General features: G+C 63.5%; 59 protein-coding genes, 2 tRNA genes and 1 pseudogene (1 of these 62 only partly in view). 24 read left to right on the forward strand and 38 right to left on the reverse strand.

The features are described 5' to 3' along the window. Positions 1 to 8 precede the first annotated feature (8 nt). Entirely contained in the window at positions 9 to 464 is a 456-nt protein-coding gene (locus tag NLN62_RS35055; RefSeq protein WP_254113803.1) for an iron-sulfur cluster assembly scaffold protein, read from the reverse strand. A 257-nt stretch (positions 465 to 721) separates the two neighbouring features. On the opposite strand from NLN62_RS35055, the gene folE reads away from it, so the two are divergent. From folE to NLN62_RS35075, 4 genes are all read left to right on the forward strand, one after another. Continuing rightward, the gene (folE, locus tag NLN62_RS35060) at positions 722 to 1,411 is read left to right on the forward strand and encodes a GTP cyclohydrolase I FolE (protein WP_027525635.1); all 690 of its coding nucleotides are present in this window, start codon (positions 722 to 724) and stop codon (positions 1,409 to 1,411) included. Positions 1,412 to 1,439: 28 nt separating this feature from the next. Next, positions 1,440 to 1,862 carry a phosphoribosyl-AMP cyclohydrolase gene (hisI, locus tag NLN62_RS35065; protein ID WP_027525634.1) on the forward strand — a complete coding sequence of 141 codons (423 nt, stop codon included), beginning with the start codon at positions 1,440 to 1,442 and terminating at the stop codon, positions 1,860 to 1,862. A gap of 152 nt (positions 1,863 to 2,014) precedes the next feature. Beyond that, positions 2,015 to 3,031, forward strand: a complete 1,017-nt coding sequence (locus NLN62_RS35070) for a lytic transglycosylase domain-containing protein (RefSeq protein ID WP_254113804.1) — start codon at positions 2,015 to 2,017, stop codon at positions 3,029 to 3,031. A gap of 143 nt (positions 3,032 to 3,174) precedes the next feature. Beyond that, the gene (locus NLN62_RS35075; protein WP_254111809.1) at positions 3,175 to 4,350 is read left to right on the forward strand and encodes a DUF2336 domain-containing protein; all 1,176 of its coding nucleotides are present in this window, start codon (positions 3,175 to 3,177) and stop codon (positions 4,348 to 4,350) included. A 175-nt stretch (positions 4,351 to 4,525) separates the two neighbouring features. On the opposite strand, the gene NLN62_RS35080 is transcribed toward NLN62_RS35075, so the two are convergent. The 3 genes from NLN62_RS35080 to NLN62_RS35090 form a co-directional block, all read right to left on the reverse strand. After that, the gene (locus NLN62_RS35080) at positions 4,526 to 5,104 is read right to left on the reverse strand and encodes an Hpt domain-containing protein (protein ID WP_254111810.1); all 579 of its coding nucleotides are present in this window, start codon (positions 5,102 to 5,104) and stop codon (positions 4,526 to 4,528) included. Positions 5,105 to 5,134: 30 nt separating this feature from the next. Continuing rightward, entirely contained in the window at positions 5,135 to 5,680 is a 546-nt protein-coding gene (locus NLN62_RS35085; RefSeq protein WP_027525630.1) for a response regulator, read from the reverse strand. An 87-nt stretch (positions 5,681 to 5,767) separates the two neighbouring features. Next, positions 5,768 to 6,547: an NAD kinase gene (locus tag NLN62_RS35090; RefSeq protein ID WP_027525629.1), complete on the reverse strand. Its 780-nt coding sequence runs from the start codon at positions 6,545 to 6,547 to the stop codon at positions 5,768 to 5,770. A gap of 189 nt (positions 6,548 to 6,736) precedes the next feature. Here NLN62_RS35090 and NLN62_RS35095 point away from each other — a divergent pair, with 189 nt between their 5' ends. Then, entirely contained in the window at positions 6,737 to 8,299 is a 1,563-nt protein-coding gene (locus NLN62_RS35095; RefSeq protein ID WP_371933142.1) for a S10 family peptidase, read from the forward strand. On the opposite strand, the gene NLN62_RS35100 is transcribed toward NLN62_RS35095, so the two are convergent. Further along, the gene (locus NLN62_RS35100; RefSeq protein WP_254111812.1) at positions 8,289 to 9,674 is read right to left on the reverse strand and encodes a serine hydrolase; all 1,386 of its coding nucleotides are present in this window, start codon (positions 9,672 to 9,674) and stop codon (positions 8,289 to 8,291) included. The two genes, NLN62_RS35095 and NLN62_RS35100, sit on opposite strands and share 11 nt — an antisense overlap. Positions 9,675 to 9,785: 111 nt before the next feature. Then, the gene (locus NLN62_RS35105; RefSeq protein ID WP_027525626.1) at positions 9,786 to 10,328 is read right to left on the reverse strand and encodes a lipopolysaccharide assembly protein LapB; all 543 of its coding nucleotides are present in this window, start codon (positions 10,326 to 10,328) and stop codon (positions 9,786 to 9,788) included. Between the two features lie 271 nt (positions 10,329 to 10,599). Between NLN62_RS35105 and NLN62_RS35110 the strand changes: the two genes are divergently transcribed. The 4 genes from NLN62_RS35110 (at position 10,600) to NLN62_RS35125 (ending at position 13,048) form a co-directional block, all read left to right on the forward strand. After that, positions 10,600 to 10,980 (forward strand): His-rich protein BRANT, encoded by a 381-nt coding sequence (locus NLN62_RS35110; protein WP_027525625.1) that lies wholly within the window; start codon positions 10,600 to 10,602, stop codon positions 10,978 to 10,980. Between the two features lie 204 nt (positions 10,981 to 11,184). Then, the gene (locus NLN62_RS35115) at positions 11,185 to 11,607 is read left to right on the forward strand and encodes a hypothetical protein (RefSeq protein ID WP_027525624.1); all 423 of its coding nucleotides are present in this window, start codon (positions 11,185 to 11,187) and stop codon (positions 11,605 to 11,607) included. 287 nt (positions 11,608 to 11,894) lie between these two features. After that, entirely contained in the window at positions 11,895 to 12,602 is a 708-nt protein-coding gene (locus NLN62_RS35120; protein WP_254111813.1) for an outer membrane protein, read from the forward strand. A 206-nt stretch (positions 12,603 to 12,808) separates the two neighbouring features. Continuing rightward, entirely contained in the window at positions 12,809 to 13,048 is a 240-nt protein-coding gene (locus NLN62_RS35125) for a hypothetical protein (RefSeq protein WP_027525622.1), read from the forward strand. Positions 13,049 to 13,057: 9 nt separating this feature from the next. On the opposite strand, the gene NLN62_RS35130 is transcribed toward NLN62_RS35125, so the two are convergent. Both NLN62_RS35130 and NLN62_RS35135 read right to left on the reverse strand, forming a co-directional pair. Further along, a complete protein-coding gene (locus tag NLN62_RS35130) occupies positions 13,058 to 13,312 on the reverse strand; it encodes a hypothetical protein (protein WP_027525621.1) in 255 nt (84 codons plus the stop codon). Between the two features lie 290 nt (positions 13,313 to 13,602). Next, complete coding sequence (locus NLN62_RS35135; RefSeq protein WP_254111814.1) at positions 13,603 to 13,998, reverse strand: hypothetical protein; 396 nt, start codon at positions 13,996 to 13,998, stop codon at positions 13,603 to 13,605. Positions 13,999 to 14,105: 107 nt separating this feature from the next. On the opposite strand from NLN62_RS35135, the gene NLN62_RS35140 reads away from it, so the two are divergent. The 4 genes from NLN62_RS35140 (at position 14,106) to NLN62_RS35155 (ending at position 17,414) form a co-directional block, all read left to right on the forward strand. Then, positions 14,106 to 14,270 (forward strand): hypothetical protein, encoded by a 165-nt coding sequence (locus tag NLN62_RS35140; RefSeq protein ID WP_254111815.1) that lies wholly within the window; start codon positions 14,106 to 14,108, stop codon positions 14,268 to 14,270. Between the two features lie 79 nt (positions 14,271 to 14,349). After that, positions 14,350 to 14,850 carry a GNAT family N-acetyltransferase gene (locus NLN62_RS35145; RefSeq protein WP_254111816.1) on the forward strand — a complete coding sequence of 167 codons (501 nt, stop codon included), beginning with the start codon at positions 14,350 to 14,352 and terminating at the stop codon, positions 14,848 to 14,850. 154 nt (positions 14,851 to 15,004) lie between these two features. Next, entirely contained in the window at positions 15,005 to 16,702 is a 1,698-nt protein-coding gene (locus tag NLN62_RS35150; protein WP_027525618.1) for a methyl-accepting chemotaxis protein, read from the forward strand. A gap of 202 nt (positions 16,703 to 16,904) precedes the next feature. Beyond that, positions 16,905 to 17,414 (forward strand): methyltransferase domain-containing protein, encoded by a 510-nt coding sequence (locus NLN62_RS35155; protein ID WP_254111817.1) that lies wholly within the window; start codon positions 16,905 to 16,907, stop codon positions 17,412 to 17,414. Between the two features lie 14 nt (positions 17,415 to 17,428). On the opposite strand, the gene NLN62_RS35160 is transcribed toward NLN62_RS35155, so the two are convergent. Continuing rightward, positions 17,429 to 18,160, reverse strand: a complete 732-nt coding sequence (locus tag NLN62_RS35160; protein ID WP_254111818.1) for a dienelactone hydrolase family protein — start codon at positions 18,158 to 18,160, stop codon at positions 17,429 to 17,431. A gap of 100 nt (positions 18,161 to 18,260) precedes the next feature. On the opposite strand from NLN62_RS35160, the gene NLN62_RS35165 reads away from it, so the two are divergent. The 3 genes from NLN62_RS35165 to NLN62_RS35175 all read left to right on the forward strand — a co-directional run bounded on the left by NLN62_RS35165 (position 18,261) and on the right by NLN62_RS35175 (position 21,402). Beyond that, entirely contained in the window at positions 18,261 to 18,977 is a 717-nt protein-coding gene (locus tag NLN62_RS35165; RefSeq protein WP_254111819.1) for a class I SAM-dependent methyltransferase, read from the forward strand. A 100-nt stretch (positions 18,978 to 19,077) separates the two neighbouring features. Continuing rightward, positions 19,078 to 20,919 (forward strand): PQQ-binding-like beta-propeller repeat protein, encoded by a 1,842-nt coding sequence (locus NLN62_RS35170; protein WP_027525615.1) that lies wholly within the window; start codon positions 19,078 to 19,080, stop codon positions 20,917 to 20,919. Positions 20,920 to 21,228: 309 nt separating this feature from the next. Beyond that, positions 21,229 to 21,402 carry a hypothetical protein gene (locus NLN62_RS35175; RefSeq protein ID WP_198031848.1) on the forward strand — a complete coding sequence of 58 codons (174 nt, stop codon included), beginning with the start codon at positions 21,229 to 21,231 and terminating at the stop codon, positions 21,400 to 21,402. Between the two features lie 549 nt (positions 21,403 to 21,951). Here NLN62_RS35175 and NLN62_RS35180 read toward each other — a convergent pair. Further along, positions 21,952 to 22,026 (reverse strand) — tRNA-Thr (locus NLN62_RS35180). 178 nt (positions 22,027 to 22,204) lie between these two features. Then, positions 22,205 to 22,678: a hypothetical protein gene (locus NLN62_RS35185; RefSeq protein ID WP_254111820.1), complete on the reverse strand. Its 474-nt coding sequence runs from the start codon at positions 22,676 to 22,678 to the stop codon at positions 22,205 to 22,207. A gap of 311 nt (positions 22,679 to 22,989) precedes the next feature. On the opposite strand from NLN62_RS35185, the gene NLN62_RS35190 reads away from it, so the two are divergent. Together NLN62_RS35190 and NLN62_RS35195 are read left to right on the forward strand one after the other, a co-directional pair. Further along, complete coding sequence (locus NLN62_RS35190) at positions 22,990 to 23,484, forward strand: hypothetical protein (protein WP_254111821.1); 495 nt, start codon at positions 22,990 to 22,992, stop codon at positions 23,482 to 23,484. A 59-nt stretch (positions 23,485 to 23,543) separates the two neighbouring features. Continuing rightward, the gene (locus tag NLN62_RS35195; RefSeq protein ID WP_254111822.1) at positions 23,544 to 24,002 is read left to right on the forward strand and encodes a hypothetical protein; all 459 of its coding nucleotides are present in this window, start codon (positions 23,544 to 23,546) and stop codon (positions 24,000 to 24,002) included. 74 nt (positions 24,003 to 24,076) lie between these two features. Here the strand turns inward: NLN62_RS35195 and rlmB are convergent, their stop codons facing one another. Further along, entirely contained in the window at positions 24,077 to 24,907 is an 831-nt protein-coding gene (rlmB, locus tag NLN62_RS35200) for a 23S rRNA (guanosine(2251)-2'-O)-methyltransferase RlmB (RefSeq protein ID WP_027525610.1), read from the reverse strand. A 212-nt stretch (positions 24,908 to 25,119) separates the two neighbouring features. Between rlmB and NLN62_RS35205 the strand changes: the two genes are divergently transcribed. Both NLN62_RS35205 and NLN62_RS35210 read left to right on the forward strand, forming a co-directional pair. Beyond that, positions 25,120 to 25,205 (forward strand) — tRNA-Tyr (locus tag NLN62_RS35205). Between the two features lie 231 nt (positions 25,206 to 25,436). Further along, positions 25,437 to 26,379 (forward strand): IS630 family transposase gene (locus tag NLN62_RS35210; protein WP_254109869.1). Its coding sequence is split into 2 segments (ribosomal slippage): positions 25,437 to 25,772 and positions 25,774 to 26,379, totalling 942 coding nucleotides; the frame shifts between segments, so codons are not numbered across the junction. 136 nt (positions 26,380 to 26,515) lie between these two features. Here NLN62_RS35210 and NLN62_RS35215 read toward each other — a convergent pair. The 9 genes and pseudogenes from NLN62_RS35215 to NLN62_RS35255 form a co-directional block, all read right to left on the reverse strand. Further along, positions 26,516 to 26,602: pseudogene (locus NLN62_RS35215) on the reverse strand (3-oxoacyl-ACP reductase); the annotation flags it as partial. A 524-nt stretch (positions 26,603 to 27,126) separates the two neighbouring features. After that, positions 27,127 to 28,365: an aspartate aminotransferase family protein gene (locus tag NLN62_RS35220; protein WP_371933143.1), complete on the reverse strand. Its 1,239-nt coding sequence runs from the start codon at positions 28,363 to 28,365 to the stop codon at positions 27,127 to 27,129. A 29-nt stretch (positions 28,366 to 28,394) separates the two neighbouring features. Further along, on the reverse strand, positions 28,395 to 29,453 hold the full coding sequence (locus tag NLN62_RS35225; RefSeq protein WP_254111824.1) for a phosphotransferase: 1,059 nt from the start codon (positions 29,451 to 29,453) through the stop codon (positions 28,395 to 28,397). Between the two features lie 19 nt (positions 29,454 to 29,472). Next, positions 29,473 to 30,408, reverse strand: coding sequence for a glyoxylate/hydroxypyruvate reductase A (locus NLN62_RS35230; protein ID WP_254111825.1), 936 nt, complete (start codon positions 30,406 to 30,408; stop codon positions 29,473 to 29,475). Between the two features lie 3 nt (positions 30,409 to 30,411). Further along, positions 30,412 to 32,028 (reverse strand): ABC transporter ATP-binding protein, encoded by a 1,617-nt coding sequence (locus tag NLN62_RS35235; RefSeq protein WP_254111826.1) that lies wholly within the window; start codon positions 32,026 to 32,028, stop codon positions 30,412 to 30,414. Between the two features lies 1 nt (position 32,029). Then, complete coding sequence (locus NLN62_RS35240; RefSeq protein ID WP_254111827.1) at positions 32,030 to 32,869, reverse strand: ABC transporter permease; 840 nt, start codon at positions 32,867 to 32,869, stop codon at positions 32,030 to 32,032. Continuing rightward, a complete protein-coding gene (locus NLN62_RS35245; RefSeq protein ID WP_254111828.1) occupies positions 32,866 to 33,837 on the reverse strand; it encodes an ABC transporter permease in 972 nt (323 codons plus the stop codon). The genes NLN62_RS35240 and NLN62_RS35245 overlap by 4 nt, the downstream gene beginning before the upstream one ends. A gap of 72 nt (positions 33,838 to 33,909) precedes the next feature. Next, positions 33,910 to 35,460: an ABC transporter substrate-binding protein gene (locus NLN62_RS35250; protein ID WP_254111829.1), complete on the reverse strand. Its 1,551-nt coding sequence runs from the start codon at positions 35,458 to 35,460 to the stop codon at positions 33,910 to 33,912. Between the two features lie 61 nt (positions 35,461 to 35,521). Then, positions 35,522 to 36,295: a class II aldolase/adducin family protein gene (locus NLN62_RS35255; RefSeq protein WP_254111830.1), complete on the reverse strand. Its 774-nt coding sequence runs from the start codon at positions 36,293 to 36,295 to the stop codon at positions 35,522 to 35,524. 152 nt (positions 36,296 to 36,447) lie between these two features. Here NLN62_RS35255 and NLN62_RS35260 point away from each other — a divergent pair, with 152 nt between their 5' ends. Next, positions 36,448 to 37,143, forward strand: coding sequence for a GntR family transcriptional regulator (locus NLN62_RS35260; RefSeq protein WP_254111831.1), 696 nt, complete (start codon positions 36,448 to 36,450; stop codon positions 37,141 to 37,143). Between the two features lie 67 nt (positions 37,144 to 37,210). Next, entirely contained in the window at positions 37,211 to 38,239 is a 1,029-nt protein-coding gene (locus NLN62_RS35265; protein WP_254111832.1) for a histone deacetylase family protein, read from the forward strand. 533 nt (positions 38,240 to 38,772) lie between these two features. On the opposite strand, the gene NLN62_RS35270 is transcribed toward NLN62_RS35265, so the two are convergent. From NLN62_RS35270 to NLN62_RS35300, 7 genes are all read right to left on the reverse strand, one after another. Next, positions 38,773 to 39,435 carry an amino acid ABC transporter permease gene (locus NLN62_RS35270; RefSeq protein ID WP_254111833.1) on the reverse strand — a complete coding sequence of 221 codons (663 nt, stop codon included), beginning with the start codon at positions 39,433 to 39,435 and terminating at the stop codon, positions 38,773 to 38,775. Next, positions 39,432 to 40,094: an amino acid ABC transporter permease gene (locus NLN62_RS35275; RefSeq protein WP_254111834.1), complete on the reverse strand. Its 663-nt coding sequence runs from the start codon at positions 40,092 to 40,094 to the stop codon at positions 39,432 to 39,434. Before NLN62_RS35275 ends, NLN62_RS35270 begins: the two co-directional genes overlap by 4 nt. A gap of 54 nt (positions 40,095 to 40,148) precedes the next feature. Further along, a complete protein-coding gene (locus tag NLN62_RS35280) occupies positions 40,149 to 41,024 on the reverse strand; it encodes a transporter substrate-binding domain-containing protein (RefSeq protein ID WP_254111835.1) in 876 nt (291 codons plus the stop codon). Between the two features lie 44 nt (positions 41,025 to 41,068). After that, positions 41,069 to 41,818: an amino acid ABC transporter ATP-binding protein gene (locus NLN62_RS35285; protein ID WP_254111836.1), complete on the reverse strand. Its 750-nt coding sequence runs from the start codon at positions 41,816 to 41,818 to the stop codon at positions 41,069 to 41,071. A gap of 19 nt (positions 41,819 to 41,837) precedes the next feature. Next, positions 41,838 to 42,854 carry a glutamate cyclase domain-containing protein gene (locus NLN62_RS35290; RefSeq protein ID WP_254111837.1) on the reverse strand — a complete coding sequence of 339 codons (1,017 nt, stop codon included), beginning with the start codon at positions 42,852 to 42,854 and terminating at the stop codon, positions 41,838 to 41,840. Then, positions 42,851 to 44,158 carry an aminotransferase class I/II-fold pyridoxal phosphate-dependent enzyme gene (locus NLN62_RS35295; RefSeq protein ID WP_254111838.1) on the reverse strand — a complete coding sequence of 436 codons (1,308 nt, stop codon included), beginning with the start codon at positions 44,156 to 44,158 and terminating at the stop codon, positions 42,851 to 42,853. The genes NLN62_RS35290 and NLN62_RS35295 overlap by 4 nt, the downstream gene beginning before the upstream one ends. A gap of 206 nt (positions 44,159 to 44,364) precedes the next feature. Beyond that, the gene (locus NLN62_RS35300) at positions 44,365 to 45,633 is read right to left on the reverse strand and encodes a glutamate cyclase domain-containing protein (protein WP_254111839.1); all 1,269 of its coding nucleotides are present in this window, start codon (positions 45,631 to 45,633) and stop codon (positions 44,365 to 44,367) included. A 91-nt stretch (positions 45,634 to 45,724) separates the two neighbouring features. On the opposite strand from NLN62_RS35300, the gene NLN62_RS35305 reads away from it, so the two are divergent. After that, entirely contained in the window at positions 45,725 to 45,958 is a 234-nt protein-coding gene (locus tag NLN62_RS35305) for a helix-turn-helix transcriptional regulator (protein WP_254111840.1), read from the forward strand. Between the two features lie 12 nt (positions 45,959 to 45,970). On the opposite strand, the gene NLN62_RS35310 is transcribed toward NLN62_RS35305, so the two are convergent. The 10 genes from NLN62_RS35310 to NLN62_RS35355 form a co-directional block, all read right to left on the reverse strand. Next, positions 45,971 to 46,913 (reverse strand): IS630 family transposase gene (locus tag NLN62_RS35310; RefSeq protein ID WP_254109869.1). Its coding sequence is split into 2 segments (ribosomal slippage): positions 45,971 to 46,576 and positions 46,578 to 46,913, totalling 942 coding nucleotides; the frame shifts between segments, so codons are not numbered across the junction. Between the two features lie 210 nt (positions 46,914 to 47,123). Then, entirely contained in the window at positions 47,124 to 47,903 is a 780-nt protein-coding gene (locus tag NLN62_RS35315; RefSeq protein WP_254111841.1) for an SDR family oxidoreductase, read from the reverse strand. Positions 47,904 to 47,948: 45 nt separating this feature from the next. Next, entirely contained in the window at positions 47,949 to 48,809 is an 861-nt protein-coding gene (locus tag NLN62_RS35320; protein ID WP_254111842.1) for a VOC family protein, read from the reverse strand. Next, positions 48,806 to 49,714: a VOC family protein gene (locus NLN62_RS35325; protein WP_254111843.1), complete on the reverse strand. Its 909-nt coding sequence runs from the start codon at positions 49,712 to 49,714 to the stop codon at positions 48,806 to 48,808. Before NLN62_RS35325 ends, NLN62_RS35320 begins: the two co-directional genes overlap by 4 nt. Continuing rightward, positions 49,707 to 50,393 carry a TetR/AcrR family transcriptional regulator gene (locus NLN62_RS35330; RefSeq protein ID WP_254111844.1) on the reverse strand — a complete coding sequence of 229 codons (687 nt, stop codon included), beginning with the start codon at positions 50,391 to 50,393 and terminating at the stop codon, positions 49,707 to 49,709. Before NLN62_RS35330 ends, NLN62_RS35325 begins: the two co-directional genes overlap by 8 nt. A 1-nt stretch (position 50,394) precedes the next feature. Further along, on the reverse strand, positions 50,395 to 50,709 hold the full coding sequence (locus NLN62_RS35335; RefSeq protein ID WP_254111845.1) for a non-heme iron oxygenase ferredoxin subunit: 315 nt from the start codon (positions 50,707 to 50,709) through the stop codon (positions 50,395 to 50,397). A 9-nt stretch (positions 50,710 to 50,718) separates the two neighbouring features. Then, a complete protein-coding gene (locus NLN62_RS35340) occupies positions 50,719 to 51,480 on the reverse strand; it encodes an SDR family oxidoreductase (RefSeq protein ID WP_254111846.1) in 762 nt (253 codons plus the stop codon). A gap of 12 nt (positions 51,481 to 51,492) precedes the next feature. Further along, entirely contained in the window at positions 51,493 to 51,978 is a 486-nt protein-coding gene (locus tag NLN62_RS35345; protein WP_254111847.1) for an aromatic-ring-hydroxylating dioxygenase subunit beta, read from the reverse strand. Positions 51,979 to 51,989: 11 nt separating this feature from the next. After that, positions 51,990 to 53,261: a Rieske 2Fe-2S domain-containing protein gene (locus tag NLN62_RS35350; protein WP_254111848.1), complete on the reverse strand. Its 1,272-nt coding sequence runs from the start codon at positions 53,259 to 53,261 to the stop codon at positions 51,990 to 51,992. A 30-nt stretch (positions 53,262 to 53,291) separates the two neighbouring features. Then, entirely contained in the window at positions 53,292 to 54,509 is a 1,218-nt protein-coding gene (locus NLN62_RS35355; RefSeq protein WP_254111849.1) for an NAD(P)/FAD-dependent oxidoreductase, read from the reverse strand. A 161-nt stretch (positions 54,510 to 54,670) separates the two neighbouring features. Between NLN62_RS35355 and NLN62_RS35360 the strand changes: the two genes are divergently transcribed. Next, a protein-coding gene (locus NLN62_RS35360; protein ID WP_254111850.1) for an amidohydrolase family protein crosses the window boundary here: on the forward strand, positions 54,671 to 54,757 show its 5' end (the start). It continues 891 nt past the right edge of the window; only the first 87 of its 978 coding nucleotides appear in the window; the start codon lies at positions 54,671 to 54,673; the stop codon falls past the right edge of the window.

Genomic DNA, 54,757 nt, shown 5'->3' on the forward strand with positions numbered 1-54,757 from the left:
GGGGAGGCTCAGTCCTGCGCCGCGGCCGGCTGTTTCGTCTTCGCTTCGATCTGGCCGATGGCGTCGACGACGGCATCGAAGGTCAGCAGTGTCGAAGCGTGGCGTGCCTTGTAGTCGCGGACCGGCTCGAGGAACTTGATCTCGGTCCATTTTCCGTCCGGCGGGGTGCCATTTTCCTTCAGCATCTTGCGAACGGCTTCGCGTAACTCACGGAGTTCGCTCGCAGTCGAGCCGACCACGTGACTTGCCATGATGGATGAAGACGCCTGTCCGAGCGCGCAGGCCTTCACGTCGTGGGCGAAGTCGGTGACGGTGTCGCCGCTCATCTTGAGATCGACCTTCACGGTCGAGCCGCACAGCTTGGAGTGAGCGGTGGCGCTGGCGTCGGGATCGGAGAGGCGACCCAGACGCGGGATATTCCCGGCCAGTTCGATGATCCGCTTGTTATAGATGTCGTTCAGCATGTGATGGAGTCCGAGACCTTCCGGGCGGCTTCCGGCGGGATCGGCCTTGGCGGCCGCCGTCCTCGGTCTTATATAGGGTTGGAACTGGCGGAAAAACAGCCCGGTGGCCTTGTCGGCGGTGGTCGAGCACCCCGCATCCGACGTAGAGGCGAGGGCGGTTGATCGCCTCAATTTGGTTGTTCTCTCAGGCGTCCGGCGGCTTGACCGCCCCGTCTGCCGGTGACACTCCGGCCGCAAGGCCGTCGAACGGAGTTGACATGGACGCGTTGATCAAACCCATCCGCCCGAGCAAGCCTTCCGACAAGCAGGTCGATCGACCCGCTGAGCTTGATCCTGCAGAATTTCTCGCGGCCGCCGTCCGTGCCGACCAGCCGCGCCCAGCGCGCGCCGAGGCCGAGCAGGCGGTGAAGACGCTGCTCGCCTATATCGGCGAGAACACCGACCGCGAGGGTCTGCTCGACACGCCGCGCCGCGTGGTCGAGGCCTTCGACGAGCTCTATCAGGGCTACCACCAGTGCCCGGCCGAAGTGCTGGACCGCACCTTCGGCGAGACCGCCGGCTATGACGACTTCGTGCTGGTGCGTGACATCGAGTTCACCTCGCAGTGCGAGCATCACATGATGCCGTTCTACGGCAAGGCACACATCGCCTACACGCCGGTCGAGCGCGTCGTGGGCCTGTCCAAGCTCGCGCGGCTGACCGACATTTTCGCCCGCAGGCTCCAGACCCAGGAGCATCTGACCGCGCAGATCGCGGCCGCGATCGACGAGATCCTGAAGCCCCGCGGCGTTGCGGTGCTGGTCGAGGCCGAGCATACCTGCATGTCGGTGCGCGGCGTCGCCAAGCATGGCGCGATGACGTTCACCAGCCGCTTCACCGGCATGTTCCGCGACAATCCGGCGGAGCAGGCCCGCTTCCTGTCCCTGGTGCGAGGCTCACAGCGCTGACCCTCGCCATGAATTTGCGAGAGGTCTCGTGTCCACGCACTCCCACGACATCGAGGAAGGGCTGAGCTTCCAGCCCAAATTCGACGCGGCCGGTCTCGTCACCTGCGTGGCAACGGATGCCGCGACCGGCGACGTGCTGATGGTCGCCCACATGAACGACGAGGCGCTGCGCAAGACGATTGCGACCGGCGAGGCCTGGTACTTCAGCCGCTCGCGTAACGCCTTGTGGCGAAAAGGTGAGACGTCAGGTCAAACCCAGCGAGTCGTCGAGATACGCACCGATTGCGACCAGGACGCGGTCTGGATCCGGGTCGAGCAGGTTGGCGCGGCCTGCCACACCGGCCGCCGGTCGTGCTTCTACCGCAAGGTGGAGGCCGATGGCGGAAGCGCGAAGCTCGTCTTCGTCGAGGCCGAGCGGCTGTTCGATCCGGGCGCGGTCTATAAGAAATAACCTCCGTCATTCCGGGTCCATCGCCGGGTGATGCCCCGGAATGACGGGGGATGAGAAATTAACTCCGCATTAACCATACCTGTCCCACCGTGAGACGACATGACGCCGAATTGCCGGCGTCATCAACGCCGCGCGGAGCGGGGCTGCGCAACATGTCGGTCGACAATTCTAGTGCCACGACGACGGCGGGGATCGATCCGTCGCGGGCGCGTGTGACCGGCGCGATCAAACAGGCCTCCAATCTCACCGGTGTCAGCTTCGAATACATGCTGACCACCGCCAAAATGGAATCGGATTTCAATCCGACCGCGGGTGCGTCGACCTCGTCCGCGCACGGGCTCTATCAGTTCATCGACCAGACCTGGCTCGGCACCGTGAAGGAGGCCGGCACCCAGCTCGGCTACGGCAGCTATGCCGATGCCATCACCAGGACTTCCTCCGGCAGCTACACTGTCACCGACCCGACCATGCGGAGCTCGATCATGAAGCTGCGCGATGATCCGCAGGCCGCATCGAGCATGGCCGCCGTGCTGACGCAGTCGAACAGCTTCAAGCTCACGGGCCTGCTCGGCCGCCGTCCGAGCGACAGCGAGCTCTATATGGCGCACTTCATGGGCGTCGGCGGCGCGGCCAAGCTGATTGCCAACGCCGAGGACAATCCGCAAGCCGTGGGCGCGCGGCTGTTTCCCAATGCGGCCGCGGCCAACCGTTCGATCTTCTACGCCAGGGACGGCCGCGCGCGCAGCGTCTCCGAAGTCTATTCGGTGCTGGATTCACGCTATGCCAGCGCAGCGAATTCGAAATCGACGCGGAGCGCAATGGCGATGTACGGCGACACGCGGTCGACGACGCAGGTCGCGAGCGCAAACGGCGTGCAGCCCACGCCGCTGATCGACAACGCCGCCTATCTCCAGACCTTCCCGGACACGCGCGTGGCCACACCCGGCAGCGCGACCTCGGCAACAACGGTGGCGGACAATTCGCCGGGCACACCGGTGTTTCGCTCGATCTATCAGCCCGGCGACAGCACGCAGCCCGTCTCGGCCACGGTGCAGAAATTGTGGGGCAATAACGCCTCGCTCACGTCAGTTACGAATACGACGCCCGACGTTCGCGCGCCGCAGCCGCTCGACCTCTTTAGCGATCGCAGCGGCACCTTCTCGAGCTAGTCTCGCGCTGCAAAATTTGCAGCCCTTAACAAAACGTCAATAAAACCAGTCGGTTATGGTGAACGCTTTGTTAAGCGTCGTGGTTTATTTTGTCTTGCAGGTGACGGGGCGCCGTCGCGTTTGGTTGCGTAGGCCGGGGCACAATGATCGTTCGGCAGTTTATCAATTGGATCAGAACCGCGTCCGCCGGTGAGCGGGCAGAGGCAACACGGGCTTTGGCCCGTGCCTGGTTGATTTCAGATCTTTCCCACGACGATCGCGTCGCCGCCGAAGGCGCGCTGTTGATGCTGCTCGACGATCCGTCGCCGCTGGTGCGCCAGGCCATGGCGGAGGCGTTTGCACGCTCGACGGAGGCGCCAGCGGCCATCGTCCAGGCGCTGTCGACCGACCAGCCCTCGGTCGCGCTTCCCGTGCTCGAACATTCGCCGCTCCTGATCGATGCCGACCTCGTCGACATCGCCGCGACCGGAAATTGCGAGGTGCAATGCGCCATCGCCCGCCGCATCGCGCTGCCGGCGTCGGTCTGTGCCGCGATCGCCGAGGTCGGCTGCGCGGCGGCCGCGCTCGAGCTGATCGAAAATCCCTATGCCGAGCTCGCGCCGTTCTCTTGGGATCGCATCGTCGAGCGTCACGGCCATCTCGCCGCGATCCGCGAGGCGCTGCTGGTGCTCGAGGATCTGCCCGCGGCCACGCGCGCGGCGCTGGTCGCAAAGCTCTCCGAAACGCTTGCGCAGTTCGTGATCGCCCGCAACTGGCTGAGTGCCGATCGCGCCGAGCGCATCGCGACCGAGGCCCGCGACCGCTCCACCGTCAACATCGCGGCGCGCTCGCGCGGCGAAGATATGCAAGGCCTCGTACGCCACCTGCGCGCGACGTCGCAGCTCACGGCCGGCCTGATCCTGCGCGCGCTATTGTCGGGCAATCTCGAATTGTTCAATGCGGCGCTTGCGGAATTGTCGGAGCTGCCGCCGGCGCGCGTGGCAGCGCTGCTGCATGATCGCGGCGGAGCCAGCCTGCATGCGCTGCTGCGCCGCGCGGGCTTCCCGGAATCGACCTTCGCGGCGTTCCAGGTCGCGCTCGAGGCCTGCCACGAGAACGGTTTTGTCGACAGCCACGATGGCGCTACGCGGCTGCGCAGGCGCATGGTCGAGCGCGTGCTCACCCATTGCGAGACCGATCGCGGCGCGATCGAGCCGCTGCTGATCCTGCTGCGCCGCTTCGCGACCGAGTCGGCGCGCGAGGAAGCGCGCCTGTTCTGCGACGAGCTCGTCGCGGAGGAGGCGATCGCGCCGCTGTATGATGATTTGATCGCGGCGTAGCGATAGCCGTTGCCAAGGCGAACAAGCAACAAAATTCCGTCATTGCGAGGAGCGTAGCCACGAAGCAATCCAGGCTGTTTGCGAGGAGGGATTCTGGATTGCTTCGCGGAGCCTGTCATCGGGCCGCGCTACGCGCGGACCCGGCGGCTCGCAATGACGGGGAGTGGCCGGAACGTTATTCTCCCGGCACGATGCTCGGCGCCAGAATCGCTTCGAGATGCTCGGGGCGGTCGCGGTTGACGTGGGCGAGATAGTCGTCGGCAACGCTGCGCAGGCGGCGGCTGAGCTCGCTCGAGACGCTCAGGCTGTCGAGCTTGGTGTTCTCGTGCACGATGGCCTGAATGGCGTTGATGTGGTGCGAGAATAGCTCGCTCGGCACCCTGGCGAGATCCGGCGCATGCTCGATGACGCGGCACAGGCTTTCGGCGATGACCGCGGCGGACGGATAACCGAACGTCGCGGCATCGCCCTTGATGTCGTGGGCTGCACGAAACAGCTCGTCGCGCGCCTCCCTGGTGAAGCCGTCCGTCTGCACGGCCGCGTAGGCCGCAGCCAGCCGTCCGGCTTCGACCGCCATCCAGTCCTTGAACTCCCCGGAGAGTCCGGCGAGCGCCTGCTCGGCGCGACCGACCGGATCGTCCATGTCCTTCTCTCCGACCCGGCGCAGCACCTTGCGCAGCGGATTGGGCTGCGTGATCAATTGGTGGGTGGCGAAGGCCTTGACCTCGATGTCTCTGGGGCTGTTCTTGGCCATGATGCCTGCCTCGATGGTTGAGAACGCTCGCTAGATGGAGGACCGTGCTTTGTCGAGCAGCGAAGGCTGCTGCAGCACCTCGTGCTTTTCGCCGACGCGGCGCTCGGGGCCCATATAGGCGGAGCTGGTGTTGCGGCGGCGATCGGGCCCGAAATAGGTCTTGGTCTTGATGAAGGGCCGGGGATTGGCGACCACGTTCAGGATGCGCTGGTAGAGGCCCTTGGCGGAGATCGGCTTGGCCAGGAATTCGGTGACGCCGGCATCGCGCGCCACGGTGACGCGGCGTTTTTCGGAGTGACCTGTCAGCATGATGATCGGCGCGTAGGGGTTACCCTTGGATTCCGGCTGCCGGATCATCTGCGCCAGCTCGAGCCCGTCGAAGATCGGCATCGCCCAGTCCGTGATGACGATGTCGGGCACGTAGTGGCTGTACATTTCGAGCGCGGTCGCGCCGTCTTCGGCCTCATAGACCTCGCGTGCGCCGAAGGAGTGCAACAGCGTCCGCAGGATGCGGCGCATGTGCGGATTGTCGTCGCAGACGAGGAAGCGCAGCTTGTTGAAATCGATGCGGAACATGACGCCCAGGCCGAAGCGGTCAAACTTCGTTAACCATATCGCGTCCGAGGTTAATGAAGCGTTGCCTCCCGCCTGCCGAGGCTGGTGCTAGTAGCCGAACTGCTCGCGCAGGATCCGCTCTTCCAGGCTGTGGCCGGGGTCGAACAGCATCCGCATCGAGATGGTCTTGTCGGACAGCACCTCGACGCGGCGCACGTCGCGCACCTCGTCATGGTCGGCGACCGCCGCCACGGGGCGCTTCTCGCAATCGAGCACCTCGAACACGACATAGGCCGTGTTGGGAAGAAGGGCGCCGCGCCAGCGGCGCGGACGGAAGGGGCTGATCGGCGTGAGGGCGAGCAGGGCGGCGTTGATCGGCAGGATCGGCCCCTGCGCTGAGAGATTGTATGCGGTCGAGCCAGCAGGTGTCGCCACCATGATGCCGTCGGCCATCAGTTCGGACATGCGCTCATGCTCGTCGACCAGGATCTTCAGCCGCGCCACCTGATAGGTCTGACGAAACAGGGCGACCTCGTTGATGGCGTGATGAATGTGAACCGCGCCCTGCACGTCGGTGGCGCGCATCAGCAGCGGATGGATCACGGACACATGTGCGGCCTCGAGCCGCACGCGCAGGTCGACCGTCGAGAATTCGTTCATCAGGAAGCCGACAGTGCCGCGGTGCATGCCGTAGATCGGCTTTCCCGTGCGCATGTTCTGGTGCAGCGTTTGCAGCATGAGCCCGTCGCCGCCGAGCGCCACGACGACGTCGGCTTCATCGGGTGCGCAATTGCCGTACAACCCGGTCAGTTGCGTATAGGCTTCCTGGGCCTCGGTGCCCGCGCTGGCGACGAAGGCGATCCGATCATATCGCTTGGGCTTTGTCATGTAATCGCGGGGCTCGAAAGGGTCAGGCCGGCTCGAAAAGGTGTGCCGAGTCGTCCTATACGACCTCGGCCGTTCTTGTCGAGCGTGACCCCGCGCCATGGCAAACGGTCAATACGCCGTGATGCCGCGCGTTTGTCGTAATCTTGTGCTACAGCCTGTAGCGGACAACAGGGAGTGAGCAACGTGACCATCACATCGCCGGCGCTTCGCCGCGGGGGGCTTTTGCTGGCGCTCCTCGCCTTTGCCACGCTCGGCCCGGCCCGAGCGGACGATCCGCCCCGTCCCGAGGCGACGGCGCCGGCTGGCCAGAAGGGCGGCGGGCGCGGCGGCAACGTGCAAAATGCGCAGCAAAATCCTCCTGTAACGGCCGAGCAGCATCGCTTGCCGCCGGACTCCACCACCCGGCAGACGCTCGAGCTGCCTGGGCGAACGCTGGCCTTCGCCGCGACCGCAGGCTCGATCCGCCTGTTCGACGACAAGGGCGAGCCGCAGGCCGAGATCGCCTACACCTCTTACCAGCTCGACGGCACCGACCGCGCCATGCGCCCGGTGACGTTCTTCTTCAACGGCGGACCCGGCGCATCGTCGGCCTGGCTACAGCTCGGCAATGCCGGTCCCTGGCGGCTGCCGATCAATGCCGACGAGGTCACGCCGTCGACCTCTCCGGAGGTGAAGCCAAATGCGGAGACCTGGCTCGATTTCACCGACCTCGTCTTCATCGATCCGGTCGGGACCGGCTATAGCCGCTTCGTGGCGACCGGTGAGGATGTCCGCAGGCGGTTCTATTCCGTCGACGGCGATGTCAGCGCGCTCGCGCTGGTGATCCGCCGCTGGCTCGAGAAGCACGACCGGCTGCTGTCGCCGAAATATGTCGCGGGCGAAAGCTATGGCGGCATTCGCGGGCCGAAGGTCGTACGCCAGTTGCAGATGCAGCAGGGCGTCGGCGTCAAGGGCCTGATCATGGTCTCGCCGCTGTTCGACTTCCGCGAGTTCACCGGCACCAGCCTTCTGCAATACGTCGCAACGCTGCCCAGCTATGCCGCGACCGTGCGCGAAGCCAAGGGGCCGGTGAAGCGAGCCGATCTCGCCGACGTGGAAGCCTACGCGCGCGGCGAGTTCTTGGCCGACCTCGTCAAAGGCGAGGCGGACAGGGAGGCGGCCACGCGTCTGGCCGACAAGGTCGCCGCGCTGACCGGAATCGACCAGGCGGTGAGCCGCAGGCTCGCGGGCCGCTTTGACGTCGGCGAATTCCGCCGCGAGCTCGACCGCAAGAACGGTAAGGTAACCGGCCGCTACGATGCCTCCGTGCGTGGCTTCGATCCCTATCCGGATTCCAGCAGCTTCCGCTTCGGCGATCCCTCGGGCGACGCGCTTCAGGCGCCACTGACCAGTGCGGCCGTCGACCTCCTCACGCGCAAGCTGAACTGGCGGCCGGACGGCTCCTATGAGGTGCTCAACGGCGCAGTCGAACGGGCCTGGGATTTCGGCCACGGCATCAATCCCGCGCAGTCGGTGTCGGAGCTGCGCCAGATCCTCGCAACGGACTCGAAGATGACGGTGTTGGTCGGACACGGCCTGTTCGACCTCGCCACGCCCTATTTCGGCTCGCAGATCGTGCTCGACCAGTTGCCTGCCTTTGCGTCGGCGCCACGGGTAAAACTCGTGGTCTATCCTGGCGGTCACATGTTCTACTCGCGCGATGCGTCGCGGCAGGCATTTCGCGCCGAGGTCGAGGCGATAATCAAACAGTAGGCCGGCGTTTCCGCGGCGTATATTTGTGCGCGATCTCGCGGGCGATGACGCTCTCCGGCTTGACGTTGATGCCGGCGAGCCAGATGTCGCGGATCTTGCCGCGCTTGTCGCGGATACGGCGCACCGGCTCACCATGGCTGGCGTAGCCCGTGGCTGCGGCGAAGGTGCCGGAATCGCGGCCGGTGACTTCGATCTCGGCCGCATCCATGAACGGATTGTTGAAGTGCGGATTGGCGACCACGACGCGGTTGCCCATCGGCACGAGATCGACCGCGCCCCAGATCGTCCACCAGCGGCCCGTCCAGTCGCGTGACCGCCGGTCAGGCGTCCAGCGGCTCTGGAATGCACGCAGGATCTGCATCGCGCCGTCCATCCAAATCGGCGCCGCGCCGTCGATGCAGTTGCTGAGCATGGTGATAGCGAGCTCGCAGGCCGGAATGGAGCACGTCCTTGAGACGTAGCCCTGGAAGCCGCCGCTATGACCGAACCAGTCCCAGCCGTCGTCCCTGCTGGCGTTGACGCCGAGGCCATAATAGCACTCGAAGCTCTGGGGAATGCGCCAATGGTGCCGCGTCATTTCGCGGCGGCTCGCGACCGATAGCACGCTCTTCCTTGCGTTGGGCGCGAGCTGCGCGAAGAAGCGGGCAGTGTCGGCGGCGGTTGCAACGAAGCCGGCGGCGGACGTCATCGCGTGGGTGGGGTTGTCGCCGGGAATAACGCAGCGCTCGCCGAGCGGTAGCTTGCGCGTATGGCCGCGGGCGAACGGCGCGCCCTTGGCAAGCGGCGCGCTCGGCTCGGTCTCGCGCAGGCCGGCAGCCGCGATGATCTCGCGCTTGATCCAGGCAGGGTAAGGCTCTTTCGTGACGGCTTCGATCACAAGACCGATCAGGCCAAAGCCGTGATTAGAGTACTTGAAGCGTGTGCCGGGATCGATCGCCGTGGGCGTTCGCAGCTCGGCCAATAATTCCTTCTCGTTGAGGTAGGGACGGCTGTCGATGAACTGGCCGGAGTCGGCGCCGTCGCGCGTGAGGCCTGCGCTATGGGAGAGCAGCTGTGCGATCGTCGTCTCGGCAACACGCGGATGCAAGCCGCCGACATATTGGCCCACGGTGTCGTCGAGCCGCAGCTTGCGCTGCTCGCGCAGTTTCAGGATGCCGGCGGCGGTGAAGCTCTTGGAATGCGAGGCGATGCGAAAGCGGTGCCGCGGCGTCAGCTTTTCGCCGGTGTCGAGATCGGCAAGGCCGAAGGCATGCTCGGCGACGACTTCGCCGCGATGGGTGATCGCGATGATGAGGCCCGGCTGTTGCGATCCGACCAGCTGAAACTCGATCCATGAGCCGATGTAGTCGATCGCGGCTCGTAACCACGCATCCATTGCACACCATACGCGAAGGAGAGGTTCTTCGCGAAAGCTAGCCGACAAGACAGAACCGGCGCAACCCCCGAGAGTTGCGCCGGTTCATTCATCCCTGGAGTGGAGCGGTCGTCAGTACACGAGCGTCGCGCCCGTCGGCTTGTCGAGCGCAGCCGCAAGCGAGCGATATTCGTCGCTGCCGGTGCCGGCGAGCGAGGCGATCTTGTTCAGATGATACTGCGCCTGTTCGCGATTGCCCTGCTCGAGCTGCCATAGCCCGTAATACTGCCAGGTGCGCACGTGGTTCGGGTCGTCCTTGAGCGCCAGCTCGTAATAGGTCTGCGACTGCTTGTAGTCGCCGAGCTTGCGGTAGGAGTAGCCGATCAGGTTGGCGACATCGGCGACGTCGTCGCGCTTGAGCGTCTTGAGCTGGTCGATTGCGCTCGCATAGTCGTGGCGATCGTAGATCGTTGTGTAGGCCGTGCGATAGGCGGCGAGGAATTTGGGGTCGCTGACGGAGGAGCTCTTCTTCTTTTTCTTGGTCGACGTCGTATCTGATGACCCCGAGCCGGAGGGGGTATCGCTGCCATTGGCATAGGCGCTCTGGATTGCCGGCACGGCGACCAGCGTCATGCAGACGAGTGCCGGAACCAGAAGCTTTGCAACTTTGCTCATCTAAGTCTCCCGTATGGAATGCGGCGATCCTACACGATTGCCTCAAGACGGGAACACCCGCGCCGCAAAAACATTCCCGGCCGCACGGCTTATTCCCAGGACACCATGGTCAGGCCCTCGGCCGAAACATGACAAAGATGTCATCGAGATGAACGGAGGCGAACATTGCGCTTCAGAATGGGTTCAGCGCGCCCCGCCTAACGTCTGCTCCATGATCGAAGGGTCGGCGAGAGGGCGCCGCCTCAAGATCCTTCAAAGAGGAGACAACACCATGTTGAAGACCATTTCCGCAGCCTTCCTTGCCGCTTCCGTCATCGCCGCTCCGGCCTTCGCCGCAGAGTCCGGCAAGACCACGACGCCGGCCCCGGTGATCAAGTCGGAGCAGACGCAGACCAAGGCGTCGAACACCGGCACCAAGGCTGACGTCAAGGCGGACGCCAAGACCAACGTCAAGACCGATGCCAAGGCGGGCGCCAAGCTCGATACCAAGACGAAAGCGATGAACGCCAACGCCGCGATCGCACCGAGCGAGCACAAGTCGCTCCACAAGCATCGTCATCACCACAAGATGCTTTCGGCCAAGAAGCAGCCGAAGGCCCAGCCCGACGTCACCAAGCCCAGCGCGCCGGTGACGACCGAGAAGCGCAGCTAGCAACGTAACTGATCCCGCGCGGTGGCGACCCACATTGCCCCGCCATCGCGCGCAGGGTTCAGGCCCGGCCCGACTGCCATCGCCTCGCGAAAGCGTGAGCGATGGCGGCGGGCCGGTTAAGCCCATTTCAGGAGCGAGAAGCGAATTCCCTCGGCCCGACCTTGCGGCTAGAACGGCTTAGCGTCCGGTCGAGAGAGGGGAGTCGTGGGGGAATTGGCAAAACGCGCGAGCGTCCTGGTGCTGCCGCTGATGCTTGCGGCCTGCTTCGGCAGCGATGGCGGCCGGCCGTCACTGGTGGACGACGCGGGAAATCCAGCGCAGCAGCCGTTTCCGGACAGTTTCCGCAGCGAGGCGCTCGCCATCATGCACAGCTATCTGAACGATCCGCTCGGCGTACGCGATGCCGCCATGGCGGATCCGGTGCTGCGCACGGTCGGGGGCCGGCCGTTCTATGTGAGCTGCCTGCACTTCACCCCACGCGAGGGTGATGGCAGTTACAGGGGAATGCGCGAGCGGGCGATCATCTACGTCAATGGACGCGCCGACCGGGTCACTGACCGGGCTGGCGAGCTGTGCGCGGGAGCGGTTTACGCACCCTTTCCAGAACTGGAAAAGATGACGCGGTAGCGCAAAGCGCGTCTTCACCGGCGCCTGCTAGGACAGGAGCGACTGGAATCCGCTGATCACATTTCGGGGAGCTTTGAACGGGGGCGTTTTTCCTTGCGACAAATCATCACGGCAGTGTGCGCGCGAGCGAAAAAATCTGTCGTGATGAGGGAACGCCGGGGAACAAAAAACCGTTGATGCGGCCTCGTCACTGCACCGAACGATCAAGGCTCCGGCATCGCCGCGAAGCAACCAAATTCAGGCCACGTTGTTTGCTGAGGGTGAATTCGAGATAACGGGGATCATCCATGAAGACGTTCTTGCTTGGCGCAGCCGCAGTGCTTGCGCTGGCAGCGCCAGCCGCCGCAGCCGACATGCCGGCGCGTCCCTACACGAAGGCTCCGGCCTATACGCCGCCGCAGGTCATCTATAACTGGACCGGCTTCTACATCGGCGGCCATGTCGGCGGTGCGTTCGCCGGCGACAACACCTTCCAGTCGAGCGACGCCCGCTTTCTCGGCGGCGTGCAGGGCGGCTTCGACTACCAGTTCGCGCCCAACTGGGTGATGGGTATCGAGGCCCAGTACTCCTGGCTGCCGTCCAACAACCACGGCGCGGTGTTTCCGGCCGGCACACTGGTTACCTCCAACACCGATCAGCTCGGCTCGGTGACGGGCCGCTTCGGCTACACTTGGGGCCCGGCGCTGGTCTACGCCAAGGGCGGCTACGCCTGGCGCAACGACAATTTCGGCGCCAGCGTCGGCGGCGTGCCCACCGCGGTCACCACCACCGGCAACAACAAGGACGGTTACACCTTGGGTGCAGGCCTCGAATACATGTTCGCGCCGAACTGGTCGGCCAAGGCCGAGTACCAGTATTATAATTTCGGCAACACCACCGTCACCGCAGGCCCGGCCGACGTCGTCGGCGTCCGCGGCCGGGAGGACGAGCATACCGTCAAGGTCGGCGTGAACTATCGTTTCGGCTGGGGCGGCCCGGCCGCCTCGCGTTACTGATCCTCGGGCAGCAAACGACAGACTGCAAAGGCCGGTTTTGCCGGCCTTTGTTTTTTAGGAAGCTGGTCTCACCAGCGTGGTCTCACCAGCGTGGTCTCACCAGCGTCATGGGCCTGCGGTAAAGCAAAAATAATTTTTGCCACTTACGGAACACGCGCGCCGGAACGCGTTATTATGTGATTGCCGGGCTGGGTGAGATGACGAACATGCGTATCTTGGCGTCGGTGGTGATCTCGTTATTCGTCACGCTGCCGTGCTCGGCACAGACGATCCTCAAATCCGAACCGCTGGTATTGGCGCCCTATGAGGTGGCCTTCGTGCAGGATTTCGCCTGCGGACCGGGCCGGGTGCTGAAGGTCACGGGCGCGATCCGCGGCCTGCATCGGCGCAAGGCCTGCGTGGTGTTGTCGGGCGAGCAGGCATCGCTGGCGATCGCAACGCCCTGAAGCGCGTCTTCACGAATTGAACTGCAGCTCCATCCTGGATTGTCGCTCCGCGTCTGCCTTGTTCTTGGCAGGATCCTCGCCGGGATCAGTGCGGCACGGCTTGATCTCATAATCATTGTCCAGGACGCGGCGCGGCCCCGGCCTGTCCTGGTCAGTGGCGACATCCACCACCAGGCCGCTCTCCTGCGCAATTTTCCAGACGTCGGCCTCGCTTGGGTAGGCCTTGCTGAGTTGCGCGTCGTTGCAAAACAGTGCGTAGGGCATCAGTCCTGCCTCCGGAACGGCCTTAACGCTCGAGCGGATTGAGGGTTTCAGCCTGGCTTGACCGGATGGCGCGTGATCACGGATCCGTGAACATTTCGACCGGGCCTTGAGTCGTAAACGAGTCCTGAATCCCAAAAAAAAGAATCCCTGGGACTCCCAGGCTGGAATCAGCGGATGTTTCTGGCCATGACGACTGGCCTGAAAACCTCCTGCGAGCACATGCTCCTGCCGCTTACGCTGGCGCTGATCGGCGCCTGCGCGGCCAATCTGCTGCTGGTCTGGTCCTGGCTCTAATGGCCTGAGCTTCCGGCTGGCGGCCGGGGCGGGGGATTGTGGATGGCGTCCCTGACCTTGGCGAGGGTCGACTGGCAAAACTCCTCGCGCTCGCGCTCGAAACGCTCCTGATGCTTGCGGAAGTTGGCAACCCTGGCCTGCACTTCGCTGCGGAAATCGCCCGATCCTCTGGGCGGCGGGATCTGGAAGGGCTGGGGCGTGGGTGCCGCCTGCGGCGGCTGGTCGGCCTCGCGGACCTCTTCGATCACCACCACGGGGGTGACCTCCACGGCTAGCGGAGGGGGCACGGCAGCAGGCTCCGTCGGAAGCTGCTCCTCCTTCCGCCCGGTCACGGATTGAACAAAGGCCAATGTCTGCGCGATCAGCGCATCGCGTTCCCTGATCCACTTCATGGTCCACCTCTGCGCACAGCCCATTCCAGCAAACCGGCTGCTCCGAATCAAGGCATGCCTGCTTGCAGGGGATTGCATATTTTTCCCGGTCGCCCGAAACTGCGGCAATGAAACCAAAGGACGAACGGTCGGAAGAGGCCGAGGGCCTGTGTCTAGTGCGCGCCTTTCTGCTGCTGCCGCCCGACAAGCGGCGGCTCGTGCTCAAATTCGCCGATGAGCTTGCGCGCGCGCAGGACCGCCACGAGGAGGGGACGGAAGCATCCCCGACCTGAGCACGGCACCCTCGCTCAGGCTGTAGCTGTGTCCGCGCACAGCTTGCGCGTTCGTACGGCCTCGGCTCTTATCGGCGCCATGACCGAGTTGGAAATTGCCGAGATAGAGACCTACATCGTCAACCCCGACACGCCCGAGATCGACATCTGCGCGCGCTGGCGCGCGGAGACGTTTTCGGTGCTCGAGGCGAGTGTCGAGCAAGAGCGACGCGCGCTCAATCGCTTCGCGGCGGACCAGACGCGGCAGGTGGCGCTGATTGCCAAGCGTGGCACGGTGCCGGTCGGCACCTGCCTGCTGGTGCCCTCCGAGATCGCGCCCAATCACCAGGTGTCGCCGTGGCTGGCAGGATTGTTCGTGGCGCCCGAGCATCGGCGGCATGGGGCCGGCGCCGTTCTGGTGCGCGCGATCGAGGCGCAGGCCCACCTGCGCGGCTTTGCGCGGATCTTCCTCTACACGATCAGCGCTGCCGGGTTCTATCAGCGGCTCGGCTGGGATCTCGTCGAGCACACCGACTGGAAGGGTTTTGGACGAACCGCCTTCATGTCGCGCACGATCCGGTCGATGTCGCCGCAGCCATAGAAAGCTTACACGAAGCTTACGAAGCTTGGGCCAAATGCTATTTTCCCGTAATTTTACGCGCGGCATATTGTATCAAATTTTAACGTCCGTTGGGTTCCATTGGTCGGGTTCCCTGCCGGGTTCCACGCCGTTGGCTCTAACCGGACAAGTTGCGATGAGCTTTTTGAATAATCTGAAGATTGTCTTCAAGGTCGGCCTGATCGTTACCGCGCTGGGCTGTGCGCTCCTGGGCGTAGCGGCATTCAGTGCCGTCCAGCTTTCCTCGACGGTGGAGGGCTATGCAGAGTTGTCGGACGCACAGTCGGCGGCGCTCAACCTCACGCGCGCGCAACGCCGGATGGAGACCTATCACGCGGCGCTTTACGCGACGCTGACGGAGACGACCGAGGAGGGCAATGCAAGGCGTTTGAAGACGGCGCGCGAGAACCGCGATCCGATCGCAGGCTTTCTCGACGCAGCGATCAAGGAAGATGTGGGCCACGCCGGAGAACTTCGCGCTATCGGCGACAAGTTGAAGGGCGTCTTTGCCGTGTGCGACCCGGTGCTCGAAGCCGGTGCCAGGGCGAGCACGTCGGAGGAGAATGCCAAGGCTGCCGACCGCGCGCACAAGGAGTGCGATCCTCTGATGGATACAGCGCTCGCCGACATCGCGAGATTCGTAGCTCAGAACGGCGCGCTCGTCACCAAGCGCAAGGAGGAGATCGGCCTTGGGGCACATGCCTCGATCAGGACCGTGATCGGCGTCAGCGCCGCCGGTCTGCTGCTCGGCGTCGTCATCGCGCTCTTCATCGGCCTCAAGGCGATGTCGCAGCCGATTGCCCGGCTCAAGCTCGCGATGGAGGGATTGGCCCGGAACGATCTTTCGACCGAGGTGACCGAGAAGGATCGCCGCGACGAGATCGGCGAGATGGCGAAGACGGTCGAGATCTTCAAGACCAATGCGCTCGAGGTCGAGCGGCTCAAGAAGGCGCAGGAGGACGCCGAGCGGCAGGCCGCCGCGCAGCGCCGCCAGGACATGTTCAACCTTGCTGACGGTTTCGAGCGCGCGGTCGGCGAGATCATCGACACCGTCGGCTCCGCCTCCACCGAGCTCGAAGCGTCCTCCTCCACGCTCGCGACCACGGCGCAGCGCGCGCAGCAGCTGACGTCGGTCGTCGTGGCGGCCTCGGGTGAAGCCACCGGCAACGTCCAGTCGGTCGCCACCGCGACCGAGGAGCTGTCGTCCTCGGTCAACGAGATCAGCCGCCAGGTGCAGGAATCCGCGCGGATGGCGATCGATGCGGTGGGCCAGGCGCGCTCGACAACCGAGCGGGTCAGCCAGCTCTCGACCGCGGCGACGCGGATCGGCGACGTCGTCGAGCTTATCAACACGATTGCCGGCCAGACCAATCTGCTCGCGCTGAACGCCACCATCGAGGCCGCGCGCGCAGGCGAGGCCGGCCGCGGCTTTGCGGTCGTCGCCTCTGAGGTCAAGTCGCTGGCCGAGCAGACCGCGAAGGCGACCGGCGAGATCAGCCAGCAGATTTCCGGCATCCAGACCGCCACCCAGGATTCGGTGACGGCGATCCGTGAGATCTCCGCGACCATCGAGCGGCTGTCGGAAGTCTCCTCGACGATAGCCGCGGCGGTGGAAGAGCAGGGCGCCGCGACGCAGGAGATCGCACGCAACGTTCAGCAGGCCGCCCACGGCACCCAGCAGGTTTCCACGAACATCAGCGACGTGCAGCGCGGCGCTGCTGAGACCGGCTCGGCCTCCTCGCAGGTGCTCTCGACCGCGAAGATGCTGGCCACCGACAGCAACCGGCTGAAGCTCGAAGTCGGCAAATTCCTGTCGACGGTGCGCGCCGGTTAGTCGGGCTCTTGTGATCCGGCGGCCTTGCGCCGCCGGCGCCGCAGACCTTATGGCGCAATCAGCAGAGCCAACACGACCACGAACAGCATGCCCGTCGCGACGACGGCCGCGACCGCACCAGCGGTGATCTTGGCTCTCTCCTGGTTGGAATAGGGGCGCATGCGGTGCGCATGTTAGCTCATGTTGAACTTCGATCCAACGTGTGGTTAATGGCCGCTCCGCGAAGCTCGCGCGCGCCAGAGAGTTGGACCCTCATGGCGATTATCGGCTCGGCCGCGCCGAAACGATGGATGTCGATGCGTCCTTCGATCTGGTGTTCAGCTATCTCAGCCTGATCGATATACCGGATCTCGGCAGGGGAATCGCGAAGATGGTGGCGGCGCTGCGGCCGGGCGGCACGCTCCTGATTGCCAATTTGACGAGCTTCAACACCGCCGGCCAGCCGGATGGATGGATCAGCGACGGCGAGGGCACCTTGCGCTTCTCGATCGATCACTACATGGACGAGCGGGCGATCTCGGTCGCCTGGCGCGGCATCCGGATCCAGAACTGGCACCGTCCACTGAGCACATACATGACGCTGCTGCTCGATCATAGCCTCCAGTTGCGCCTGTTCAGCGAGCCTCAGCCCATGGGTGGGGATCCCGAAAGGAACGCGATGCATCGCCGCGTGCCGTATTTCCACATCATGGAGTGGCAGAAGCCGGCTTGATCGCGCTGTGTCATCTAGCTGGCGAGCCGCGCCTGAAAGAACCTGCTGACGCGGTCGATCGCATCGGTGGTCATCGGATCGGTGTCGGAGAAGTCGAAGCCGTGCGGCTTGCCGGGATAGGGTACGAACTCGGTCTCCGCACCGACGGACTTCGCAAGCTCGATCAATTTCCGTCCGTTGGCGATCGAAACGTTCTGGTCGGCTTCGCCGTGCAATTCGATCGTCGGCGGCAGGTGCTTGACTTTGCCGGCCATCGCATCGGGCATGCCGCCATAGAGCACGGCGAGCGCGGCGATGCGCTCGTCGCGCGCGGCTGTGTTGGCGGCGATGAAGCCGCCGAGCGAAAAGCCGAGCAGGCCGATACGCGCCGAGCTGTCGGGCTGCCCCAGGATGGCTGTCACGGTGGCGGAGACCGTGTCCGACCAGCCGTCGAACCGCTTCGTCTCGAAAGTCTCGCGGCTCGCCTTCGTGCTGGTCTTGGACGTGAGCGTCGCCGTGTCGTGCTCAGTCATGTAGCGGAGCAAATAGGCATCGATGCCCTTGGCCGAAAGCGCATCGGCATATCGCTCATAGGCGCGCCGCCTGAGCTCGATGCCACGCGAGCCGTGCAGCAGGATCACTGCGGGGCGTTTTCCGGAAACCTCCGCGGCATAACGCGTCATGGCGTCGTTGCCGGGCTCGGCGCGCGCCGCTGGCGACAGCGAGAGCAAGGCCAGGCCTGCAAGGGTGGTTCGTCGCGTGATCATCACTCAGCTCTCTTCAAGCGGGATTCCGATCGGGAAGCGCCGCCTGTATAGTGCACCCGCGACGGAAATTTGACCGTACATTTTTCTCGAGGTCTTGCCGATGATCCCCGATCGTCCGCCCGTGCTTGCTCACCAGCGCTTCCTCGCCGACCGCGAGAATTTTGCCGGTCTCGATCTTGCCGGACGGTTCGAGCGCATCGTCCGCACCAATCTGTGGGGCGCTTCGACCTCGGTGTCGGGGCTCGGCTCCGAAGACCCGGCCACCGCCGCGATCAAGGTAGCGCTGCCGCCTTTGCTCCGACGCCTCGGCGTGCGTTCGCTGCTCGATGCGCCCTGCGGGGATGCCGGCTGGATCGGCAAATGCGGGCTCGAAGTCGACTATATCGGCGTCGATATCGTGCCGTCTCTGATCGAAGGCAACCGCCGGCGGGTGGAGCAGGGCGAGCTGCTGGGCCGTTTCATCAGCGCTGACATTACGCGAGATGAGCTGCCGCAGGCCGACATCATTCTGTGCAGGGATTGCCTGGTGCATCTGAGCTTTCAGAACATCTCCCGCGCCCTGGGACGTTTCCGCGCCAGCGGTGCACGTTTCCTGCTGGCCACCACGTTTCCGGAATGGCAGGACAACCTCGACTGCGAGGATGGCGACTGGCGCGCATTGAATCTCCAGCGGGCGCCGTTCGCCTGGCCGGCGCCGCTGGAGCTGATCAACGAGCGTTGCGAGGAGAGCGGAGGCGGCTGGCGGGACAAGAGCCTCGGGCTGTGGCGGCTTGCCGATCTGTCCGGTGAGGCAGGAGACATTGCGAAGGCTGTGTGACGCGCCTCGCCGCAACGTCGGTTGCATCCTCCACCGGCTTCGCACTACACTTCGTCTTGCGTGACGGGATTTCGCTTCGCTGCTCTTGCCGGGGGGAACGATGAAGCTGAACGCGATCGTGGCCTTGTTGCTGATCTCTTGCGGCGCCCCTGCGATCGCGCAGCAGGATGGCGCCGCGCTCTATGCCGCACATTGCGCGCAATGCCACGATAGCAGCGAAGCGCAGAGCCGGGTGCCGCCTCGCAGCGCGATGCAGGCGATGTCGTTCGAGCAGGTGCTGGCGGCGCTCAGCACCGGCAGCATGGCGGCGATGATGCGGGGGCGCAACGATGACGAGCGCAAGGCGATCGCATCCTTCGTCACCGGCAAAGCGGCCGTGAGCAGCGCGGCTGCGGCCGCCGACGCGTCGGGCCACTGCACGCAAGCCTTCACCGCCTTTCCGAAAAGCATCGACGGGCCGCGCTGGAATGGTTGGGGCGCCGATCTCAACAACAGCCGCTTCCAGCCGGCCGGGATGGCCGGGTTGACGGCAGAACAGGTGCCGCACCTGACGTTGAAATGGGCGTATGCATTTCCCGGCGCGACGCTCTCCTTTGCGCAGCCGACGGTCGTCGGCGGGCTGTTGTTCGTCGGTGGCCCCGATCGAAAGGTGCGGGCACTCGATGCGAAGAGCGGCTGCACGCTGTGGACGTTTGCGAGCGACCTTGCGGTTCGCGGGTCGATCAGCTTCGGACAGGTCCCGGGCACGGATCAGTTCGCCGTCTTCTTCGGCGATGGCCGCGCCAATGCCTATGCCGTCAACGCGTTGACCGGCGCGCTGATCTGGAAGGTGAACGTGGAGGAGCATCCAGCCGCGCGGATCACCGGCGGGGTGGTGTTCCATTCCGGCGTGCTCTATGTGCCGGTCTCCTCGCTGGAGGAGGTGGCCGGATCGGAGCCGAGCTATGAATGCTGCACCTTCCGCGGCAGCCTCGTCGCGCTGGAGGCTGCGACGGGCAAGCTGATCTGGAAGGCCAACACGATCCCCGAGGTGCCGCATCCAACGACGAGGAACGCGCGCGGCACGCAGCTCTATGGCCCATCGGGGGCCGCCATCTGGTCGGCGCCGACGATCGACACGCAGCGCAACGCGATCTATGTCGCGACAGGCAATTCCTATTCGAACCCGCCAGCCGCGACCGCCGATGCGGTGCTTGCGTTCGAGCTTGCGACGGGACGGCTGCTCTGGAAGCAGCAGGCGTCGCCGAAGGACGCCTTCGTCGTGGCCTGCTTCGGTGCCAACCAGACCAATTGTCCCGATGATCACGGGCCGGATCATGATTTCGGCCAGTCGCCGATCCTGGTGACCTTGCACGACGGGAAGCGCGTCATCGTCATCGGCCAAAAGTCCGGCGTCGTGCATGCGCTCGATCCGGATAACGAGGGCAAGATCCTCTGGCAGACGCGGATCGGCAAGGGCGGCCCGCTCGGCGGCACCGAATGGGGCTCGGCTGCAGACCAGGACCGCATCTATGTCGCGCTCTCCGACGTGCGCTTCCTGCGCGACGGCACGCGGCGGCTGGACTCCACGCAAGGCGGCGGCCTGTTCGCGCTCGATCTCGCGAGCGGCAAGGTCTTGACGGAGGTGGCGCCGGTGCCTTGCGGCGAGCGCCCGCAATGCAGCCCCGCGCTGTCGGCGGCAATCAGCGTCATTCCCGGCGTCGTGTTTTCCGGCGGTGTCAGCGGTTACTTGCGCGCCTATGCGACGGCGGATGCAAAGCTGCTCTGGGAGTTCGACACCTCGCGGGACTACAAGGCCGTCAATGGCGTTCCGGCGTTCGGAGGTGCGATCGATGGCCCGGGCCCGGTGATCGTCGACGGCATGCTCTACACCAACTCTGGTTACGGCCAATGGAGCGGCACCGCCGGTAACGTGCTGCTGGCGTTTGAGGTGGGGAAGTGAAGTTGGGCGCCTGTGGCTCATGAGCGGGGCGCAACCGGATTCACATAAGCAAGTGCGGGAACCCGCGAAGCAGAGCAGCTTGCCGGCGTGCCGTTTTGACACCGGCGCGGACGTGCGGCCTCAGCATTAAGCCTCCACCAGGGCCCCCAGATGCTGAGGCCGTTTTTTTTGATCGTCTCGAGACTGTCCTGCTGCGGGACGAACGCCAGTCGACATTATTTACGAGCTGTGAACCATGAAAAATGATCGGAAAATTCTAGCGAAACGATCTGCGGGCCCTTCGCGTCAGTCTGCTGGGAGGGTGCAGCGATGGTCACAGATGCAGGTTTCGACGAGCGTGAAAGCGAGATCGCCCGCTACAGGATTTTGGCGCAGGAGGTGACGGACCCGCTTGCCGCGCGTCTGTTGCAACACATCGTCCTCGATCTCGAAGCCGACCTGCTGCGCGATCGCGCCGCCAGTACAGTCAAGCCGGATGGATGAGGCGAGCAGGCCAGTATTCGGCCGGGAAGCTGCTGCCGGCTGAGTGGGATTGAACCCGCGGTCCGCACGGAGCGTTCCTCGATGGCGGTCGGACAAAGGCTGCCGATGGTTCTCACCAATTGCTGCAGCTCCTCATGGTCCTTTGCATCGGGGCGCCCCGCGAGTTCGATCAATTTGGCTCCAACATTTTCAGAAACACTCGTGTGTCCCGTCTCACGTAATTGGATGGACAGGCTAATCGCCGCCTCAATCGCGACATCCTCTTCAAGATCAAAGATCGCTCGCTGCAAGAGAGGTATGCATCCCGCGGGTGGCCCATAATGGAGTACATAAGCACAGTCTCGCCGCCAATCCGCTGGTCGTTCTGACCAAGCTAGATCGAGCGCCACCCAGTCATCGGCGTCCAACATGAAGATCAGATCGAAAGCCTCGTCAGGCGCATCGACTTTCGCGTGAAAAAACTCGTCGAGCCGAGAGAAATCTTCTGACATGAGGCCGTCGCGACTGAAACCTTTGCCGAGCCAAGGTATAATTTTTTGTTGGGCGAAGTGGTGCCGGCTGAGGGGATTGAACCCCCGACCTTCGGTTTACAAAACCGCTGCTCTACCGCTGAGCTAAGCCGGCGACTTGACCACGAAAAGCCGCCGGTTTGGTGCCGGCGGATCCGCTGGTGTGCGGTCGCCTTACCAGACTTGTCCGAAAAGTGCCAGAACCCGCCGGCGCTGTTTCAAGGGAGTCGCGCAAGCATTGAAAAACAGGCGGCCCGAGGGCCGCCTGAACCATTCAGCTGAAAGCGAACCTCCTACTGGCAGAGGTGCCGTCGGCCGTCGTCACCTTTGATCCAGGTGCCGGGCCTGCAAACGATGCCGTTGCGGGCGGCGTAGCTGTTCCAGTCGCCGTGCCAGGCGGGGCCGCCCTGGTCATAATAGGCGTAGGAGTTGTTCCAGCCTCCGAACGGCGCTGTTGCGATAGCGCCCGCAGTGCCAACGGCAGCACCCGTCACGGCGGCCGCGGTGCCGACGGCGGCGCCGGCGACAGCGCCAGCCGCATCGGCCGGCCAGAAGCCGGTCTGATCATTCGGATTCGCCTGCCGATAGGCGGCGTGGCGGTGACGATAGCGCCGATCGGCGGCCGTGCCGGGAGTCATGTACTGGCAGCCGGGGTCCTGGAAGAGACCCGTGCAGCGGGGGTTGTCGGTCATGGTTTGCGCGAAGGCAGGTGTCGCCAGCGCGGACGCGAAAAGGGCCGCCGCGCCAAGAAGTTTGGGGCTCGTCATGGCATTTGCTCCATGTGGTTGAGACCTTGGGTAAGTACGACGTGGAGCAGTGGTTCCGCGGTTTGTCGCCCGCAGGGTCACATCGACGTGAACCCGTGCAGGATGTTTGTTTGCTGCCACGCAACCGCGCAGCAAGGCGTCATGCGATGGGCGACGCGCGGTTGCCGTTAACGCTTCGATAGCGCCGCCGAGCGCATTTGAGCGCCCGCCGATCCTTACGCGTTAGGCTTACCGGAATTTCAGCGGCCTGCCTTAACACTCTGACTGTGGTGATCGGATAGGTTCTCGGCCGATCAACCCGGGACCCTCTTATGCGCGCTGTCGCGCTGCTTGCGCTTTTGGTCGGACTGCCCGCGACGGCGCTTGCCAGCGAGGGCTTCGACATCGTGATTCCAGGCCGTCCCGGCGTGCCCGTCATCATCAACGGCATCGATGCCTCCTACACCGTCGTCGTAGGCGAATGGGGGTTGGCGAAGAACGTGCAGGTGCAGCCCACGATCTATGGTGGGCGCTACATCGGCGAACGGCAGCCGAGCGATGTCGGCCATTACTATCCGAGCATGGGCTTGCGGCCCGGCTACGGCCGCCTCGAGGTCGAGCCGCCGGCGAACCGCAAGGTGCCGCAGCCGGCCGAGAGCTACTACCGGAGCTGGGGCGTGCAATCGGCGCCGCTGCCGCCGCAGGTGGATGTGCCGGCCGATCCGCCGCCGGTGATCCTTGCACCGCAGATCGACGTCGATCCGCATCGTCGTGTCCACCCGTCGCCTCACGCGGGGGCGCCCGGCAATCATGAGCTGCACAGGTAAGTCCAGGCAGATCAATACCCAAGCAAAATCCAACAAACGGAAATCTACAGGAGAGAGTAATGCGTCAGATGATTTCAGGATTGGTCGCGGCGGCAGCCGTGATGGTGGTGGGGGCAGCGCCTGCCATGGCTTGCGGCTGGAGCCCCTGTGTGGCGCCGGTTGCACCGGTCTATTCGGGCTGCAACACCGGCTGCGGCGGCTGGGGCTTTGACCGCCTCGCCGAGCCGAGCACTCAGTATTACTACGTCAACCAGGGTCCGACCTACACCGGCCCCGGCGCGTTTGCCCCGTATCCGACCTACCAGGAAGACGCTGTCGTGAACTATGCCCCGCGGCCCTACAGCTATGGCGCGGCCGTCGCAGCGCCCGCCTATCCCTACTACCGTCCGTATCGCTACGGCTACGGCCCGCGCTACGGCTATCTGCCGCGCGTGCACTATGGCTACGGCCCGCGCTATGGCTATCGTTACGCGCCGTACCGTTACCACGGCCATCGCGTGCTGCGCCGCTATTACTGATTGCCTGATCGGTTGAGTTGAATCACGAAACGCCCGTTCGCATCACGCGGACGGGCGTTTTGCTTGTCTCGAATTCAGCGCTTCATCAGCCCGAGCCGGCTCGCGCCGACGTACAACGACAGCACGGCGGCGTTGGAGACGTTGAGGCTCTTGATCTCGCCGGGCATGTCGAGCCTCGCCACCACGCTGCATGTCTCGCGCGTCAATTGCCTGAGGCCCTTGCCTTCGGCGCCGAGCACCAGCGCGAGCGGCTCGCGCAAAGCGACCTCGGAGAGATCCTCGCTGCCTTGGCTGTCGAGCCCGACGGTCTGGAAGCCGCGCTCGTTGAGCGCGGTCAGCGCGCGGGCGAGATTTTGCACGGTCACGATCGGCACGAGCTCGAGCGCGCCGGAAGCGGCTTTCGCCAGCACGCCAGTCGCCTCGGGGCTGTGGCGCGCGGTGGTGACGATCGCCTTCACGGCGAAGGCCGCGGCGGAGCGCAGGATCGCGCCGACATTGTGCGGGTCAGTGATCTGGTCGAGCACCAGCACCATGCCTTCCTGCTCCAGGGTCTCGATGTCAGGCGAGGGCAGGGGATCGGCCTCCGCCAGCAGGCCCTGGTGCACGGCATCGGGCGAGAGCAGCCGGTCGATCTCCTGGGGGCGGACGATCTCGGGGGCGATACGGGTCTCGATGTTCTCCTCGGCGAGGCGGCGGGCCGCATTCTCGGTCAGCGTCAGCTTTCGGATCCGCCGTTCGGGGTTTTGCAGCGCCATCGTGACGGTGTGCCAGCCATAGAGGATGACCGGCCCGTCAGAGTGCGAATCACGGTCGCGCCAGGCCGGCCGGGACGCGGATTTTGCGCCTTTGTTGAAGGGCTTAGCCCCGCCGCGCCGGGTTTTCTGGGCAAATTTGCGATCGTTCATGGGCTCGCTTGTCTCACGGGTTCCGAAAGTTGGCAATTTGGGTGTCCAAAGAGGTGATTTTAGCTGCTTAGCTCGGTTGACTTTGCCCCGCCGCTTCGCCCATAAACGCGCCCGGCCGCGCCCCGTGTCCCTTCGGGCAGTCGCGGTCTTCACGTCTCCATGGCCGTTTCGGTCCGCCGGCAAGGTCCGGTCCGATTGTGCTGCCGTCGAGCGGGGGAGTGTCCCGAGTGGCAAAGGGAGCTGACTGTAAATCAGCCGCCTCATGGCTTCGCAGGTTCGAGTCCTGCCTCCCCCACCATCTTGATTTTACTTGTAAAAGTCTTCTTTTCGTAACCTTATGGAAGTGACCAAACAGGTGATCTCGGGCTGTGGGTCACCGGCGGGTCACTTTTTGCGAGGGAAAGCTAGTCACTACTGGCCTCCGCCTGGGCGGTGTCGCTAGAGCATGTTGTTTTTTGCCGGAATCGGGATTCCCAGAGGGGACAATTTCTGATTCAAACTCTATGCTGGGGAACGGGGGCCAGCATGGATGACGCGACCCTATTCGGAAGACCTTCGAGAACTCGCGCTGGCGAGGGCTGATGCGGGCGAGACGGTTCGTTCGATTGCAGAAGCGCTTCAGATCAGTCCTTCCTGTGTGACGAAGTGGAAGAATCTGCGGCGGGAGACCGGAGGCGTTTCGCCCGGCAAGATCGGTGGTCACAAGAAGCCGGTTCTGTCCGGCACCAACGCCGACTGGCTACGCAAACGCATTCGCTCCGGACCATTCACTTTGCGGAAGCTGACGCAGGAACTGGCTGCGCGGGGGATCAAGACAGACGTGCGGGCGGTGTGGACGTTCGTCCATGCCGAAGGGCTGAGCTTCAAAAAAAACGATCCTGCCGGCCGAACAAGATCGTCCCGATATCGCCCGTAAACGGACGCGCTGGAAGACCCATCAGGGCAGGATCGACGCTTCGCGCCTGGTCTTTATCGACGAGACCTGGATCAAAACCAACATGGCGCCGCTGCGAGGCTGGGGGCCGAGCGGGCAACGTCTCCAGGCGTCTGCGCCTTTCGGCCACTGGAAGACCATGACTTTCATCGCGGCGCTCCGCCACGACCGGATCAGCGCCCCATGGGTCATCGACGGTCCCATCAACGGCGAGCTCTTCACCCTTTATATCGAGCAGGTACTGGCGCCGACCCTTGCAAAAGGTGAACTCGTCATCCTTGACAATCTCGGCAGTCACAAGGGCAAGGCGGCGCGCAACGCCATCCGCGCCACAGGAGCCCATCTGCTCTTCCTGCCGCCCTACAGCCCCGACCTCAATCCGATCGAGCAGGTCTTCGCCAAGCTCAAACACCTGATGCGGGCCGCGCAGACGCGTGACGTCGAAGCCACTTGGCGCAAGGTCGGCGAACTCCTCGACGTCTTCTCCAAGGAGGAATGCGCCAACTATCTCAAAAATTCAGGATACGTTTCCGTATAAAAACATCACGCTCTAACGCGCGCCACGACTGACCCCGCTGGCGTCATTGCAGCCGGTCGAATCTCGCCTTCGGACGAGCGCTTAGCTGATGCATGTTGGCCACGAGGCGGGCATCCAGTGGTGAGGGTCTGGAGGTTCAGAACGTACCGGGATAGGCGCCGCTATCGATAAGAATGTTTTGTCCGGTGATGTACCCGGCGTGAGTCGAACACAGGAAAGCGCATGTATGACGAGTTCGACGCCCTCGCGCGCCAACGTCATGGCACTCGCTTTGCCAAGGCCCTGGCTTGCCGCACAGGCCTTGCGGCCCTGCAATCTCAGATCCATGTGTCCTCGTCGGGTGAGCGCACGCTTTCGGCGGCGGAGCAACTGTTACTTGTTGGGCAGGGTCATTCCGGCGGGTTTGGAGCCCCACATGATCACTCGTAGGAAGGGTGGCTCTTGAAGAGGAGGGAGCTGCCTGGCGCGAGCGGCAGAATTGCCGCGTCCCCTTCAATTCCGACATTCTTGCGATTTGAGCTCGCTTGGACGCATTCTACGACATGCGCCCGATCTTTGAGTGAGCTTCAAGCGTCTGACTAGACTGTCGCAATCTTCATCGCGCGCGGCGTAGCGTCGGATCGAAGGGGATTGAGCTTGGCGCCAATCTGCCGCGCTTCGTTCAGCAGCATTTCGGCGATCATGGCGTTGCGCTCGGAAGATAGTAGACGCCGGCGAAGCCGCCACAATTGTCGGAGGTGCAACGCATCAGCCGTCGTCGCACATTGCCTGATCCAGTGTATCAACGAGCAAATCCGCGTGTTCGGTCCCGAACACCAGCGGAGGGCGGATCTTAAGCACGTTGCCATGCGGACCTGCGGCGCTGATCAGCACGCGTCGCTCGCGCAGCGTGTTGACCAGTTGCGTGGTCTCTCTCGTGGCCGGCGTATCATCATGACGCAACTCCACGCCAATAAAGAGGCCGGAACCACGGACATCAGCAATCAGGCTGTGTCTGGATCGCAGCGCGGAAAGCCGCGCGCGCAAATAGGTGCCTGTGCGCTTTGCATGCCCGATCAGACCTTCCTGCGCAATCACGTCGAGCACGGCGATCCCCGCGGCGGCAGAGACCGGATTGCCGCCAAAGGTGTTGAAGTAGCGCGAGCGCGCACCGAATTCCTTCAGCAGCGCCGGACGCGCGGCCATCGCGGCGACCGGGTGGCCGTTGCCCATTGGCTTGCCCATGGTGACCATGTCGGGGACGAGGTTGTGACGCGCGAAGCCCCATAGGCCCTCGCCGCAGCGGCCGAAGCCGGGTTGCACCTCATCGGCGATGAACAGCGCGCCGGCTGCACGCGCGGTATCGACCGCGGCGGCGAGAAAGCCCGGCGGGTCGGCGAATACGCCGTCGCTGGAGAAAATCGTGTCGACCAGGAGTGCTGCGGGCCGGATGCCGCTTCGTGCCATATCCTCGAACGCGGCGCGGATATGGCCGGCGAAGATCTCGCCTGTCTTGTCGCCGGCCGGTCGTGGCGCAGGCACCAGCCGCACATGCGGCGCGGTCGGATCAGGCAGACCGAGCGAGGGTGACAATTCGGCGAGCGCTATGGTCACGCCGTGATAGGCGGTCTCGGTGACGACAACGCCTGTCCCGCCGGTACAAGTGCGCGCCACCCGCAATGCCAGATCGTTAGCCTCGCTGCCGGTGCAGGTGAACATGACGTGTCCGATCTCGGCCGGGAAGGTTGCAAGCAGCCGTTCGGCATAGTCGAGAATGGTCTCGTGCAGATAGCGGGTGTGGGTGTTGAGCACTGCAGCCTGCCGCGCGATCGCCTCGACCACGTGCGGATGGCTGTGACCGACGCAGGCGACATTATTGTAGGCATCGAGGTAGCGGTCGCCCGCGGAATCGAACAGCCAGACACCTTCGCCGAGGACGAACTGCACGGGCTCTTCGTAGAACAGCCGGTAGGCCGGTCCGAGCAGTCGGTCGCGCCGCGCCATCATTGCTTGCGTTGCTGGGTTCTGCACAGGCATCACTCTCCTTGGCACGCGCGTTCGATCCGGGCTCGAGCCTGTTGCCGCGAGAGCGTCGCGAGTCGGGACAGCCGCGCGGACGCCTGCTTGTTGTTGCGCAGAATATACGCGCTGTTGCCGGGATGGCGAGCGGCTCTGATGTTGCTGATCACCATGGTCATGACCATGCGGGTCGCGATCAGATCGAACAGGATATCGCGCTCGCGCGTCTCGAGCGGGGACACCGCGTGGTAGGCCGCGACCAGCTCGAGCGCTGGCGCCAGCGGATCGTTGCTGTCTTCGACCTGATAGGCGCATGCGATCGCGAGGTCGTTGACACGGGCAGTGGCGGTCAGGTCGCCGAAGTCGATGATACCCGAGACGCGCTCATGATTGATGGGATCGATGACGACATTGTGTGGGTTGAGATCGTTGTGCAGGGGCTGTTTGGGAAGCTCTTCCAGCACGGGCACCGCATGGGCCTCGAAGTCGTCAAGGAAATGTTCCACCAGATCGCGCTGGCCGGCGGGCACAGTGCCGATCAGCGGCCGCAGTTCGGCGGCGTGCTGGACATCCCAGAGCAGCTTGTGATTGGCGCCGGGATGATGGAAATCGCGCAAGGCCCGGGCGAGCCGCGCAGCGCATCGGCCTAGATCGCGCCGCAGTGCCGCCGACGGCGGAACCTGATGCATCGGCGTTCCCTCGACGAAGGATAGCAGCCGCACGATGCGGACCGAACCATCGTCGAACTTGATCTCGAGCTCCAGGGCGCCGTTCAGGGCCGGGAAGATACGCGGGACCGGCAGGGTAGGATCCTTCGAGGCGAGATGGCGCAGTGCCTCACTCTGCAGATTGGTGACTGCGCGGTCCTCCGCGGGATTGGCGATCTTCAGCACATATCTGCGGTCATCGGCTGTGTGCAGCCGAAAATTCTGGTCGCGCTCACTGTCGAGCCGGCGCGCCAATGCCGGCACACCGTAGTGCTCAGTAGCCAGCGCCTGGGCGTGCTCTTCCGGAATCGGAGATGCCGCGCGCAGCCCGTCGATCAGGTCGCCCGTAGCGGGGTCGTGGTCTTGCACTGGAAGGTCCTTGCAAGTTTCAATAACCGCGCGCGCGGTCGATCGCATGCGGCGGACGCCGCCCGGCGCAAATCGCATCGGCCGTCGCGGCCAGCGTGGTCACGACCGCGCTGATGCTGACGTCGCTGGCGTCATGCGGCGTGATGGCGATTTTCGGATGATCCCAGAACGGGTGCGAGTGTGGCAGCGGCTCGGTGGCGAAGACGTCGAGCGCTGCGCCGGAGAGCTTGCCGCTGTCGAGTGCCGCGAGCAAATCCGGCTCCACCAGATGTTCGCCGCGGCCGACCTGGATCAGATAGCCGCCGCGGCGCATCTTGCCGAACAGCGTTCCGTTGAGCAGGCCGCGCGTCTCCGAGGTCAGCGGCAGCAAATTCACCAGCACCTCGGTCTCGTCGAGCATGGCGGACAAGCCAGCCGGGCCATCGAAGCCGCGCACGCCCGAAGGCACAGGCTTTGCGCTGCGGCTCCAGGACATCACGGGGAAGCCGAGAAAGGCGAGGTCTTGGGCGACGCGCTGGCCGATCGCGCCGCTGCCCAAAACGCCGACCGGCACCTCTTGGGCGCGCCGCTGGTCGCGGCGCTGCCAGACACGATCGCGCTGCTGCGCGCGAAAACCCGCAAAGCCGCGCTGATGGCCGATCACATGCCAGGCGACGAAGCCGAACATCAGCTGCGCCTGTCCGGGATCGACCACGCGCACCACGTCGATGCCGGGCTTCAGGCTCGGGCAGGCGATGATGTTGTCGACGCCGGCGGCGATCGAGCAGACCGCCTGCAGGTTGGGATAGCGCTCGAACGCATCGTCGGGCGGATGCCAGGCCAGCGCGACACGGACGTCGTTGGCTGGGGCGCCGGCCGCGTGATCGACGACCTCGAGATGCGGCGCGGTGCGCGCGAGCTCGGCGCCATAGTAGCGGCGCAGATCGAGGCGCTTGCTGACGAGAACGCAACGCATCGTTCAGGCCGCCTGCGAGGAGGAGATCTGGCCGGGCACGGCGGCGAGCAGCTCGCGTGTGTAGGGATGCTCGGGCGCTGAGAACAGCGCGGCCGTTGACTTCAGCTCGACGATGGCGCCGCGCTGCATCACCGCGATGCGGTCGCAGATCTGAGCGGCAACGCGCAGATCGTGCGTGATGAACAGCATCGACAAGCCGAGCCGCGCCTTCAGGTCCTCCAGCAAATTGAGCACCTGCGCCTGCACGGACACGTCGAGCGCGGACACGGCTTCGTCCGCGACGATGATCTCGGGCTCTAGCGCCAGCGCCCGCGCGATGCCGATGCGCTGGCGCTGGCCGCCGGAGAATTCGTGCGGGTAGCGTTCCAGCGCGCTGGCATTGAGCCCGACGAGACCGAGCAGCTCACCGGCGCGCTTGTGGGCCACCGCGGGCGCGGTGCCATGCGCGATTGGTCCATCGGCGATGATGTTACCCACCTTGCGGCGCGGGTTGAGCGAGGCGAACGGATCCTGGAAGATCATTTGGATGCGGCTGCGCTCCTTGCGTAGCTCCCGGCCGGCGATACGGGAAAAGTGAACCTCACCCAGACGGACCGTGCCCTGGTCAGGCTCGATCAGTCGCATCACCAGCCGTGCCACCGACGATTTTCCTGAGCCGGACTCGCCGACCAGACCGAGCGTCTCGCCCTTGAGGATGTCGAAATTGACCTCATTGGCGGCGCGGACGCGGCGCTCCGGCTGGAACCAGCCGCCGCCGCTGACATAGGTCTTGTTGAGACCGACGACCTCGACCGCCTTGGCGCGATCAGCGAGCGGCGCGCGCTGTGGCGGCTGCATCGAGGGGACGGCGGCGAGCAGGGCGCGGGTATAGGCATGCTGGGGACGCAGCAGCACATCATCGGCTGCGCCTTGTTCGACCACCTTGCCGTGCTGGAGCACGATGACGCCGTCGGCAATATCTGCGACGACGCCGAAATCATGGGTGATGAACATCACGGCCATGTTGCGACTGCGCTGCAAATCGCGGATCAATTTCAGGATCTGTGCCTGCGTGGTGACGTCGAGCGCGGTCGTCGGCTCGTCCGCGACCAGCACGGCCGGCTCAAGCGCCAGCGCCATCGCGATCATCGCGCGCTGACGCTGGCCGCCTGAGAGCTGATGCGGATAGGCGCGCATCGATCTTTCGGGATCTGGCAGGCCGACCTCGCGCAGCAACTGCAGCGCCTTCTGCTTGCGCTCCTTCGGCGTCAACAGATTGTGTGCCTCGTACATCTCGGCGATCTGATCGCCGATCCGCATCAGCGGGTTGAGCGCGGTCATCGGCTCCTGGAACACCATCGCGATATGGCGGCCGCGCAGCGCCAGCCAGCCGGTCTCGTCGAGGGTGAGCAGGTTCTGGCCGTCATAGACGATCTCGCCGGCCTCGCGGCCGATCGTATTGGGCAAAAGGCCCATCAGCGCATGCGCGCACATCGATTTGCCGGAGCCGGATTCGCCGACCACGCAGAGGATTTTTCCGGGCGCCAGATCGAACGAGACATCGTCGACGGCGTAGGGGCGGTCGGCGCCCGGCGGCAGCGCCAGCTTGAGGTTCTTGATCGAAACGGCTGGGCTCGCCATGTCAGCGCCCCTCCTTGCTGAGGCGCGGATTGAGCGCGTCGTTGAGGCCTTCGCCGATCAGGTTCAGCGCCAGCACCGAGAGCAGGATCGCAATGCCGGGAAAAAGCGTGATCCACCAGGCCTGCCGGATCACGGTGCGGCCGGCGCCGACCATGTAGCCCCAGGACATCAGATTGGGATCGCCGAGGCCGAGGAACGAGAGCGAGGATTCCAGAAGGATCGCGGTCGCGACCATCAGCGAGGCCAGCACGATCACCGGCGACAATGCGTTGGGCAAAATCTCGCGCCAGATGATCCAGCTGTGGCTCTGTCCGGTGACGATTGCCGCCTGGACATATTCGCGGGTGCGCAGCGACAGCACCTCGCCGCGGACGAGCCGCGCCACCGGAGGCCAGCTCACGATCGCAATCGCCAGTACGATGGAAACGATCGATGGCTGCAGGATCGCGACAAGCACGATCGCGAGCGCGAAGCTCGGCACGGTCTGGAAAAATTCCGTGAAGCGCATCAACGCGTCACCGATCTTGCCGCCGAAATAGCCGGCGACCGCGCCGACGGGAATCCCGACCGCAAGCGCCGCCATGGTCGAGACCAGGCCGACCAGCAGCGAGACGCGGGCGCCATGGATGATGCCGGCGAGCACGTCGCGGCCGAGCGCATCGGTGCCGAGCGGCAGGCCGGAGACCGTGAACGGCGGCATGAACGGCCGCTGGACCATGCGCCAGGGCGAAGTCGGGAACAGCAGCGGGCCGAAGACCGCGATTGCGATCGCGATGACGAGGATGACGAGACCGATCACGCCGCCGGGATTTCGCAGCATGGTGCGCCAGAACTTGCTCATGACGCGAACTCGATGCGCGGATCGACCGAGCGGTAGATCAGGTCGGTGATCAGGTTGAAGGCCAGCACCATCGCCGAACAGACGACGAAGACGCCGAGCAGGAGATTGTAGTCGCGCTGCAGAAGCGCCTCATACATCAGCCGGCCGATGCCGGGCCAGGCGAACACGGTTTCAGTGAGCACGGCGCCGCCGACCAGCGTGCCGGCCTGCAGGCCCGCCAGCGTCACCACCGGCAAGAGCGCGTTGCGCAGCACGTGCCGGCGCTGGATCACGGCATCGCGCAGGCCCTTGGCGCGCGCGGTCTTGACGAAATCATGCCGCTTCACCTCGAGCATCGAGGCGCGGGTCATGCGAGCATAGGTCGCCATGAAGAAGAGACCGATCGTCGTCGCTGGCAGGATCAGATGCGCGCCGACGTCCAGCACATGCGCAAGGCCGGTGTAGTTGGCGCCGACGGTCTCGTAGCCAAAGCTCGGCAGCCAATCCATCGCGACGGAGAACAAGAGGATCGCCATCAACGCCACCCAGAACAGTGGTGTCGCATAGAAGATCAGCGCCAATATCGTGATCGCGGTGTCGGCCCAGGTGCCGGCAAAGCGCGCGGCGAGCGTGCCGAAGATCACGCCGAACAGAAGTGAGATCACGAACGCGGTGCCGGTCAGCAGTAGCGTTGCCGGCAGCCGCTCACCGATCAGCTTGGCCACCGGCATCTGCTGGCGGAACGAGAAGCCCAGATCGAGCGTCACGATGCCCTTGACGTAGCGATAGAGCTGCACCGGCAGTGGCTGGTCGAGGCCGAACTTTTCGCGCAGCTGCTCGACGAAGATCTTGTCGCTGGCGCCGGCCTCGCCCGCCATCACCACTGCCGGATCGCCCGGCGCCATCCGGATCAGCATGAAGTTGAGCACGACGATCGCGAGCAGGACGACGACGGCCTTTGCAAGTCTCTGGGCAATGAATACGAGCATCGGTGATTTCGGCGTTCGAGAACAAACAGGACGCCGCCGCGGCGCTCGCGCGCCGCGGCGTCGTGATGAGGTTTACTTGTCGAGCCAGGCGTCGCGGAAGCCGTCGTTGACGCCGATCGCCGTGGTGATGAGGTTTTTGACGTTGCAATGCGTGATCGTCGGGAACTGCAGCTCAAGTTGCCAGGCCACTGGCACGTCGTCGGTCAGGATCTTCTGTGCCTTGGCGTAGTAGTCCTCGCGCTTGGCTTCGGGGAACGCGGTGGCGCCTTCGGCGAACAATTGGTCGATCTCGGGGTTGGAATAGCCCTCGACATTGTTGAACTGAAAGCCCTTGACGATCTGGCTGGAAACGTAGTTGCGGCCGACGCCGAGCGCGGGATCGCCATATTGATAGAGATAGGTGAAGGCGATATCGTAGTCCCAGTCGGCGACCTTCTGATTCCAGCCGGATACGTCGGTTGCGATCATCTCGACATTGACGCCGACGTCCTGCAGGTTCTGCTTCACCGCTTCCGCCCAGCGCTGCCAGGTTTCGCCGTAAGGCAGCGGCAGCAGGCGAACCTTCTCGCCGTTGTAGCCGGCTTCCTTCAGGAGCGCCTTGGCCTTGGCGGGGTCGTAATCGTACTTGGTCACCTTGTCGGTGTAATACTTGATCGAGGAGGCGGACGGGCCGGTCGCCACCTTGCTGAGGCCATTCCAGATCACGTCCTTCGCAAAGTTGCGGTCGATCGCGTACATCAGCGCCTGGCGGAACTTCTTGTTCGCGGTCGGGCCCTGACGGTTGTTCAGCCACAGCCAGGAATGCGGGCTGAAGAATTCCCAGCCGGCGCCGGTGACGCAGACGTTTTTGAGTTTCGATAGGCGTGGCACATCGAAGTTCTCAACCGAGCCACCCGGCAGCACGTCGACCTTGCCGGTCTCGAACGCGACTGCGCGCGCGGCTGCGTCGGGAATCACGTGCCAATAGATCTCGTCGATATTGGGTTTGCCTTTGATGTAATAGTTCGGGTTCTTGACCAGGCGGATGAACGAGCCCTTCTGCCATTCCTTGAACATGAAGGGGCCGGTGCCGATGGGCGTGTTGTTGGCCGGGTTGGTCTTGAAGTCGGTGCCTTCATAGATATGTTTGGGGATCATCGGCAGCGAGCCGACTTCGAAGATGCCGAGGAACGGGCCGAACGGCTGCTTCAGCGTGAACACCACCGTGGAGTCGTCCGGCGTCTCGACCTTGTCGAGCTGGGCGAGATTGCTGCGGGCGCGGGCGTGGGTCTGCTTCAGGAACTCGATCGAGAAGGCGACGTCGGCCGATGTGAACGGCTTGCCGTCATGCCAGGTGACGCCCTTGCGAAGCTTGAAGGTGTAGGTCTTGCCGTCCTCGCTTGTGCTCCAGCTTTCGGCCAGTGCCGGCAGCGGCTCGAGCTTGGGGCTATAGCGCAACAGGCCTTCATAGATGTTGCCGGCGACCATCTGGGTTGGGCCGTTCTGCACCAGGCCAACCATCAGGCCCGGCGGCTCCGGCTGGATCACGGCGTTGATGACGCCGCCGGCTTTGGGTTCTTGCGCAAATGCCGCCGTGCTCAACGCACTCGCCATCAGCAGACCCAGCATTACTCGCTTCAACATGTTGAATCTCTCTTCTGGTTGGATTCACCCGGGCTGCGGCTCCGGGACAATGAACGGACGACTAGTTGGCGAAATCCGGATCGGTGCGCGCGAGCATGCGTTTGAAGGCGGCCCATTCGGCGTCGGGCACGCCGTTGGTTTCGATGGCGGTGTAGGCGGTTTCGTATTGGCCGGCGGTCTTGCGCGCGACCGCGTCGGAGAGCGGCGCGACCTCGGCGCCGGCGGCCTGGATCGCAAGCTGCGCGCGGCAAGAGCGCTCCAGATTGTGCATCAGCTTGAACGCCTCGGACACCGAGCGTCCGCAGGTCAGCATGCCGTGATTGCGCAGGATCATCGTGTACTTGTCGCCGAGATCGGCGACCAGGCGTTCCCGCTCGTCGAGGTCCAGCGCGATGCCTTCATAGTCGTGATAGGCAAGGCAGCCGGTGAACTGCATCGACCATTGATTGAGCGGTAGCAGGCCCTGTTTCTGACAGGACACTGCGACACCGGCAACCGTATGGGTATGCAGCACGCAGACGACGTCCGGGCGGGCTGCATGCACCGCGCTGTGGATGGTGAAGCCGGCCGGGTTGATACCGAGCCCGAGCGGATCGTCGATGATGTTGCCGTCGAGATCGACGGTAACAAGGTTCGACGCCGTCACCTCCTCGAAGCGCATGCCGTAGGGGTTGATCAGGAAACGGTCATGACGGCCGGGCAGCCGCACCGAGATGTGGGTGTAGATGCTGTCATCGAGTCCGAGCCGGTGGATCAGCCGGTAGGCCGCGGCGAGGTCGATGCGGAAAGGTTCGTTCTGGTCCTTCACGGCCTCCGGCCGCACATGCGTCGTCATCGTTGCTGCTAGTCCCTGTCAGTGGGGTGTCCTCTTAGCAATACCCGCGCCATGAAACTGTCGACAATCGACGAATTGATCAAGTCTAAACTGTCGACAATCGGCGATTAATTAATATACAAGGGCTGAAACGGACCCTTTTGATGCGCACAATGTCCCCTCCGGTCGGATTGCCAGCCCTCGCCGAGACGGATCTGGTCGGCCAGGTCGCCCGTCTCTTGACCCAAGCCATTGTTCAGGGGCGCCTTCCGCCGGGTTCCAAGCTCGTCGAAGCGGGTGTTGCGCGGGAGCTCGGGGTCAGCCGGGCGCCGGTCCGCGAGGCGGCGCGGCTATTGGAACGGCAGGGCCTATTGGTGGCCAATCCGCGCCGCGGCTTCTTTGTTCGGCAATTCGCGCTCGACGACATCGACGAGATCTATGACCTTCGGCTGTGCGTCGAGCGCCACGCCGCGGTCCTCGCGGCGCGCAATCTCACGCCCGAAACGCGTGACGCGCTGCGGCGGCAGATCGATGTGCTGCATGAGATGGCCGATCTCGATGATCAAGCGCGGCAAGTCGAGGAGGACTACCGCTTTCACCGCCTGATCTGCGAGATTGCCGGCAACACGCGCGTGCTGCGGCTGTTCGACGACCTCGCCTCGGAACTGCGCATGGTGATCGGGTTGATCGGCCGACTGTACGATGATCCACACGAGATCGCGCGCACGCATGAGCCGATACTGGCCGCAATCGAAGCTGGCGACCCCGAGCGCATCATCGCGCATATCGACCACCACATCGGGCATGCCTGGCGCGAAGTCGGCAAGCTGTTGCGCGACATTCCGCACTCGCCGGTCGGAGCGAAGTAACAATGCGAGCTCTCTAGCGCCGGCGCCCGGCGCGATTGTTTCACCTATTCAACGAAGGGAATATTCAGTGAAGGCCGTTCACACCGAACTGCATCGGAGCCACGATCCGCAATTCTTTCTGGTGCGCGGGGTAGCCAAGCGTACGACCGAGCAGCCCGAGCGGGCCGACCGGCTGCTCGCCGGCCTGAGGGCGGGCAAGCACACGCTGGTTGAGCCGACCGTGTTCGGACAGGGGCCCCGCACGCGCGTCCACAGCCCTGAATATCTCAGCTTCCTGGCAGAAGCCTGGGAAGCGTGGTCCGCGCTCGGCGACGCCGGCCCGGAGATGATCGCGAATATGCACCCCGTGCGCAACGCCGGGACCTATCCGACCCACATCGTCGGCAAGCTGGGCTGGCACACGATCGACACCTCCTGTCCGATCGGTCCCGGCACTTGGGCGGCCGCTTGTGCCGCGACCGACGTCGCAACCACCGCGGCGCAGATGGTGTTGGATGGTGAGGACGCGGCTTACGCGCTGTGCCGTCCGCCGGGGCATCACGCCTATCGCGATCTCGCGAGCGGCTTCTGCTTCCTGAACAACAGCGCGATCGCGGCTGCCCATCTCCGCCAGAAGCATGAGCGCGTCGCGATCCTTGATGTCGACGTGCATCACGGCAACGGCACGCAAGGCATCTTCTATGAACGACCTGATGTTCTTACGGTTTCGATCCATGCCGATCCGACCTTCTTCAATCCTTTCGTCTGGGGATACGCCCATGAGCGCGGTGCTGGCCCGGGGCTCGGCGCCAACCTCAACATTCCCTTGCCGAAGGCGACGGGTGACGATGGCTACCTGCAGGCGCTCGCGATTGCAGAAAAAACCATTCGCGCGTTCGCGCCGGGTGCGCTCGTGGTTGCACTTGGACTGGATGCGTCGGAACACGATCCGCTCGCCGGCCTTGCCGTAACGACCGATGGCTTTCGTCGCATCGGTGGGGCAATCGCACGGCTCGCCCTGCCAACTGTCTTCGTGCAGGAAGGCGGATACCTCTCCGATATCCTCGGCGCCAATCTGACGGCCGTGCTCGGCGGGTTCGAAGCCGCGCGCAACTAGCCGCCATCTACCAAGTTTACGCTTGTGCTTGTTCTGGAGAGGATGCAGCTTTTGAACGAAAATCTAAAACAGTCAGATGCCTTCGTTCAAGCCGGTCACGTGCAATTCGGCGCGAGCTTTCCCGACCTCAACATTCTGCCCGCGGTTTCCGTTGGGTCGGCACGATCCGAAGGCTTGCACCGGGAGATCAGGAAAAGTCTATGGTCAGCAAGCGTGGGCGGTCGATCTGCTGAGCGATCCAGGTGGTTAGGGCAGGGGAGTTGTGCGCGACTTAAGGCAGCAATGCTCGTCGCGATCCCAGATCTCCGTCGATGTCACTGCACTAGCAGTGAGGACGGAAAATGGCGTCGGGAGTGATGCGCTTCCCGCTACCGCAGGTGTGAGTTTGTGCGCCGGACTACGATGTTCTGCGATCCGACGCGGTTGACATCGGCCTTCGCATTTCAAGCTCGCAGAGCCACGCCTTCTTCAACAGGGACGACAAACGCGCAGCTATTTGATTGCCAATGCTCGCGACAAGGTCGGCCCATTGCTCAATGCCGAAGGCGGCGTTCGATTGTGTTAGCCAGCGCAGTCAACGAATAGCAGATCACAAAGAACACGCCCAGTACGCCCAGGTAGATTTCGATGGCGTGTGACACTCCGCCCCCAACATACGCAAGTCTTTCGATCATTTGACGCGCCGATCCCAGGAGGTCGGAGACGCCGACAACGGAAGTCAGCGCGCTCGCTTGGACGAGAACGGTGAGCTGCCCGACATAGGGCGGTAATGCGCGCCGAAACGCTTGCGGCAGAATAACGAACACGAGAGCTTCCGTTGCGGTCAAGCCAAGCGCTCGAGCGCCCTGCTCTTGGCGGTGTGGAATGGAACTCAAGGCGCCACGAAAAACCTCACCGATGTTCGATCCGCCCCAAAGTCCCAGCCCAATGACGGCGGCCGTGAGTGGCCCCGTCCGAAGGCCGATTTGTGGGAGCGCGAAGAAAACGAAGAGGAGGATCATCAGTGACGGAACGCCGCGGAACACATCGACGTAAATTCGTCCGATCAGGCGCGCGATAGTGAGCGTGCTCTGCGACAGAGCCGCGATCAAAAGGCCAAGAATCGTCGCCAACACGACCGTGAGCAGCGAGATCCACAACGTGATGAGAAGACCCTGACCAAGATAGGCAGCGACGGGCCAAACCCAATTGTTCATTTAACAACTCCCAGTCCAGGAATCGCTAGCTTGCGTTCGAACGCGCGCGATGCCGCACTGAGGATGCTGCACACGAGCAGATACATGAGACAAGCGATGCCGAACGTCTCGAACACCTTGAAGGTATCGGACACGATCCGGTTGGCGACATAGGTCAATTCCTGGTAGCCGACGACAATCATGAAGGATGACGACCTGAACTGCGTAATCGCCGTGGTCGTTGCTCCCGTGATTGCGATGCGCAGCGCGAGCGGCAGCGTAACGTCAAGAAAGGCTTGGAACGCCGGCAGACCGAGAGCGCGGGCCGCTGTCACTTCGCCTTTCGGCACAGCGTCGAAGGCTGCTCGGAAAACTTCCGTTTGATAAGCGCCGCCCCACAATCCAAGCGCGAGCCAGGAGGTCTGGAATGGCGTCAGACTGATGCCGATATCTGGTAGCGCGTAGAACAAGAGAAAGATCTGCACAAGGAGCGGCGTGCAGCGGAATGCATTCACGAATCCCACGATCACCAGGCTGACCACGGGGATTCGTGCATAGCGTATTGCCCCCAGCACGACTCCTATGCCGATACCGAGCGCTATGCCGATCGCGCTGATGAGGAGGCTGTTGCCGAGCCCTATCAGTAGCGCCGTCACCTCTGTCGTGAGATCGCCTTGCATGATAGCCGTCTCCGCACAATCGCGTGGGGCGCCATAGCGCCCCACGCGCCACCATCAGGACTTGCACTCGAGGGGATCGACGCCGGCATAGTCGAGCTTGACTTTCGGTCCCGGGACGACATTGCGATACTTCGCGACCATGGTCGGATCATTCACTTCGGCGGCGAAGGCCTTGTAGAAGGCGTCCTCTTCGCGCATCTTGGCGATCACGGCATTGATCCAGGCAAGCATCGCCGCATTGCCCTTCTTCACCCCGATACCCTGGATCGCGGGCGAAGCGAGCTCGCCAACGACTTTGAAGTTCTTGTTGTTCTGCACAAAATTGTAGTCGTAAACGTCGATGTAAGCGAAGGCGTCACTTCGCCCCTGCACCAACATCGTTGAGGCGTCGGCCGGGCTTTGCGCAGTAATTAGGTTCGCCTTTGGTTGGCACTTCTGGAGCCAGGTCTGATAGGTGCTTCCCGTCACTGTTACGACCGTGTGCCCAGTGAGGTCGGCATAGTTGTTGATCGGAGAATCCTTCTTCACGACGAGCTGAAGATTGCTCAACCAGATCGGATCCGAGAAGTCGACCTGCTCGGCGCGCGCCGGCGTTCGGGCGAGCGAGGCCAGCACGAGGTCGACCTTGCCGGATTGCAGAAATGGAATGCGGTTGCTGTCGTTCACGCATTGTGTCTGGAGACCGGCTTCAGTGCCAAAGGCAAATGCGGCGATGCGCTTGACAAGCCCATACTCAAAACCGGCTGGCTTTCCATCGAGGCCGACATAGCCCGCAGGCGGATACTGGCAATTGATGCCGATCGTCAGGACCTTTGGCGTGGCAAGGTCTGCTGGCAGCGGCACGTCGACCTTCGACTGCGCCATGGCCGGTAAGCCAAGTACGGAAAATAACAGGCCCGCGATCGCAGCCAAACATTTCAGCATCTTCATGTTTCCCTCTCTCTTTGGTCCCTTTGAGTTGCGCGAAAAACGGGTCAGGTGTCGGTATGCGACAGGAACTGGCGCGTGCGGTCGTGACTTGGTCGATCGAGGACGTCGGCCGGGTGTCCCTTCTCGACAACCACGCCATCAGCCATGAACACCAGCGTGTCACCAACTTCGCGCGCAAAGTTCATTTCGTGCGTCACAACAAGCATGGTCATGCCGGAACGAGCGAGGTCCTTCATGACGTTCAAGACCTCGCGCACGAGCTGAGGGTCGAGAGCCGATGTGACCTCGTCGAACAGCATCACGTGGGGACGCATCATCAGGGCCCGAGCGATCGCGACGCGCTGCTGCTGGCCGCCTGAAAGCTGGTCCGGATAGCTGCCGGCCTTGTCCGCCAGGTCGACCTTCGCGAGCAGGTCCCGGGCTCGCGCTTCCGATTCCGCAATCGGCTCCTTTAAGACGCGTCGCGGGACCAAGGTGAGGTTTTTCAGGACGGTGAGGTGCGGAAACAGGTTGTAGTGCTGGAACACCATCCCGACGCGCTGGCGGACCTTGTTCACGTCCTGCTTGCCAGAGAGCAGGTTCTCGCCCTCCAGCACGATCTCTCCGCCAGCAACCGACTGAAGCATGTTGACCGTCCGCAGCAGCGAGCTCTTGCCGCTGCCGCTCGGGCCGATGATGACGACGACTTCACCTTGCCGGACGGACAGGTCGACACCCTTCAGGACTTCATTTGACCCGTACGAAACTCGAATGCCGCGCAAATCGAGGAAGGGTAAGGTTGGTCCAGTTGACATTGCGTGCCCTTCTCGGCTGTCAGCGAAACGCTGGCCGAACGATCGCCGAGATCAGATCGGCCATCGCGACATGCGTCTGGAGAGGAATCCCATCAACGTCAGCGTCGACGACGTTGCCGACCGAGTTGATCAAGCCGATATCGACACCGCGGCGCAGCAACTGCTCTTCCATTTTGGGTGCATGGAGAAGATCGGGCCGCTTCAGGCGTGCCGCGAGGGCCCCCAGGATGGCGTAGCAGCCCCAGTTCGAGCAGGCGGCGGTGACGAGCACATCGGTACCGGTCACGGCTCCGATGCCGGCGCCGCCTTCGGGCCGCGTGTCGCCGAACTTCACGTGGCGCCGCACCGCGTCAGCGACCACACCCATGCCGATCTCGTTGCCCCCGTCACCCACGCAGACGCTCGGAATCCCGCGCGCAAGCGCTTCATCGAACAGGTAGTCGATCCGCGCACGCCCCATGCCGTAGTCGATGCCGCGCATCGAACAGTAGATGCCGTCGGCGTTACGGCCGACCCGCTCCGTCGAGAAAACCAGGGCAGGCTTCAGCTCGTCGAGCAAGACGGCGGAGGCAGTCTTCGCCTCGGCGTCCGTCACCGGAAAGGAGCGCGTGCTGGCGACGGCGAGGCTTCCATCGTCGCTCGCGATCCGCGCCTGATCGTAGGGCAACACCGAAAGGCCGGCGCTGGTCAGGATCTTGGCAGTGCCATCGAGCAAGGTCTCCTCCGCGAGGACGACGCAAGTCACACGCTTGGATAAGGCAAGAGCCCTCACGATGGCGGCTGCGCCGGCCGGACCATCGTTCTCACCGATGGTCGGCGAGATCCAGGCACGCGAAACGGAGCCCGTGGTCACCAGCACGGTCGCACCCGCAGGAATCGCAGCGAGCGCCTCGGCGGCGCCGCCGCACAGGGAACCGCCTTGGCGTGCGCGCGCTGCCGCGTAAAGATGCTCGACACCTCGACCGCCGAGATCGAGATTAACCAGCCGGTCGAGCCGGTCATCCATGCCTGCGAAGGTCGTGTTGACGGCGCTCATGCCTGATCTCCCAGAATGAGCCGCGAGATCGTGGTAACTTCGTCGATCCGTGCGGCCAGGTGATTGAGTGCAGCGTCGACGGCGGCGACGACGGCGTCCTGGCCTCCAACTCGCTCGATCGCATCGAGCGTCGGTTTCAGGCGCAGTGACACGCGTGCCCCGGGCTGGCCATGGGTGTTGACTGTGAGGATCCCAGCGTCGCGCAAGAGGACCATTCCGAGCGCAGAGGAGACCTCGCAGGGGACGAGCCCAAAGTGTTCTGCGGAACGGCCGGCGCGCCGCAGGACAAGGGCGAGCAGGTCCTGCTCGTCGACCATGGGTCCGAGATCGCTGACCGACACGATGTCGCGGCCGAGCTTCTCGGCAAGCGCGACCGCGAGTGCCTGTCCGGACCGTGCTTCCTCCCGCAGATCCTCAGGTCGAAAGCTCTGGAGGGACCGCATGGCGCCAGCGGCGATCGGCGCGCGGGCCTCCATCCCGAATTCAGCACCTTTCGCCGACGCAGCCGTGACGAGATTGGCGCGGCCGGCAAGCACGCCCGCGCGCGGTCCGGCGAGACCCGCCTTGTCGCAGTTGGTGATCGCGAGGTCGGCGCCGAGGGCGAGGCCGGGCTTGCCGCCGTGGAGCACGGGACGCAGTCGGGCGCCATAGGCATCGTCCACGAGCACGATGGCGCCGGCCGCGTGGGTGGCCTCGACGACGGCGGAAGTTATGGCATCATCGAGCAGTTCGAGAGCGCTTGTCACGGTGGTGACGACAACGAGCTGGGGCATCGCCTTGGCCAGAGCTGCCCGCCAGTCGCGGTCGCCTCCGATTTCGACCAGTTCCACCCGAGCGATGGCGCAGCCTCGGATCACCGACGCGTGCGACCGCCCGCCAGGGGGGACGACTGAAATGACCGGGCTGCCACCAGCAAGAGCGGCGATGGTGGCAATGATTCCCGCGCTGGTGCGGTTGAATACGGCGACACCATCCTCGCTCTTGCCTCCAAGGTGGGCAATCGCGACTTCGCGGAGATCATTGGCGAAGAGTCCCGGGCCGACCCATTCCTCGCACAGTGTTGCGAGATCCGCAGGCTTGAGCGGAAAGTCTCGCTGATTTCCGGTGAACACACCGATGGAACGCGGGCCGAGCTTGCGGACACGATCCGCCGCTACAGCTTGGCCCTGACGAAGGCGGCGCGCTTCGTCGATACTGGATCGGATGATGGTGCCGCGCGCAAAGCCGACGACCGGGTCGATAATGTTGCCAAAACGGTCTGTGGGCTTCGGGGACTTCGATTTCGACTCGGTGGCGGCTGTCATGAGCTTCTCCTAGAACCAGCGTGACTTGGCGGCGCAGACAACCAGGAAGCCGAGGCGACAGGCGACGCGGGATGAAATCGGCATTCGTGTCAACGTTCGGCAAAAGCTCCTCGCCGCGCGAATACGCCAGGCGAGGCACTCTCGGTGCTTGCCGCCCGGGACAAGACCAATGAAGTCGGGTCCGACTGCTGGGTCGTAGCTCGGCGTCACGGCTTCATCTCCCGAGACAGCAGACGCGACGATGAGGCGCGGTCATGTTCGGTCATTGAGCTTCCGACGATGCCTTCGAGCAGGCTGACAAAGCCCCGATGACCGCTCTCAGGGACACCATCGACGCGGAGTTCGGCACTTGCCGTCGCGCCATCACGGGCGCCTGCGCCAACACAGGCTTTGATCAACTTCCCTTCGAGAGTATCGCCGTGAAGCAGATCAGGACTGCCAAGACCGACGGCGAGTCCAGCGCAAACGGCGTAGGCGCCCCAGTTCGAAATTGCCGCGCTGACAATGATGTCAGTCTCAGCAGTCGTGACTACGAAACCGTTGGGATGGAACGCGGCAAGCGCTGTCCGCACCGCGCCGAAGCCCACTTCGTTTCCGCCGTCGCCAATCCCTATGGTCAAACGCTTCGCCGCGCGGCCAGCTTCTGCGAGCAGATGGAGATGCGCCATCGTGCCGGCGGGGCGGCGATCGCCCCGGACGCCGTGGAAATGGCCATCCGGGTTGGGGCCGTCGAGTTCGACGAAGACAATCGCCGACGGTTGGTACCGCGCGAGCAGCGCTTCGACAGCTTTGGGTCCATGCTTGGGATGAGGCGGGATTGTCTCCACATTGATCGGCCTTGCCGTTGAGGATCCAACAAGCGCGGCGCAGGCTTCCACCGGCTTGGAATGTGCCTCTTCCGAGACGATCGTGACCTGGGCACCAAGACCGAGGGCCATAGCCCGGGCAAGGACAGCGGCGCCTGGCGGTCCGTCGGTCTCGCCCTGCGGCAGTTTAGGTGGAACGCCGGCACCGGTCGCGACGATGACGTGGTCTCCGTAAGCGACGCGCGACATGAGAGTCCTGGCGGCCAACGTGGACAACGGCTCGCCATGATGGCGACGGCAGATCTCGTACATCGGAACGACGAGACCTGGTGGAAGCCCGCCCGAGAGGGGACGGGCTTCGATCGTCATCAGCCGATCGAACCGCTCACCCGCCATGGCCAAAAGAGGGTCCGGACCTGCGGAGTCTTCGGTTAGGAGCATGGCCATGGTGACCTCGTGGTTTATCTCGCGGCTCACACCGTGACGGTCACGCTCTTGCGATAGGTGTAGCACGCAAGAAGAAATGACAGCGAACGATTGGGAGAGTTCGTCGCCAATAATCGGGTCAATCGAGAAGTTGGCTTCAAGGGCCGTCGCGACGGCCTGCTTGGCCGCGCGGACAGCATCCTCATTGGTTCTCAGCGGTTCGGTGAGTGGATCAATCGGCATTTCGTTCTCCTCTGTGCTGGAGAACTTTTCTCATGGTCGAGATGAAATGTCAGTTGATCTGACAAATTAAGCTTAATAGAGTCTTGAGGACATGATCTCGGTAGAACAGATTCGCGCAGCCCGCAGCTGGTTAGGGATTTCGCAGCAGGAGCTTGCGGACGCTGCCGGCGTGGAGGTGAAGACCATTCACCGGATTGAGACGGGCTTTCGCGGAGCTACGGATCGAACTCTGGAAAAGATTCGACGGGCCTTCGAGGGGAAAGGCATCGAGTTCATTTTCGATGGAAGCAAACCCGTTGGCCTCCGAACGCGGAGCGCGCGCTAGAGCATGATGTTTTTATACGGAAACATATCCTGAATTTTTGAGATAGTTGGCGCACTCCTCCTTGGAGAAGACGTCGAGGAGTTCGCCGACCTTGCGCCAAGTCGCTTCGACGTCACGCGTCTGCGCGGCTCGCATCAGGTGTTTGAGCTTGGCGAAAACCTGCTCGATCGGATTGAGGTCGGGGCTGTAGGGCGGCAGGAAGAGCAGATGGGCTCCTGTGGCGCGGATGGCGTTGCGCGCCGCCTTGCCCTTGTGACTGCCGAGATTGTCAAGGATGACGAGTTCACCTTTTGCAAGGGTCGGCGCCAGTACCTGCTCGATATAAAGGGTGAAGAGCTCGCCGTTGATGGGACCGTCGATGACCCATGGGGCGCTGATCCGGTCGTGGCGGAGCGCCGCGATGAAAGTCATGGTCTTCCAGTGGCCGAAAGGCGCAGACGCCTGGAGACGTTGCCCGCTCGGCCCCCAGCCTCGCAGCGGCGCCATGTTGGTTTTGATCCAGGTCTCGTCGATAAAGACCAGGCGCGAAGCGTCGATCCTGCCCTGATGGGTCTTCCAGCGCGTCCGTTTACGGGCGATATCGGGACGATCTTGTTCGGCCGGCAGGATCGTTTTTTTTGAAGCTCAGCCCTTCGGCATGGACGAACGTCCACACCGCCCGCACGTCTGTCTTGATCCCCCGCGCAGCCAGTTCCTGCGTCAGCTTCCGCAAAGTGAATGGTCCGGAGCGAATGCGTTTGCGTAGCCAGTCGGCGTTGGTGCCGGACAGAACCGGCTTCTTGTGACCACCGATCTTGCCGGGCGAAACGCCTCCGGTCTCCCGCCGCAGATTCTTCCACTTCGTCACACAGGAAGGACTGATCTGAAGCGCTTCTGCAATCGAACGAACCGTCTCGCCCGCATCAGCCCTCGCCAGCGCGAGTTCTCGAAGGTCTTCCGAATAGGGTCGCGTCATCCATGCTGGCCCCCGTTCCCAGCATAGAGTTTGAATCAGAAATTGTCCCCTCTGGGAATCCCGATTCCGGCAAAAAACAACATGCTCTAGCACACACCTCGACGGACCCCGCTAGCGTTATTGCAGCCGGTCGGGTCTCGCCTTCGGACCAGCACTTAGCTGATGCATGTTGGCCACGAGGCGGGCATCCAGTGGTGAGGGCCTGAAGGTTCAGAACGTGCCGGGATAGGCGCCGCCATCGATAAGGATGTTTTGTCCGGTGATGTACCCGGCGTGGGTCGAACACAGAAAAGCGCATGTCGCGCCGAACTCGTCCGGATGGCCGAATCGCCTGCTCGGATTGCTGGCCCTGACCTCTTCGGTAACCTCCGCCACACTGCGCGATGAGTTCCGGGCAAGTGCAGCGAGGTTCGATTTCAGCCTGTCGGTATCGAACGTGCCGGGCAACAGGTTGTTGACCGTGACATTGTGCTCGGAGACGGAGCGCGCCAGACCCGCAACGAAGCCTGTTAGTCCGGTTCGCGCACCATTCGACAGCGCGAGCATTGCGACGGGCGCCTTCACCGCGTGCGAGGTGATGTTGACGATGCGACCGAACTTGCGGGCGATCATGCCATCAATCGTCGCCTTGATCAGCGCGATCGGCGCCAGCATGTTGCCATCGAGCGCCTTGATCCAATCGTCGCGACCGAAATTCCTGAAATCGCCGGGCGGTGGTCCGCCGGCATTGTTAATGAGAATATCCGGATCGGCGCAGGCGGCCAGGATGGCCTCTCGTCCCTCCTGGCTCGTGACATCGGCCGCGACCGTGTGAGGTCGGTTGGCCGTCGCTGACTCAATCTCATCGGCTGCGCTGTCAAGTACGTCGCGCCGTCGTGCCACAATGACGAGTTCGACGCCCTCGCGCGCCAACGTCATGGCACTCGCTTTGCCAAGGCCCTGGCTTGCCGCACAGACAATGGCCTTGCGGCCCCGCAATCTCAGATCCATGTGTCCTCGTCGGGTGAGCCCACGCTTTCGGCGGCGGAGCAACTGTTACTTGTTGGGCAGGGTCATTCCGGCAGGTTTGGAGCCCCACATGCAGAAGCTCGTCGGTTCAAAGCCGAATTGCCGCGGCCGGTGCGTGACCTCGTCCTCGATCTCGTCTACCCCCACGGAATATTCGAAGATCATGTCGTCCGGTCCCTTGAAGTAGAGGAAGCGGGCGCCGGACGTCGGATGGCGACCCGGGCCGAAAACGATCGGGACGCGCTTGTCGTTCAGGAAATAGTAGGAACGCAGCACGTCATCGTTGCTTTCGACCTGGTGGTTGATGTGCTGGATGCCGGCTTGTGGCGCACGCACCAGCGCGATCGTGTGATGAATGGCGTTGACCCGCATCAGGGGGATGTCGCCGATGCGGTCGCTGACGCGCGCGTTGCAGACTTGGGTCCAGAAGCGTTCATCGCGCGCCGGGTCTGTAGAGTTCAACCCGATGTGGCTGAAGCCGGTGATGCCGGCGTCGCGGCTGGCAAAATATCGCCGCCCGCTTCGCTCCGGGCGCACGACGAGCTCGATATGGTTGCCCGTCGGATCACGAAAGCCGATGAAAGCTTTCACCTTGCGCTGCTCCGCTTCCTGCGCAGTGCCCGCGTGGACGGCATGACCGAGCGACTCCAGCGTCGCAGCGGCGTCTTGCAGACTGGCCTCATCATCGACTTCGAAACCGACAGTCTGGTCGCGAGGATCGCCTTCCGAATAGCACAGCGTGTGCGCGCGCTCGTCGGACCGGAGATACAGAGAGTTGCTTCCGCGTTCGGCGATCTGCAATCCAAGGCAAGAGGTCGCGAACATTTCTGCCTGCTCAAGATCGGGTGAACCGAGACGGACGTAGCTCACATCCCTTAACTGGATCATGCATGCCTCCTGTTCGTCTGGACGTGTGTGCTCAGTTCCGGCACGCTCTTGCTTTCGCTGCCCCAATTGCAGAGTGACACCGCGTTGAGGGAGAATTGTCGGGCCGGCCGCGGCTTGTCGCCGATGTCGGCGGTGCCGTGCACGTAGGAAAGGATCAGCCCGTCGGGGCCCTCGACATGCAGGAAGATCTGGCCAGACGCGGATTGGCGTCCTGGCCCCTGAACGATCTTCACCTGGTTCTCCTGCATGAAGTAGCTGTTCTGCATGATCTGATCGAGCGCCTCGACTTCGAAGGCCGCGTAGAGCAGGCCGTTCCGTCGCGACGGATAGAGTGCGATGCGATGGTGCAGGTGGTCGATGCGCAGGTAAGCGATGTCGCCGACCCAGTCGGTCACTTCAGCGCCGAGGAGACGCCAGAAGGCAAGATCGCGGACATGTTCGGTGCTGCGCAGCCCAATGCCCTGGAATTGCACGATGCCGGCGTCGCGCGGCGGAAAGTAGCGCCGGCCGCTGCGGGTGGGGCGAGTCACGAGATCGATGCGATTTCCAGAGGCATCCTCGGCAAGGAGGGCGGATTGCACATATCTGCGCAGGCATTCCTCGGGGCTTGCGGACCGCACCGCAAAGCCGTGCTCGCGCAACCGGTCGCCGATCTGTTGCAGCGTGGCATCGTCCCAAACTTCAATGCCGACGCTGGTGCCGTCGTCTGGATCGCAACTGATGCTCACGGTCCGGTAGCGCTCGTCCGAGCGGAAAGCCAATTCGCCGTTCTTGTCGGAGACCCGCTGCAGTCCGAAGATATCAGAGATGAAGCGGGCGCAAGCCTGCGGCTCGCTGACCGCGTGGCGAACGTAGCAGACCGACGCGATGAATGGTGTGGTTTGACCGTTGATGCCCTCACTCATTGCGCCGCCCCCGCCTTGGTTGCGCTTCAAGAAAGGCTTTGATCATCTGTCGCCAGAGCGCGAAGAGCTGATCAAACCATTCGGGATCGTTGTCCCAGAGTGTGCGCAGCGCCATGCCGCGGACGACGCCGAGGGTGAGTGCCACGATATCGGCCGCAACCGAGGGGGGGACGCCGCTTGCGGCCAGTGCCTCGGCCCAAGCCGCCTCGACCGGCCGACGCGCCTTGCGAGAGATGTCGAGGATCTGCTTGCGTACAGCCTGATCGGTCGACGTCGAGAGCACGATGTCGATCGCCACCATGAAGTGTTCGCTGAAGAAGAACTCCTTGGCGTCCTCGATCACCGTTTCGATGAGGTCTCGAGGACGGTTTGCGGCGGCTGCACGACGACGGCTGAGCATCTGTGCCTGCTCGAACACGTATTCGAGCGTGGCGACGACGAGCGAATCCTTGGTCGGAAAATGATGCAGTTGGGCGCCGCGGGATACGCCCGCCTCGGCGGCGACCTCGGCAGTGCGAAATCTCGCATAGCCGCGGCGCCGGATCAGCTTGGCCGCCGCCTTCAGGATGCGCAGCCTAGTTTCTGCGGTCCGCTCGGCCTGGGTGCGACGCCGCGGCGGCGCCAGCGATCGTCGAGCGGATTTGAGCGGAGCGGGAGCGCGATCGGGGCGGGCGGGCATGTCAAACCTCAATCTGAACCTTCCCGTCGACAACCGCGACGGGATACGTCTTCAAGGGGATCTCGCAGGGCATGCCGGTGGGTTCGCCGGTCGTGACGTCGAAGGTCCCGAAGTGGAAGGTGCACTCGACGATCTTACCGTTGATGAGGCCTTCTTCCGACAGCGACGCTTCACCGTGGGTGCACATATCGGCCGTGGCGTAGATCCTGCCGGCCACGCGATACAGGGCGACATTGGTGCCGTCGGGGAGGGCGGCCTGCTTGATCTCACCCTCGACGACCTCATCCGAGCTGCAAAGAATGACTGTTTCTGCCATGGCGAAGACCTAGAGCATGGTGCTGCCGCCATTGACGCTGATGACCTGGCCGGTCACGAACGATGCTTCGGCGGATGCAAGATATGAGACCATGGACGCGACTTCCTCCATCTCCGCCGGGCGGCCCATGGGGATGACGCTAACGAATTTGGCGGCAAGCGCCGGATTGCTCTTGGTGATGGCGACCATCTGTGGCGTGTTCACTGCGCATGGCGCCACCGTGTTGACGGTGATGCCGTCCTTTGCGAACTCCCGTGCCATGCCAGTCGTAAGCCCGTGGACGCCGCCTTTGGCCGCATTGTAAGCCGCGTGGTCCCAGAGCCCGTTGCGGACGGAATCGGCGCCGAGATTGATGATGCGGCCATAGCCTTGCTTCCGCATTGTGGGCACCGCGTACCAGGAGCACCAGAGCACGGTCCACAGGTTGCGGTCGATCGTGGTCTTGATCGTCTCCGGCGTGTGCTCGGCAAAGGGCCGGATGATCCCGCCGCCGGCGTTGTTGACGAGGATATCGAGGCGGCCAAAGCGGTCCGAGGCCAGCCTGATCGTTGTCTCGGCTACGGCCTGATCGGACAAATCGCCGGCCTGGCTCGCGATCTCGGCGCCGTATTTGCTCGCGAGGTGCGTGGAAGCGTCCTTCAGACCGGCCCCATCGAGGTCGGCGAGAACCAGCTTGGCGCCGTCCTTAGCGAGCCACTCCGCAATCGCAAAACCGATGCCCTTTGCGGCACCGGTCACCACGGCCACGTTGTTCTTGAATTTTTGATCCACTGCGGGCTCTTCTCACAGAATGATGCTGACACGCCCTTGTGTGCGCAGTCCTTCGCTGTCGAGCAGGCAGCGCTTCTCTTTGATGCGCAGACGCCCGTTCTCGGTGACAAGCCGATAGCGGTTGCTTCCGAAATAGGTATCGGTCACGCCGTCTTTCGTACGATAGGTGATGAAGGCGGCGGCGACCTCCATTTCATCGTCGCTGCGGTTGCGGATGCGGACATTGCTGACGAGATGCCGCGTCCGGGAATGAGGAAATTCGGCATGGGCTGTGCGCTTCATCAGACGCTTGACGCGTTCGCTGAGCCGGAAGCGGTCGTCGGCAACGTAGAAGAGGTTCTTATCGGGAGACGAGTCCGCGGGAACATCCGTGGACGGCACGTAGTAGATTGCATCTTCGGTGAAGAGCTCGAGCCATTCCGGCAACCGCCACTCGTCGAGCAACTCGGCTTCAGCGAACAGGAAATCCTCGACGTCAGCTCGTGAAACATTCTGCATCTGGCTCTCCTTCAGACCGACGTCGCGAAGACGCGCTTGTTCCAGTTCGACCAGAACGCCCGCATTTGCAGCTCATCGTCATAGGCGGGTGTTTCCTTGCCCATGCCCTTGGAAATGTCATTCCATTGCGCCTCGCTGGAGTTGCGGAAGCCGCGCTGGCACTGCTCGAGTGCTTCAACGTCGTCCGGGGTAGCAAAACCGCCCGGACCCAGGAACTCCAGGAAGTTGAACAGGCGGTACTTTCGCGCCCAATCCGTCTCTTCCTTGGGTGCCAGGGCCCATGCGCTCACCGTCATGAAGTCAGGGGCCTGCGGGTAGTAGGTCCGGATCGTCACCGCCATGATGTCGTTGACGACCAGATTGGGAAATACGAAGAGGTTGCGATTGTAGAGTGCGATCCGCTTGGCGCGCTCTTCGCCGAAACGCTTGACGAGCCCCTGAACGAGCCGGTCGATTTCGCGTTTGCCCTCCTCACCCCACATCGGGATCCACTGTCCGACCGGACGCCCCCATGGCGCCTTGTACTCCAGCACGGCGTGTCCGTTGCCGAGGTCGCGCGCTGCGCCTTCCAGCGGCACCGGCGCCAGCCCGCCATTGGTCGCTTTCAGGTAATCGAAATAGGTCGCATGCGTCGTGAGCGCGTGATAGCCGTCAATCGAGTTCTCCGTCAGCAGCTTCCAGTTGGCCCGCATGGAGTATTCCTGCGTGCCACCGACGATCGTCATGCCGGTCTCGGCCTGGTCCGCGATGACGTCGAGATATTCCTTCACAGGCCCGAGATAGCTGTCGAGCGTTTCGGCATTCCGGTCGAAGCAGACGAAGCAGAAGTCGCGGTAGGTCTCGAACCGGGGCACCTGCTGCATGTTGGATGTGTTGCGCTCCTTGAAATCGGAAGCGTAGGAAGCTTCGCCGGGCTGGCTGCGCAGTGCGCCATCCAGGCCGAATACCCAGCCGTGATAGAAGCACTGAAAGGATTTTGCGTTGCCGTGCTTTTCACGGCAGACCTGCGCGCCGCGGTGCGGACAGGTGTTGAACATGGCGCGCAGAGTGCCCTTGGCATCGCGTGCGAACAGGATGCTGCGTCCACCGACGTGACGTGTGACGAAGTCGCCCGGCTTTGAAATCTCCGAGGCGTGTCCGAGATAGAGCCAGCATTTGTCGAAGATCCGCGCGCGTTCGGCTTCGAGAATATCCGGATCGACAAAGGTCTGGCGCGATACCTTGAAGATCTGCTTGGCCTCGTCGACCATGAGTGCGGTATTCATTCGCTGGAACGCATTCATTGCAGTCCCTCCCTCAAGGCAGTCTCATCCTCATTGTGATTTCAACGCGGCCCGCAGATCGTAGCTGGGCGACTCCAGATCGGCGCGCGACGGCCTTGCGTTCATTGCGATGATCCGTCGGAACATCGCCATGTCCTTGGCGGCGTTCACCGACAGAGCGCCGACCACTTCGCTTCCGTGCATGGCCACGATCGAAAACTTGGCGCGGCTCGGATCGCCGCGTACGATCTGTTCAGCATCGCACATGTCCCCGGCGACCTGGATGTTCAGGTCATACTGATCGGTCCAGAACCAGGGCGCGTCGTTGTATTCCTTCACCTCGCCGATCATGTTGGCTGCCACCGCGATCGCCTGGTTCTGCGCATTGGCCCAGGTTTCGACGCGGATGGCGCGGCCATGGCAGCGGCTCCACTGCAAGGCAGCATCGCCGGCACAGAAGATATCGGGTGCGGCCGTGCGTCCGCAGGCGTCCACTGCGATGCCTCCCGTGGTGGGGAGCTTGATCCGTTCGGCAAGGCCGGTCGATGGAGCTACGCCAATGCCGACGAGAACCAGATCGGCCGCGATTGCCTCGCCATTGCTCAGTCGAACGGAGCCCGATCCGCCGCCGGACACCGTCGTGCCGAAGATGAATTCCACGCCGTGATTACGGTGCCTCTCGGCCACGAGATCGCTGATCAGACCTGGGAACGCGCGTGCGAGAAGCCGTGCTTCGCTTTCGATGACCGTGACACGGCAGCCGCTCTTGGCGGCTGCGCATGCCGCTTCGAGGCCGATGACACCGCCTCCAATGATCACGATACGGGATCGCGCCCCGATATGGCGACGAAACCGGAATGCATCCTCGACGTTGCGCAGGTACTGCACTTCGAGCGGTGCGTCGTCGAGCGCCGCGAGCCGGCGCGGCCGTGTACCGGTCGCCAGCAGCAGGCGATCGAACGGAAAGGCGCCACCGTCGGCCGTCGTTAGAATGCGGCGATCCGCATCGCAGTCGACCGCCGCAGCGCCGGTCACGAGACGGACGCCGAGTGCTTCATCCCAGTCGCGGGCCGGCTTGATGTAGGCGATCGGCGTCTCCGGCGACTGCAGTAAGGCCTTCGAAAGTTGCGGCCGCTCGTAGGGAGGGTGCGGCTCATCTCCAATCATTGTGACGGAGCCCCTGAATCCGCGTGCGCGGAGCGCTTCTGCGGCGCGGCCGCCGGCCTGGCCGGCCCCCGCGATGACGACGCTTTCGATCGTATGCGCCACGCCCGCTTCGCTCCCTGATGCGATTTTGCCGATCGCTGTTATAGATAGTGCACTAGCATACGAATATATCATTGCATAGAAAATAAAAACAGTCCAACCTGCTTGTAAATGGCGCGCCCGGCAGGCACGGAGTGCGGCGCACAAAGGGTAGGGAGGATGTCTTGGTCGAGGCGATCGATGCCCATACGCATTTCGTTCCGCGACATATTCCGGCGGAACCGACCGGCAATCCGCTCTGGCCTTCCGTC

This window comes from Bradyrhizobium sp. CCGUVB23 (genome assembly GCF_024199885.1).
Classification (GTDB): Bacteria; Pseudomonadota; Alphaproteobacteria; order Rhizobiales; family Xanthobacteraceae; genus Bradyrhizobium.

Bases quoted from the DNA above. Each gene is read 5' to 3' on its own strand.
- NLN62_RS35135 (WP_254111814.1), bottom strand. From the start codon at position 13,998: ATGAAGTGGATCAGGGAACGCGATGCGCTGATCGCGCAGACATTGGCC.
- NLN62_RS35300 (WP_254111839.1), bottom strand. From the start codon at position 45,633: ATGCCGATTGATCCACTCACCGAACCGCTGAGAACCAATGAGGATGCT.
- NLN62_RS35085 (WP_027525630.1), bottom strand. From the start codon at position 5,680: ATGTTCCGCATCGATTTCAACAAGCTGCGCTTCCTCGTCTGCGACGAC.
- NLN62_RS35325 (WP_254111843.1), bottom strand. From the start codon at position 49,714: ATGAGTGAGGGCATCAACGGTCAAACCACACCATTCATCGCGTCGGTC.
- NLN62_RS35220 (WP_371933143.1), bottom strand. From the start codon at position 28,365: ATGATGGCGCGGCGCGACCGACTGCTCGGACCGGCCTACCGGCTGTTC.
- NLN62_RS35185 (WP_254111820.1), bottom strand. From the start codon at position 22,678: ATGACGAGCCCCAAACTTCTTGGCGCGGCGGCCCTTTTCGCGTCCGCG.
- NLN62_RS35290 (WP_254111837.1), bottom strand. From the start codon at position 42,854: ATGAGCGCCGTCAACACGACCTTCGCAGGCATGGATGACCGGCTCGAC.
- NLN62_RS35120 (WP_254111813.1), top strand. From the start codon at position 11,895: ATGAAGACGTTCTTGCTTGGCGCAGCCGCAGTGCTTGCGCTGGCAGCG.
- NLN62_RS35285 (WP_254111836.1), bottom strand. From the start codon at position 41,818: ATGTCAACTGGACCAACCTTACCCTTCCTCGATTTGCGCGGCATTCGA.
- NLN62_RS35090 (WP_027525629.1), bottom strand. From the start codon at position 6,547: ATGACAAAGCCCAAGCGATATGATCGGATCGCCTTCGTCGCCAGCGCG.
- rlmB (WP_027525610.1), bottom strand. From the start codon at position 24,907: ATGAACGATCGCAAATTTGCCCAGAAAACCCGGCGCGGCGGGGCTAAG.
- NLN62_RS35270 (WP_254111833.1), bottom strand. From the start codon at position 39,435: ATGAACAATTGGGTTTGGCCCGTCGCTGCCTATCTTGGTCAGGGTCTT.
- NLN62_RS35305 (WP_254111840.1), top strand. From the start codon at position 45,725: ATGATCTCGGTAGAACAGATTCGCGCAGCCCGCAGCTGGTTAGGGATT.
- NLN62_RS35195 (WP_254111822.1), top strand. From the start codon at position 23,544: ATGCGTCAGATGATTTCAGGATTGGTCGCGGCGGCAGCCGTGATGGTG.
- NLN62_RS35075 (WP_254111809.1), top strand. From the start codon at position 3,175: ATGATCGTTCGGCAGTTTATCAATTGGATCAGAACCGCGTCCGCCGGT.
- NLN62_RS35105 (WP_027525626.1), bottom strand. From the start codon at position 10,328: ATGAGCAAAGTTGCAAAGCTTCTGGTTCCGGCACTCGTCTGCATGACG.
- NLN62_RS35130 (WP_027525621.1), bottom strand. From the start codon at position 13,312: ATGCCCTACGCACTGTTTTGCAACGACGCGCAACTCAGCAAGGCCTAC.
- NLN62_RS35235 (WP_254111826.1), bottom strand. From the start codon at position 32,028: ATGGCGAGCCCAGCCGTTTCGATCAAGAACCTCAAGCTGGCGCTGCCG.
- NLN62_RS35175 (WP_198031848.1), top strand. From the start codon at position 21,229: ATGGTCACAGATGCAGGTTTCGACGAGCGTGAAAGCGAGATCGCCCGC.
- NLN62_RS35250 (WP_254111829.1), bottom strand. From the start codon at position 35,460: ATGTTGAAGCGAGTAATGCTGGGTCTGCTGATGGCGAGTGCGTTGAGC.
- NLN62_RS35350 (WP_254111848.1), bottom strand. From the start codon at position 53,261: ATGAATGCGTTCCAGCGAATGAATACCGCACTCATGGTCGACGAGGCC.
- NLN62_RS35145 (WP_254111816.1), top strand. From the start codon at position 14,350: ATGACCGAGTTGGAAATTGCCGAGATAGAGACCTACATCGTCAACCCC.
- folE (WP_027525635.1), top strand. From the start codon at position 722: ATGGACGCGTTGATCAAACCCATCCGCCCGAGCAAGCCTTCCGACAAG.
- NLN62_RS35275 (WP_254111834.1), bottom strand. From the start codon at position 40,094: ATGCAAGGCGATCTCACGACAGAGGTGACGGCGCTACTGATAGGGCTC.
- NLN62_RS35230 (WP_254111825.1), bottom strand. From the start codon at position 30,408: ATGCGTTGCGTTCTCGTCAGCAAGCGCCTCGATCTGCGCCGCTACTAT.
- NLN62_RS35070 (WP_254113804.1), top strand. From the start codon at position 2,015: ATGTCGGTCGACAATTCTAGTGCCACGACGACGGCGGGGATCGATCCG.
- NLN62_RS35260 (WP_254111831.1), top strand. From the start codon at position 36,448: ATGTCCCCTCCGGTCGGATTGCCAGCCCTCGCCGAGACGGATCTGGTC.
- NLN62_RS35190 (WP_254111821.1), top strand. From the start codon at position 22,990: ATGCGCGCTGTCGCGCTGCTTGCGCTTTTGGTCGGACTGCCCGCGACG.
- NLN62_RS35150 (WP_027525618.1), top strand. From the start codon at position 15,005: ATGAGCTTTTTGAATAATCTGAAGATTGTCTTCAAGGTCGGCCTGATC.
- NLN62_RS35165 (WP_254111819.1), top strand. From the start codon at position 18,261: ATGATCCCCGATCGTCCGCCCGTGCTTGCTCACCAGCGCTTCCTCGCC.
- NLN62_RS35125 (WP_027525622.1), top strand. From the start codon at position 12,809: ATGCGTATCTTGGCGTCGGTGGTGATCTCGTTATTCGTCACGCTGCCG.
- NLN62_RS35110 (WP_027525625.1), top strand. From the start codon at position 10,600: ATGTTGAAGACCATTTCCGCAGCCTTCCTTGCCGCTTCCGTCATCGCC.
- NLN62_RS35330 (WP_254111844.1), bottom strand. From the start codon at position 50,393: ATGCCCGCCCGCCCCGATCGCGCTCCCGCTCCGCTCAAATCCGCTCGA.
- NLN62_RS35240 (WP_254111827.1), bottom strand. From the start codon at position 32,869: ATGAGCAAGTTCTGGCGCACCATGCTGCGAAATCCCGGCGGCGTGATC.
- NLN62_RS35100 (WP_254111812.1), bottom strand. From the start codon at position 9,674: ATGGATGCGTGGTTACGAGCCGCGATCGACTACATCGGCTCATGGATC.
- NLN62_RS35140 (WP_254111815.1), top strand. From the start codon at position 14,106: ATGAAACCAAAGGACGAACGGTCGGAAGAGGCCGAGGGCCTGTGTCTA.
- NLN62_RS35320 (WP_254111842.1), bottom strand. From the start codon at position 48,809: ATGATCCAGTTAAGGGATGTGAGCTACGTCCGTCTCGGTTCACCCGAT.
- NLN62_RS35280 (WP_254111835.1), bottom strand. From the start codon at position 41,024: ATGAAGATGCTGAAATGTTTGGCTGCGATCGCGGGCCTGTTATTTTCC.
- NLN62_RS35315 (WP_254111841.1), bottom strand. From the start codon at position 47,903: ATGGATCTGAGATTGCGGGGCCGCAAGGCCATTGTCTGTGCGGCAAGC.
- NLN62_RS35335 (WP_254111845.1), bottom strand. From the start codon at position 50,709: ATGGCAGAAACAGTCATTCTTTGCAGCTCGGATGAGGTCGTCGAGGGT.
- NLN62_RS35295 (WP_254111838.1), bottom strand. From the start codon at position 44,158: ATGACAGCCGCCACCGAGTCGAAATCGAAGTCCCCGAAGCCCACAGAC.
- NLN62_RS35255 (WP_254111830.1), bottom strand. From the start codon at position 36,295: ATGACGACGCATGTGCGGCCGGAGGCCGTGAAGGACCAGAACGAACCT.
- NLN62_RS35080 (WP_254111810.1), bottom strand. From the start codon at position 5,104: ATGGCCAAGAACAGCCCCAGAGACATCGAGGTCAAGGCCTTCGCCACC.
- NLN62_RS35055 (WP_254113803.1), bottom strand. From the start codon at position 464: ATGCTGAACGACATCTATAACAAGCGGATCATCGAACTGGCCGGGAAT.
- NLN62_RS35170 (WP_027525615.1), top strand. From the start codon at position 19,078: ATGAAGCTGAACGCGATCGTGGCCTTGTTGCTGATCTCTTGCGGCGCC.
- NLN62_RS35160 (WP_254111818.1), bottom strand. From the start codon at position 18,160: ATGATCACGCGACGAACCACCCTTGCAGGCCTGGCCTTGCTCTCGCTG.
- NLN62_RS35245 (WP_254111828.1), bottom strand. From the start codon at position 33,837: ATGCTCGTATTCATTGCCCAGAGACTTGCAAAGGCCGTCGTCGTCCTG.
- NLN62_RS35345 (WP_254111847.1), bottom strand. From the start codon at position 51,978: ATGCAGAATGTTTCACGAGCTGACGTCGAGGATTTCCTGTTCGCTGAA.